This is a genomic window from Actinomyces dentalis DSM 19115 (assembly GCF_000429225.1).
Taxonomy (GTDB): Bacteria; Actinomycetota; Actinomycetes; order Actinomycetales; family Actinomycetaceae; genus Actinomyces; species Actinomyces dentalis.
This window is the reverse complement of record NZ_KE386867.1, coordinates 16,458-65,160: the sequence shown is the minus strand read 5'-3', so window position 1 is coordinate 65,160 and position 48,703 is coordinate 16,458. Positions and strand designations below refer to the sequence as shown.

Annotated in this window: 40 protein-coding genes and 1 pseudogene; 21 read left to right on the top strand and 20 right to left on the bottom strand. The window is 74.7% G+C overall.

Features of this window, described 5'->3' with window-relative positions; all coding sequences use genetic code 11:
- From G446_RS0114800 to holA, 9 genes and pseudogenes are all read left to right on the top strand, one after another.
- The coding region (locus G446_RS0114800; RefSeq protein ID WP_026410712.1) for a transposase family protein at nucleotides 1–288 on the top strand (288 nt) is incomplete at its 5' end.
- Between the two features lie 566 nt (nucleotides 289–854).
- Nucleotides 855–1,361, top strand: a complete 507-nt coding sequence (locus G446_RS0114795) for an HIT family protein (protein WP_051286064.1) — start codon at nucleotides 855–857, stop codon at nucleotides 1,359–1,361.
- Nucleotides 1,362–1,536: 175 nt separating this feature from the next.
- Nucleotides 1,537–4,503 (top strand): leucine--tRNA ligase, encoded by a 2,967-nt coding sequence (locus G446_RS0114790; RefSeq protein ID WP_026410710.1) that lies wholly within the window; start codon nucleotides 1,537–1,539, stop codon nucleotides 4,501–4,503.
- Nucleotides 4,504–4,993: 490 nt separating this feature from the next.
- Nucleotides 4,994–5,371, top strand: coding sequence for a PH domain-containing protein (locus tag G446_RS0114785; RefSeq protein ID WP_026410709.1), 378 nt, complete (start codon nucleotides 4,994–4,996; stop codon nucleotides 5,369–5,371).
- Between the two features lie 293 nt (nucleotides 5,372–5,664).
- Nucleotides 5,665–7,062 (top strand): tyrosine--tRNA ligase, encoded by a 1,398-nt coding sequence (tyrS, locus tag G446_RS18430; RefSeq protein WP_211228319.1) that lies wholly within the window; start codon nucleotides 5,665–5,667, stop codon nucleotides 7,060–7,062.
- 529 nt (nucleotides 7,063–7,591) lie between these two features.
- Nucleotides 7,592–8,407 (top strand): DegV family protein, encoded by an 816-nt coding sequence (locus tag G446_RS0114775; protein ID WP_026410708.1) that lies wholly within the window; start codon nucleotides 7,592–7,594, stop codon nucleotides 8,405–8,407.
- A 12-nt stretch (nucleotides 8,408–8,419) separates the two neighbouring features.
- On the top strand, nucleotides 8,420–9,388 hold the full coding sequence (locus G446_RS21455) for a ComEA family DNA-binding protein (RefSeq protein WP_342664167.1): 969 nt from the start codon (nucleotides 8,420–8,422) through the stop codon (nucleotides 9,386–9,388).
- Nucleotides 9,385–11,091, top strand: a pseudogene (locus tag G446_RS21450) (ComEC/Rec2 family competence protein); the annotation flags it as partial. The gene G446_RS21455 and the pseudogene G446_RS21450, both read left to right, overlap by 4 nt.
- Before the next feature lie 233 nt (nucleotides 11,092–11,324).
- Nucleotides 11,325–12,356 carry a DNA polymerase III subunit delta gene (gene holA / locus G446_RS0114760; protein WP_026410707.1) on the top strand — a complete coding sequence of 344 codons (1,032 nt, stop codon included), beginning with the start codon at nucleotides 11,325–11,327 and terminating at the stop codon, nucleotides 12,354–12,356.
- A 16-nt stretch (nucleotides 12,357–12,372) separates the two neighbouring features.
- On the opposite strand, the gene G446_RS0114755 is transcribed toward holA, so the two are convergent.
- The 7 genes from G446_RS0114755 to G446_RS18410 all read right to left on the bottom strand — a co-directional run bounded on the left by G446_RS0114755 (nucleotide 12,373) and on the right by G446_RS18410 (nucleotide 20,410).
- Nucleotides 12,373–13,860, bottom strand: a complete 1,488-nt coding sequence (locus tag G446_RS0114755) for a DUF1846 domain-containing protein (RefSeq protein WP_026410706.1) — start codon at nucleotides 13,858–13,860, stop codon at nucleotides 12,373–12,375.
- A 218-nt stretch (nucleotides 13,861–14,078) separates the two neighbouring features.
- Nucleotides 14,079–14,339, bottom strand: coding sequence for a 30S ribosomal protein S20 (gene rpsT / locus G446_RS0114750; RefSeq protein WP_026410705.1), 261 nt, complete (start codon nucleotides 14,337–14,339; stop codon nucleotides 14,079–14,081).
- A gap of 226 nt (nucleotides 14,340–14,565) precedes the next feature.
- On the bottom strand, nucleotides 14,566–15,225 hold the full coding sequence (locus tag G446_RS0114745) for an ATP-binding cassette domain-containing protein (RefSeq protein ID WP_026410704.1): 660 nt from the start codon (nucleotides 15,223–15,225) through the stop codon (nucleotides 14,566–14,568).
- On the bottom strand, nucleotides 15,218–17,206 hold the full coding sequence (locus tag G446_RS0114740) for a hypothetical protein (protein WP_026410703.1): 1,989 nt from the start codon (nucleotides 17,204–17,206) through the stop codon (nucleotides 15,218–15,220). Before G446_RS0114740 ends, G446_RS0114745 begins: the two co-directional genes overlap by 8 nt.
- A 56-nt stretch (nucleotides 17,207–17,262) precedes the next feature.
- Complete coding sequence (locus G446_RS18415) at nucleotides 17,263–17,784, bottom strand: type II toxin-antitoxin system PemK/MazF family toxin (RefSeq protein WP_084779290.1); 522 nt, start codon at nucleotides 17,782–17,784, stop codon at nucleotides 17,263–17,265.
- Between the two features lie 53 nt (nucleotides 17,785–17,837).
- A complete protein-coding gene (locus tag G446_RS0114730) occupies nucleotides 17,838–19,697 on the bottom strand; it encodes a hypothetical protein (RefSeq protein ID WP_026410702.1) in 1,860 nt (619 codons plus the stop codon).
- A complete protein-coding gene (locus G446_RS18410; RefSeq protein WP_034471043.1) occupies nucleotides 19,694–20,410 on the bottom strand; it encodes an ABC transporter ATP-binding protein in 717 nt (238 codons plus the stop codon). Before G446_RS18410 ends, G446_RS0114730 begins: the two co-directional genes overlap by 4 nt.
- A gap of 159 nt (nucleotides 20,411–20,569) precedes the next feature.
- Here G446_RS18410 and G446_RS18405 point away from each other — a divergent pair, with 159 nt between their 5' ends.
- Together G446_RS18405 and G446_RS0114715 are read left to right on the top strand one after the other, a co-directional pair.
- Nucleotides 20,570–21,955, top strand: coding sequence for a sensor histidine kinase (locus tag G446_RS18405; RefSeq protein ID WP_051286062.1), 1,386 nt, complete (start codon nucleotides 20,570–20,572; stop codon nucleotides 21,953–21,955).
- On the top strand, nucleotides 21,952–22,602 hold the full coding sequence (locus G446_RS0114715; protein WP_026410701.1) for a response regulator transcription factor: 651 nt from the start codon (nucleotides 21,952–21,954) through the stop codon (nucleotides 22,600–22,602). The genes G446_RS18405 and G446_RS0114715 overlap by 4 nt, the downstream gene beginning before the upstream one ends.
- Nucleotides 22,603–22,642: 40 nt before the next feature.
- Here G446_RS0114715 and G446_RS0114710 read toward each other — a convergent pair whose 3' ends face one another.
- Genes G446_RS0114710 through G446_RS0114700 form a run of 3 tightly spaced genes read right to left on the bottom strand, consistent with a single transcriptional unit; the run spans nucleotide 22,643 to nucleotide 25,343 of the window.
- Nucleotides 22,643–23,491, bottom strand: a complete 849-nt coding sequence (locus G446_RS0114710; protein ID WP_026410700.1) for an ABC transporter permease — start codon at nucleotides 23,489–23,491, stop codon at nucleotides 22,643–22,645.
- 5 nt (nucleotides 23,492–23,496) lie between these two features.
- Nucleotides 23,497–24,291, bottom strand: coding sequence for an ABC transporter permease (locus G446_RS0114705; RefSeq protein ID WP_051286061.1), 795 nt, complete (start codon nucleotides 24,289–24,291; stop codon nucleotides 23,497–23,499).
- Nucleotides 24,291–25,343, bottom strand: coding sequence for an ABC transporter ATP-binding protein (locus G446_RS0114700; RefSeq protein ID WP_051286060.1), 1,053 nt, complete (start codon nucleotides 25,341–25,343; stop codon nucleotides 24,291–24,293). Before G446_RS0114700 ends, G446_RS0114705 begins: the two co-directional genes overlap by 1 nt.
- Nucleotides 25,344–25,473: 130 nt before the next feature.
- Between G446_RS0114700 and G446_RS18400 the strand changes: the two genes are divergently transcribed.
- Together G446_RS18400 and G446_RS0114690 are read left to right on the top strand one after the other, a co-directional pair.
- Nucleotides 25,474–27,000, top strand: coding sequence for a sensor histidine kinase (locus tag G446_RS18400; RefSeq protein ID WP_084779289.1), 1,527 nt, complete (start codon nucleotides 25,474–25,476; stop codon nucleotides 26,998–27,000).
- Between the two features lie 5 nt (nucleotides 27,001–27,005).
- A complete protein-coding gene (locus G446_RS0114690) occupies nucleotides 27,006–27,704 on the top strand; it encodes a response regulator (protein WP_026410697.1) in 699 nt (232 codons plus the stop codon).
- Between the two features lie 30 nt (nucleotides 27,705–27,734).
- Here G446_RS0114690 and trpA read toward each other — a convergent pair whose 3' ends face one another.
- From trpA to G446_RS18390, 5 genes are all read right to left on the bottom strand, one after another.
- The gene (gene trpA / locus G446_RS0114685) at nucleotides 27,735–28,598 is read right to left on the bottom strand and encodes a tryptophan synthase subunit alpha (RefSeq protein ID WP_026410696.1); all 864 of its coding nucleotides are present in this window, start codon (nucleotides 28,596–28,598) and stop codon (nucleotides 27,735–27,737) included.
- A 1-nt stretch (nucleotide 28,599) separates the two neighbouring features.
- Entirely contained in the window at nucleotides 28,600–30,948 is a 2,349-nt protein-coding gene (trpB, locus tag G446_RS18395) for a tryptophan synthase subunit beta (RefSeq protein ID WP_051286059.1), read from the bottom strand.
- A complete protein-coding gene (trpD, locus tag G446_RS0114675) occupies nucleotides 30,945–32,051 on the bottom strand; it encodes an anthranilate phosphoribosyltransferase (RefSeq protein WP_026410695.1) in 1,107 nt (368 codons plus the stop codon). The genes trpB and trpD overlap by 4 nt, the downstream gene beginning before the upstream one ends.
- Before the next feature lie 156 nt (nucleotides 32,052–32,207).
- Nucleotides 32,208–32,846: an anthranilate synthase component II gene (locus G446_RS0114670; RefSeq protein ID WP_026410694.1), complete on the bottom strand. Its 639-nt coding sequence runs from the start codon at nucleotides 32,844–32,846 to the stop codon at nucleotides 32,208–32,210.
- Nucleotide 32,847: 1 nt separating this feature from the next.
- On the bottom strand, nucleotides 32,848–34,701 hold the full coding sequence (locus G446_RS18390) for an anthranilate synthase component 1 (RefSeq protein ID WP_084779288.1): 1,854 nt from the start codon (nucleotides 34,699–34,701) through the stop codon (nucleotides 32,848–32,850).
- 1,029 nt (nucleotides 34,702–35,730) lie between these two features.
- On the opposite strand from G446_RS18390, the gene G446_RS18380 reads away from it, so the two are divergent.
- From G446_RS18380 to hemW, 8 genes are all read left to right on the top strand, one after another.
- On the top strand, nucleotides 35,731–36,030 hold the full coding sequence (locus G446_RS18380; RefSeq protein ID WP_034471033.1) for a helix-turn-helix domain-containing protein: 300 nt from the start codon (nucleotides 35,731–35,733) through the stop codon (nucleotides 36,028–36,030).
- Nucleotides 36,027–37,331, top strand: a complete 1,305-nt coding sequence (locus G446_RS18375) for a type II toxin-antitoxin system HipA family toxin (protein ID WP_051286058.1) — start codon at nucleotides 36,027–36,029, stop codon at nucleotides 37,329–37,331. The genes G446_RS18380 and G446_RS18375 overlap by 4 nt, the downstream gene beginning before the upstream one ends.
- Nucleotides 37,332–37,521: 190 nt before the next feature.
- Nucleotides 37,522–38,544: a glycosyltransferase family 2 protein gene (locus G446_RS0114650; protein ID WP_026410693.1), complete on the top strand. Its 1,023-nt coding sequence runs from the start codon at nucleotides 37,522–37,524 to the stop codon at nucleotides 38,542–38,544.
- A gap of 107 nt (nucleotides 38,545–38,651) precedes the next feature.
- Nucleotides 38,652–39,815 (top strand): UDP-galactopyranose mutase, encoded by a 1,164-nt coding sequence (glf, locus tag G446_RS0114645; RefSeq protein WP_026410692.1) that lies wholly within the window; start codon nucleotides 38,652–38,654, stop codon nucleotides 39,813–39,815.
- A gap of 230 nt (nucleotides 39,816–40,045) precedes the next feature.
- The gene (gene lepA / locus G446_RS0114640) at nucleotides 40,046–41,920 is read left to right on the top strand and encodes a translation elongation factor 4 (RefSeq protein WP_026410691.1); all 1,875 of its coding nucleotides are present in this window, start codon (nucleotides 40,046–40,048) and stop codon (nucleotides 41,918–41,920) included.
- 104 nt (nucleotides 41,921–42,024) lie between these two features.
- Nucleotides 42,025–42,768, top strand: a complete 744-nt coding sequence (locus G446_RS0114635; protein ID WP_084779294.1) for an MOSC domain-containing protein — start codon at nucleotides 42,025–42,027, stop codon at nucleotides 42,766–42,768.
- 73 nt (nucleotides 42,769–42,841) lie between these two features.
- On the top strand, nucleotides 42,842–43,873 hold the full coding sequence (gene trmB, locus G446_RS18370) for a tRNA (guanosine(46)-N7)-methyltransferase TrmB (protein WP_084779287.1): 1,032 nt from the start codon (nucleotides 42,842–42,844) through the stop codon (nucleotides 43,871–43,873).
- Nucleotides 43,870–45,189, top strand: coding sequence for a radical SAM family heme chaperone HemW (gene hemW / locus G446_RS0114625; RefSeq protein WP_026410689.1), 1,320 nt, complete (start codon nucleotides 43,870–43,872; stop codon nucleotides 45,187–45,189). The genes trmB and hemW overlap by 4 nt, the downstream gene beginning before the upstream one ends.
- A gap of 288 nt (nucleotides 45,190–45,477) precedes the next feature.
- On the opposite strand, the gene G446_RS0114620 is transcribed toward hemW, so the two are convergent.
- The 5 genes from G446_RS0114620 to G446_RS0114600 all read right to left on the bottom strand — a co-directional run.
- Nucleotides 45,478–46,050 carry a hypothetical protein gene (locus G446_RS0114620; RefSeq protein WP_026410688.1) on the bottom strand — a complete coding sequence of 191 codons (573 nt, stop codon included), beginning with the start codon at nucleotides 46,048–46,050 and terminating at the stop codon, nucleotides 45,478–45,480.
- Between the two features lie 137 nt (nucleotides 46,051–46,187).
- A complete protein-coding gene (locus tag G446_RS0114615) occupies nucleotides 46,188–46,787 on the bottom strand; it encodes a hypothetical protein (protein WP_026410687.1) in 600 nt (199 codons plus the stop codon).
- A gap of 124 nt (nucleotides 46,788–46,911) precedes the next feature.
- Nucleotides 46,912–47,535 (bottom strand): DUF4291 domain-containing protein, encoded by a 624-nt coding sequence (locus G446_RS0114610; protein WP_084779286.1) that lies wholly within the window; start codon nucleotides 47,533–47,535, stop codon nucleotides 46,912–46,914.
- Nucleotides 47,536–47,712: 177 nt separating this feature from the next.
- Nucleotides 47,713–48,090, bottom strand: coding sequence for a hypothetical protein (locus tag G446_RS0114605; RefSeq protein WP_026410685.1), 378 nt, complete (start codon nucleotides 48,088–48,090; stop codon nucleotides 47,713–47,715).
- A 181-nt stretch (nucleotides 48,091–48,271) separates the two neighbouring features.
- The coding region (locus G446_RS0114600; protein ID WP_169721308.1) for a hypothetical protein at nucleotides 48,272–48,703 on the bottom strand (432 nt) is incomplete at its 5' end.

Here is a 48,703-nt window from a genome sequence, read left to right as displayed (position 1 = left end):
GTGCTGCCGGCCCTGTACCGGTCGGCCTGGTTGGGGATGCCGGTGCTGGCCGACAAGGGGTACCAGGGGGCGGGGATCGGCGTGCTGACCCCCACGAAGAACCCCTGCCCGACACCGGACGAGGAGACCCGCAACAACCTGCTGTCCGCCATGCGGGCCCCGGCCGAGAGGGCCAATGCCATGTTCAAGCACTTCAGGGCCCTGCAACGAGTCTCCCTCGACCCCGCCGCCATCACCACGATCATGGCCGCCGCCCTCGTCATCATCACCCTCTGGCGCGATTCCTGACACGAACCCTGGTGAGAAAGGCTCATTGAGACACCGTGCTAGATTCCCACTTTCGCAGTATTATCGCGTCAGGGAGTACCACGCACCTGACGAGGTGGACGTACAGTTTGTGGCCGTAGTGTCAGGGAGTACTGCGCAGTTGTAGATGCATAGAGTCTTTTTGTCGAGAGATTCTGGGGCACGCCAGGAATCCGCGGTATCTTCGGGCCAGTCATCATCGGATCGTACGGGGCAGGCTCCGGGGGATCGGTAGGGATCGGCGATGGGCCGAGGCCAGCGCCGCGGGGTCGCCCGTACGGTGTTGTGGGCGCGTCCGCGGTGCCGGGGCGGGTGCTGCCGGTATCGGGCATGTGGTGCGGGGACGGTCGGGGCGATGCTGCACATTCGGCCGAGACCCGCCGTCGGAGGATCCGCGGAATCATGCGGAAACGCCTCGACGCTCAACGCCGGTGAAGCTCTCCCATGTGCAGAGCGGGCCCCTCTGCACACGGGTGCTCCTCCACAAGGGCCTGTGCGCCGTCGGCCCCGGTGAGAGAGGAGCGGCGATGACTCGTTAGGCTGAGGTCATGACCGACACCCCTGCCGAGCCCGCCCCCGTGGCGCCGTCTTCCGCCGGACGGGCCCCCGCCGAGCCGTCCGTCTTCACCAAGATCATCAACGGCCAGATCCCGGGCCGCTTCGTGTGGGCCGACGACGTCTGCGTCGCCTTCGCCACCATCGAGCCCCACACCGCGGGCCACGTCCTGGTGGTGCCGCGCCATCAGTTCGAGTCCTTCACCGACGCCGACGAGGCCACCGTCGCCCACCTGGCCGTGGTGGCCCGCAGAATCGCGGCCACCCAGATGCGGGTCTTCGACGCCGCCCGCCCGGGGCTCGTCGTCGTCGGCTTCGACGTGCCCCACCTGCACATCCACGTCCTGCCCCTGTACAAGATCTCCGACATCGATCCGGCCCACGCCCGCGCGGCCTCCGGTGAGGGGCTCGACGCCGCCATGGAGGCCCTGCGCGTGGGACTGCGCGAGGACGGCTGGGGCGAGTTCGTGCCCGCCGCGCTGGGGTCCCCGGCCCTGTGAGCCGCCGCCCGCGACCGGCGGCGTGACCGGCGTCGCCCGTCCGCGCCCCGGTCCGCCGCGGACCGGCGTCGCCCATGGCGCTAGGCTGGCTCCGGGCGATGGCGCGGCTCGACCCCGGGGCCGGGCCGCCCGACGCCCATTTCACGCCACGAGCAGGGAAGGGAGCAGTCCCTCGATGACTGACAACGAGCAGGCGCAGGCCGCCTCCGCCACGCCCCACCGCTACACCGCGGAGCTGGCCGGGACCATCGAGACCGCCTGGCAGGACCGCTGGGAGGAGCTCGGCACCTTCCACGCCGACAACCCCGTCGGGGCGCTGGCGGGCCCGGACGCCGAGAAGGACAAGTTCTTCCTGCTCGACATGTTCCCCTATCCCTCGGGCAAGGGCCTGCACGTGGGCCACCCGCTGGGCTACATCGCCACCGACGTCGTCGCCCGCTTCACCCGCATGACCGGCAAGAACGTGCTGTACACCATGGGCTACGACGCCTTCGGCCTGCCCGCCGAGCAGTACGCCGTCCAGACCGGCCAGCACCCGCGCATCTCCACCGAGGCCAACATCGCCAATATGCGCCGCCAGCTGCGCCGTCTGGGCCTGTCCCACGACCCGCGCCGCTCCCTGGCCACCATCGACGCCGACTACGTGCGCTGGACCCAGTGGATCTTCCTGAAGATCTTCAACTCCTGGTTCGACCCCGACGCCCCGCGCCGCGACGGGCGCGGGACGGGCGCGGCCCGGCCGATCGCCGAACTGGTGGACAAGCTGGAGCGCGGCGAGGTCCCCACCCCCGACGGCCGCCCCTGGGCGGAGCTGGACGAGGGCGAGCGGGCCGACGTCGTCGACTCCCGCCGCCTGGCCTACGTCTCGTCCGCGCCGGTCAACTGGTGCCCGGGGCTGGGCACGGTCCTGGCCAACGAGGAGGTCACCGGCGAGGGCCGCTCCGAGAGGGGCGACTTCCCGGTCTTCAAGCGCAACTTGCGCCAGTGGATGATGCGCATCACCGCCTACGCCGACCGCCTGGCCGAGGACCTGGACACGGTCGACTGGCCGGAGAAGGTCAAGATCATGCAGCGCAACTGGATCGGCCGCTCCGAGGGCGCGGAGGTCGACTTCGCCGTCGAGGGCGCCGCCGAGGCGGGCTCGGACGTTACGAGCCTGACCGTCTACACCACCCGCCCCGACACGCTGTTCGGCGCGACCTTCATGGTGGTGGCCCCCGAGCACCCGCTGCTGGGCGGGCTGCTGGGCGCCGCCGAGGCCGACGACGCCGCCGCCCTGACGGTCCCGGCCGCCTGGCCCGAGGGCACCCGCGGGGCCTGGACGGGCGGGCGCGCCGCCCCGGCCGAGGCGGTGGCCGCCTACCGCGCCCGCGCCGCGGCCGCCACGGAGGCCGAGCGCACCGCCGAGGACCGCCCCAAGACCGGCGTCTTCACGGGCCTGTACGGGATCAACCCCGTCAACGGCGGGCGCGTGCCGATCTTCGTGGCCGACTACGTCCTCATGGGCTACGGCACCGGCGCCATTATGGCCGTGCCCGCCCACGACGAGCGCGACTGGGCCTTCGCGCGCGCCTACGACCTCGACGTCGTCCAGACCATCGGCCCGGCCGACGACCCGCGCTCCGTGGACCTGAGCGCGGGCGCCTACACGGGCGACGGCGTGGCGGTGGACTCCGCCAACGACGAGATCAGCCTGGACGGCATGAGCCAGGGCGAGGCCACGGCCGCCATGACCGCCTGGCTGGAGTCCAAGGGCTCCGGGCGCGGCGCCGTCACCTACCGCCTGCGCGACTGGCTGTTCTCCCGCCAGCGCTACTGGGGCGAGCCCTTCCCGATCGTGTGGGACGAGGACGGGCGCGTCCACGCCCTGCCCGAGTCGGCCCTGCCCGTCGAGCTGCCCGAGGTCACCGACTACTCCCCGCGCACCTACGACCCCGACGACGCCTCCTCCAACCCCGAGCCGCCGCTGGGCGGGGCGCGGGAGTGGGTCGAGGTCACCCTCGACCTGGGCGACGGGCCGAGGCGCTACCGCCGCGAGACCAACACGATGCCCAACTGGGCGGGCTCGTGCTGGTACGAGCTGCGCTACATCGACCCCGGCGACGACGACGCCCTGGTCGACCCGGTCAACGAGGCCTACTGGATGGGGCCGCGCCCGCAGGCCGGCAACGCCTCCGGGGGCACCGACCTGTACGTGGGCGGCGTCGAGCACGCCGTCCTGCACCTGCTCTACTCGCGCTTCTGGCACAAGATCCTGTTCGACCTGGGCGTCGTGTCCTCCTCCGAGCCCTACCACCGCCTGTTCAACCAGGGCTACATCCAGGCCTGGGCCTACAGGGACGCCCGCGACCAGTACGTGCCCGCCGACGAGGTCGAGCGGGGCCCGGACGGGGACGACGGCGAGCCGACCTTCACCTGGCGGGGGGAGCCCGTCAGGCGCGAGTACGGCAAGATGGGCAAGTCCCTGAAGAACATCGTCACGCCCGACGACATGTACAGCGCCTACGGCGCCGACACCTTCCGGGTTTACGAGATGAGCATGGGCCCGCTCGACCAGGACCGGCCCTGGGAGACCCGCGCGGTGGCCGGGGCCCAGCGCTTCCTCCAGCGGCTGTGGCGCAACGTCGTCGACGAGGCCACCGGCGAGGTCACCGTCGTCGACGAGCCCGCCGACGAGGCCACGCGCCGCCTGGTGGCGCGCACCATCGTGGGCGTGCGCGGCGACTACGAGGGGATGCGGCTCAACACCGCCATCGCCAAGCTCATCGTCCTCAACAACCACCTCACGGGCCTGAAGCGGGTTCCGCGCGAGGCCATCGAGGCCCTCACGCTCATGACCGCCCCCGTGGCCCCGCACATCGCCGAGGAGATCTGGATGCGGCTGGGACACGGGCAGTCCCTGGCCCGCGAGGCCTTCCCGGTGGTGGCCGACGCCTCGCTGCTGGAGGCCGAGGCGGTCACCTGCGTGGTCCAGGTCAAGGGCAAGGTCCGCGACCGCCTCCAGGTCGCCCCCGACGTCTCCGAGGCCGACCTGGAGCAGATGGCCCTGGCGGCCCCCGGGGTGGTGCGCGCCCTGGGCGGGCGCGGCGTGCGCAGGGTCATCGTCAAGGCGCCCCGGCTGGTCTCCATCGTCCCCGAGTGAGCCGCCGCCTCGCGGCCTCGGGCTCTCGGGCTGCAGAGTGCGGCTGACCCCGCCGCACGAGGAGAACCGCCGCCGCCTCCCGGGCGAGCCGCCGGGAACCGGGGGCGGTCCGCGCCGATGATCGACGGCGGCGCTCACCGCCCCGCCCGGGGTCGTTGCGGGTCCGGATCTGCCCCGCCCGGCCCGACCCGGTCCACGAGCACGTCACTTAACCCGCGAGCACGTCACTTAACCCGCGAGATCGCCGGGTAACCCTCGAAAACGTACCTCTAGCAGACGTGCTCGCGGGTTAAGTGACGTGCTCGCGGACCTGACCGGCGATCTCACCACCGGACCCGCCTCGACGAGACTCCTCCGCCGGGACCGGCCCCAGGGTCGACCCGGTCCGCAGTTACGGACACGGGCGGATTCGTGCGCGTCGCGCCCGTGGCAGCATGGGCCCCGGCGCCGCGCACCCGCCCAGCGCCGCCCCCACCCCGAGGAGAATCCCGTGCCCGTAGAGTTCGACGCCATCGCCGCCTGGACACTCGTCGCCGAGTGCCCCATCCCCAACGATATCGGCCCGATCCTCGTCCCGGGCGAGCAGCCCTACGTCGCCTACAAGACCTTCCGGGACTCCGCCATCTTCACCGACCGGCGCCTCATCGTCAGGGACTCCCAGGGGATCACCGGCAAGAAGGTCGAGCTGTACTCCCTGCCGTACTCCCGCATCGACATGTGGTCCTCGGAGAACGCCGGTCATCTCGACCATAACGCCGAGATGGAGCTGTGGACCCGCGCCGGCCGCATCAAGATCAAGCTCGGCCGCGGGGTCGATGTCCGCCGTCTCGACAACCTCATCTCCCAGATGGTCCTCGGCGCCCGGTGAGCCGAACCCGCGCCGAGGGCGCCGTCGGCTGCGGGACCGGCCGGCGGGGCGATCCGCCCCGCCCCCGCGTCGAGGCCACGGGGAACCCCGAGTCCGTCGTCGTCATGCTCCAACGTCGCCCCCGCGTCGTGGCCCACAGGCCTTCGCCGGCGTCGCAGGCCCGTGGGCGGGAAGAGCCCGGTGTACTCTTCTCGAGTGCGGCTCCACCGCCGCCCAGCCGGCCGCGGCTGCGACGCACTGCGCCGAGCCCGGCCCCTGACCCGTCAGTCCCAGGGCGCGACCCGCCTGCATCCGTGCCCGCGATCCTCCTCATTGGAGCCACTATGCCGCCTGTTGAGCGCCGTTCGACTCTTGCCGCGTCGGAGGCTGAATTCGTCTCGGGACTCGCCGCCGCCGAAAGCGGTCCGGACGCCGATATCGCAGTGCTCAGCGACGTCCTGCGCCGCCGTCGGGAACTGGACCTCCGCGACCTGCCGATTGACATGAAGGTCGAACTCATCGCTTCGCGCTGCGAACATGTGCTGCCCGGACTCGATCAGCTTGCGAGCCGTCTGTCCGAGCCCGGTGCGACGCTCAAGTTCGGAATTGACCCGACCGGCGCCGAGGTTCACCTCGGACACGCCGTACCGATCATCCTCGCCGATCGGCTTCGACGGATGGGGCTCACCGTGGACTTCATCGTCGGAGACATCACCGCGAGGATCGGGGACCCGAGCGGGCGATCCGCGGACCGCCCGCCCCTCACCCGTGAGGACGTCGCGGCTAATCTCGCCACGTACCGGGAGCAGATCTCGCCGTTCTTCGACTTCGAGAAGGCGCGATTCCACTTCAATAGCGCCTGGCTCGAGCCGGTCACTCTTCCCGATCTCCTCTCGCTGCTGGCCCGGATTCCCGTGTCGCTGACGATGCAGCGCGAGGACTTCCGCAAGCGGATGGCGTCGGGCGCGGGTCTCTCGATGGCCGAGCAGCTGTACTCCGTCGTCATGGCGCTCGACTCCGCCGAACTCGACACGGACATCGAGATCGGGGGGATCGATCAGCTGCTCAACATGCAGATGTGCCGGAGGGTGATGAGTGAACGCGGCCAGGAGCCGGAGATCATCCTCACGACGGCGCTCATCGAGGGAATCGATGGGAGCGGCGCCAAGATGAGCAAGAGTCAGGGCAATTACGTCCCCCTCGCGGCCCCGCCGAGCGAAATATTCGGGCGGATCATGGCGGTTCCCGATCGCCTCGTGCCGGTTTACCTCGCCGCGCTCACCGAGATCACCGACTCAGAGATCCGCAGGGCTACCGCGTCCCTCCACCCGATGGCGGCCAAACGCCTCCTGGCCCACGCGGTGACCGCCGTTCTTCGCGGGAGAGAGGGCGCCCAGGCGGCCCAGGCGGAGTTCCGGGCACGGTTCTCGAGGCGCTCCTTCCGGGAGCTCGATCTGCCGGTTGTGAAGCTGTCGCGCGACTCGGAGAGCCTTCTTGACGCACTGCGCGCCGAATGGCTGAGCGGCCGCTCACGGGCGGACATCCGTCGCGTCGCCAAGCAGGGCGGCTTGAGGTTCGTCGACGACGACAACCGGGAGTTCCATATCGACGAGGAGTCTCTCAGGGGGCCGGTCCGGGACGCGCTCGCCGAGGCGCCGTTCCCGCCCGTCTACTTGAGGGTCGGGAAGCAGATCGCGCGCATCGCCCGGTGACCGATGGCGAGTCATTGAGCCTTTCTCGCTGGGAGCGACGGTCCGCGGGCCCGGGTCGGCGCGGTGACTGGGATGGGCGGGCGTGGGATGGTGCGGTTGGGGTTCCTGGGGCGATCCGGGGCGGGAGCGTGTCCGAATCTGCCACAAAGGCGGTTCGCGGCGGGATCGGTCGCGAACGAAAGCGCAGAATATCAACGATTCTCCTCCCGTGCTCCGGCTCGATCCGGGTCTTTGTGACAGAACATCACGCCCTGCCCCGACGAACTCGTCCGCCGGCTCGTGGAGCGCGGCGAGGACATCAACGCCGCCGATCCCGCCCGGCGCGCCACCCACTGGGGCAAGAAGTACAACGCCATCACCTACGCCCTGCGCGGGGGCGAGAACTACCGGCTCCAGTCCATGCTCGAGGTCGTCGATCGGCCGCTGAGCGGGCGCGGACCGCGGCCCGCGCGGGCTGTGCGCCTGCGGCCCGGGTCCGCCCTTCGCCCCTGTGCGCGGACCGCGGTCCGCACGGGGCTACGCTGCGCCCATGACCCTCGCCGTCGTCACCGACTCCGCGGCCTTCCTGCCCCCCGCGCTCGCGGCCGAGCGCGGCATCGGCGTCGTCGAACTGCACGCCATTGAGGGGGACGACGGCGCCACCACGGCCCGCCCGTCGGTGGCCGAACTCGCCGAGGCCTACGAGACGGCCCTGTCGGGGGCCGACGAGGTCCTCGCCCTGCACCTGACCGCCGTGCTGTCCGGCACCATCGACAACGCCCGCCTGGCCGCCGCCCGCTTCGACGGCCGGGTGCGGGTGCTGGATCTGGGCGTGAGCGCCGGCGCGCTCGGCCTGGCCGCCCTGGCGGCGGCGGACGCCGACGACGCGCGCCGCGGCGCCGCCCGGGCCCGGGACTCGGCCTCCCGCTCCCGGCTCTTCTTCCTCGTCGACAGTCTCTCCCACCTGCGCCGCGGCGGGCGGATGGACCGGACGACGGCGATGGTGGGCGGGGCCCTGGGCATCCGCCCGATCCTCAGCGCGGACGCGGGGGGCCTGCGCGTCATCGGGGCGGTGCGCGGGGCGGGCCGGGCCCGGCGCCGCCTCATCGGCCTGGCCGTGGAGGAGGCCGGCGGCGGGGCGCCGCGCCGGCCGCGCCTTCCCATGCGGCTGGTGCGCCTGGCCGTCCACTACGGCGACGACCCGGGCGCGGGCCTGGCCCTGGAGAACGACCTGGCGGAGGCCATGGCGCAGGCGGGCACCCGGGTGGAGGCGATCCTGCGCTCCCCGGTCGACGCCGCCACGCGGGTCCACCTGGGCCCCGGGGCCCTGGGCATCGTCGTCGCCCCGGCGCTGGCGCGGGACTGACCGGCGACCCGCCTGCGCCGGGCCCTCTCCCTCGGTCGCCCCGGCGCCGGCGCGGGGCCGACGGCGCCCGGGGAGCGTCGACCGGGCCGTATCGGACCGCGCCGGGCTCCACAGGGGGCGGCGGCGACACCCCGGCGGGACGGCGTCCACAGGGTCCGGGCACGGCCCGCCCGGACCCGCCTAACCTCGGACCATGAGCGGAAAACGGGTGGCCGGAGGCCACGGGCGGACCAGTCTGGAGGAGCTCGTGCGCGTGGCCTGCTCCACCGACCCGCTCGACCCCGTCATCCGGCCCCGGCGGCTCGCCCTCGCGCCGCGCGCGGCCATGGTCTTCGGCGCGCTGCTGCTCGTGCTGGGGCTGGGCCTGGCGCTGCGCGCCGTCCTGACGGCCCCCGACGGCGCATCGGGGGGCGCCTCCCCGACCGCCACCGGGCTCCCAGCGGCCGCCGTCGACCCCGCCGCGACCGGGCCGCCCGGTTCCGCCGCGGCCCCGCGGGCGCGCCGGCGGGTCGGATCGTCGTCCACGTCGTCGGCGCCGTCGTCTCGCCCGGCGTCGTCGTACTGGCCGACGGCGCGCGCGTGGCCGACGCCATTGCGGCGGCCGGGGGCGCCGCCTCCGACGCCGACACCGAGCAGCTCAACCTCGCCCGCGTCCTGGACGACGGGGAGCAGGTGCGCGTGCCGCACGCGGGGGAACAGCTGGCCGCCCCCGACCCGGGCCCGTCCCCGCCCGGCGCGTCCGGCGGGGGTGCGGCGGCCGGATCGTCCGGCGGGAGCACGCCCGGCGGCGGGGTGGTCAATATCAACACCGCCGGCGTCTCCGAGCTGGAGGCCCTGCCCGGCATCGGCCCGGCCCTGGCCGCGCGCATCGTGGAGTACCGCGACGGCCACGGCCCCTTCGCCTCCGTCGACGACCTGACCGACGTCCCCGGCATCGGTCCGGCCAAGCTCGAGGCCCTGCGCTCCCAGGCCACCGTATGAGATCGCCCGGCAGCGCCCGTCCATCCGGCAGTATCCGCTCGTCCAATGGCGCCCGTCCGCCCGATGGCGCCCGCTGGCCCGACCGCGCCCGCTGGCCCGCGTTCCGGGCGGCGCCCGTCGACGCGCCCGCCCCCGGCCGCCGTCCGGAGTGCATCGACGCGCCGCCCGCCCCCGAGGCCCTCGACCTGCGCCTCGCGCCCGTCGCCCTCGCGGCCTGGGCCGCGGCCGGGTGGGGATGCGCGGCCGATGTGCGGGCCTGCCTGGGAGCCGGGGCCGTCGCCCTGGCGGCGGCCGGGATCGCCCTGGTGCCCGCGCTGCGCCACCGGCCCGCGCGCCACCGCCACGACCCGCGCCCCGGAGCCCAGGTGCCCGGCGGCGCCCGCGGGTCCGTCGCCGCCAGCGCCCTGGTGGTCGCGCTCGTCTGCGCGAGCGTGCTGGGGGTCACGGCCGCCCTCCTCCACGTGCGCGAACGCGACCCCCTGACCGTCGCGGCCGCAGCCTCCCGCCGGGCGACCCTCATCGCCACCGTGAACACCACCCCGCGCCCGGTCGTGACGGCGCGTCGCCCCGCGGTGCTGGTCGAGCTGGGGGTCCGCAGCGTCGACGGCGCCCCCTCCCGTCAGAGGGCGGTGGTCCTCGGCGACTCCCGGTGGCTGGACCTCCCCCTGGGGGCGACGGTCCGCGTGCACGGACCGCTGCGGGCCGCCCAGCCCGGTTCGGCCGAGGCCGCCTGGCTGGGCGCGGGCGCCTCCGTGAGGGTGCTGGCCGAGCCGTCGGGCTCGCTCGCCCGCGTCGGGCGCCTGCGCGAGGGCCTGGCCCGGGCCGCGGGCGCCGAGCCGGCCGACGTCGCCGAACCGGACGCGGGCGCCGAACCGGACGCGGGCGCCGAACCGGACGCGGGCGGACGGGCCGCCGAACCGGACGGTGGCGACGGGACCCCGCGCTGGCCGCCCGGCGCCCGCGCCCTCGTGCCCGGCGTTGCCCTCGGCGACGACCACGCCCTGCCCCAGACGGTGCGCGAGGAGATGCGCACGGTCTCAATGACCCATCTCACCGCCGTCTCGGGCCAGCACGTCGCCCTCGTCCTGGGCCTGGTGCTGACCGGGCTCGGGGTGGTGCCCCGGCGGGTGCGGGCGGGTGCGGGACTCGTGGTGCTGACGGGCCTGGTCGTCCTCGTGCGCCCGGGCGGATCGGTGCTGCGCGCCGGGGTCATGGGCGCCGTCATGCTCGCCGGCGTCGCCTCGGGGCGCCGCTCGGTCTCCATGCCGGCCCTGGCCGGCGCCGTGCTGATCCTCGTGCTCATCGACCCCTGGCAGTCGCGCGACTACGGCTTCGCCCTGTCGGTGGCGGCCACGGCGGGCATCCTGGTGGGGGAGCGGCCCGCCCGCACGGCCCTGTCCCGGCGCCTGCCGCGCTGGCTCGCCGCATCGCTGGCCCTGCCCCTGGTCGCCCAGGCGGCCTGCGCTCCGGTGCTGATCCTGCTCCAGCCGCAGGTGGGCCTGTGGTCGGTGCCCGCGAACGTGATCGCGGCGCCCCCGGTGCCCGTGGCCACGATCTGCGGGCTGGCGGCGGCGCTCGTCGAGCCGCTGTGGCCGGGTGCGGCGGCCTGGGCCGCCCTGCCCGCGGTGGCCTCCTGCGCCTGGCTGGCCGCCGTGGCCCACGTCTTCGCCGCCCTGCCCGGCGCCCGGATCCCCTGGCCCGGGGGCTGGCCGGGGGCGGTCGGCCTGGCGGTCCTGGAGGCGGCGGTCGCGCTCCTCGTCTCCCGCCGGGCCCGGCGCCGCCTGCTGCGCGTGGCCCGCGGGCCCGCCCGGGCCGCGCTCATGGCCGCATCCGCGGCCGCACTCACGGCCGCGCTGCGGACCCTGCGCGCACTGCGGTCACCGGCACCGGCGCCGCGCCGACCGCGCCCGCCGACGCCGCGTGGCAGGCTTGGCCCATGGCACCGCCCCGATCCGCCCGCCGCGGCTCACGCCCCGCCCCGGCGGGCCCCGCCTGGGACGAGGTCGCCCTCGCGCCGATCGTCCTCATCCGCGCCGGCGAGGAGGTCATCGCCGACCGCGCCGTCGCCCGCCTGGTGGCCCTGGCCCGCCACAGGGATCCGGAGACCCGGGTCGCCACGCTCGAGGCCGCCTCCTACGAGCCCCACCGGCTCGACGCCCTCGTCTCGCCCTCCCTGTTCGGCGAGCCCAGGCTCGTCCTCGTCCCCGCCCTGGAGCAGATGAACGACGCCCTCCTGACGGACCTGCTGGCCTACACCGGGGCCGCCGAGTCCGACGTCGTCGTCCTCCTGCGCCACAACGGGGGCCGGCGCGGCAAGAAGCTCCTCGACGCCATCGCCGCCTCCCCCTACCCGGTGGTGACCATTGCGCCCGTCAAGTCGCCCCGGGACAAGGCGGCCCTGGTCTCCGCCGATGTGCGCCGCGCCGGGCGCCGCATGGAGTCCGACGCCGTCGGCGCCCTCGTGGACGCCCTGGGCAGCGACCTGCGCGAGCTGCTGTCCGCCGTCGACCAGCTCGTGGCCGACACGCGGGGCACCATCACCGTCGAGGACGTCAACACCTACTACGCGGGCCGTTTCGAGGCCACGGGCTTCACCGTGGCCGACGCCGCCGCGGCCGGCGACGTCGCCAGGGCCATCACGGCGCTGCGCCACGCCCTGGCCACCGGCACCGAGCCCGTGCCGATCGTGGCCGCCCTGGCCATGAAGATCCGCCAGCTCGCCCGGGTGGCGGCCATGGCCGGGCGCGGCGGGATCACCGCCGGGGACCTGGGCATGGCCCCCTGGCAGGTGGACCGCGCCCGCCGCGAGCTGTCCGGCTGGTCCGACGACGCCCTGGCCGCCGCGATCGTGGCAGTGGCCAGGGCGGACGCCGAGGTCAAGGGCGAGGCCCGCGACCCGGTGTACGCCGTGGAGCGCGCGGTCCTGACGATCTGCCGGGCGCGCCGAGGCCGCTCCCCCCGCCGCTGAAGCCGTCCCGGGGCGCTCAGCGCTTGCGGTACAGGGACTTGGTGGCGTAGACGGGCTCGTTGGTCACCTGGATGCCCAGGGCGCGGAAGATCCCCTCGTCCACGGACCCCAGGATCGTGGAGGTATGCACGTCGCAGCCGCGCAGGTTCTCCAGCTGGGCCAGGGCCCGGGCGGCGGCCTCGTCGGCGGAGGCGGACACCGCCAGGGCGATGAGGACCTCGTCGGTGTGCAGGCGCGGGTTGCGGCTGCCCAGGTGGCGGGTCTTGAGGGTCTGGATCGGCTCGATGGACTCCTTGGCGAGCAGGTCGACGTGCCTGTCGATGCCCGCCAGGCGCTTGAGGGCGTTGAGCAGCATCGCCGAGCAGCAGCCCAGCAGGGCGGAGGTCTTGCCCAGCTCAATGGTGCCGTCGGGCAGCTCGATGGCGGAGGCGGGCGCCCCGGTCGCGGCCGCCAGGTCCAGTGCGGGCCCCACCACCGGCCGGTCCTCCTTCTCCACGCCCAGGCGCGCCATGAGCAGGGCGATCCGCCCGGACTGGACCGGGTCGGCCATATCGCGCTTCTCGACCACGAGCGCCTTGTAGTAGCGGCGGATGACCTCCTGGCGGCTCGCCTCGCGGCAGACCTCGTCGTCGCTGATGCAGTAGCCGGCCATATTGACGCCCATGTCCGTGGGCGAGGCGTAGGGGGAGGTGCCCAGGATCTCCTCGAACAGGCGGGCCAGGACCGGGAAGACCTCGACGTCGCGGTTGTAGTTGACGGTCTGCACCCCGTGGGCGGCCAGGTGGAAGGGGTCGATCATATTGACGTCGTCGAGGTCGGCCGTGGCGGCCTCGTAGGCGATATTGACCGGGTGGTCCAGGGGCAGGTTCCAGATGGGGAAGGTCTCGAACTTGGCGTAGCCGCAGGCGCGCCCGCGGGCGTGGTCGTGGTACATCTGCGACAGGCAGGTGGCCATCTTGCCGCTGCCCGGCCCCGGGGCGGTGACGACGACCAGGTCCCGGGTGGTCTCGATGTACTCGTTGCGCCCGTAGCCCTCCGGGGAGACGACGCGGGCGACGTCGCCGGGGTAGCCGGGGATCGGGAAGTGGCGGTAGACCCTGATGCCCAGGCGCTCGAGCTTGTGCTTGAAGGCCCGGGCCCGCGGGTTGTCGTCGGTCCAGCGGGTGATGACGACGCTGCTCACGTACAGCCCGTAGTCGCGGAAGGCGTCGATGTGCCGCAGCACCTCGTCCTCGTAGCCGGTGCCCAGGTCGGCGCGGACCTTGTTGCGGGCCAGGTCCCGGGCGGAGACGGCCACGACGATCTCGACCTCGCTCGCCAGGGAGGCCAGCATGACGATCTTGTTGTCGGGGGTGAAGCCGGGGAGGACCCGGGAGGCGTGCATGTCGTCGACGAGCTTGCCGCCGAACTCCAGGTAGAGCGTGCCGCCGAACTGTGTGCGGCGCTGGGCGATCCGCTCGGACTGCATGCGCAGGTACTTGTCACGATCGAATCCAATGCGCACGAACCTCTCCTTATGTGCGAACGGGCGGGCTCGGGGCGGCCCGGCACAGCCTAGCGCGCGGACGGGGCGGGCGCCCGCTGCGCACGGCGACGCGCCGTCGGTCCGGTCCGCGCACCGCAGCGCCTTGCGGCGGCCGCCGGGGCCGGTTCGCACGGCCCGGGAGCGCACGAATGGGGGCGCCTCGCGAAGAGGCGCCCCGATGGGGAGACGGCCCGCTCTCAGAGCGCGGCGACGCGCCTGGCGAGCTTGGACTTGCGGTTGGCGGCCTGGTTCTTGTGGATGATGCCCTTGGAGGCGGCCTTGTCGAGCTTGCGGCAGGCCTTCTTCAGCCCCTCCTCGGCGGCGGCCTTGTCACCGGCCTCGATGGCCTCGCGCACGCGGCGCACGTAGGTCTTGAGCTCGGACTTGACGGACTGGTTGCGCAGGCGGGCCTTCTCGTTGGTCTTGATGCGCTTGATCTGAGACTTGATATTCGCCACTGTGAGAGGAGCTTTCTTGATTCGAGTGCGGTCGATTGGCCGGGAGGAGGGTTCGCGCACACGGGCCAGGAGGGTGGCGGAAGCACCCGGTGGACCCGGTCGCCGGACCCGCGGCCGACCGGCCAGAGGTCCAGGCGGCGACTCTACCAGGCGGCGGGAGGCCCGGCCCGGACCGGTGCGGGGTCCAGGACGTGAGGTGCGTCAACACCCTCGGTCCGGGCGCGCGTCATGCGGCGGGCTCGTCACCGAGCCTGATCACGTGCTCGGCCCGTTCGACGAGCCGCTGGTCGTGGGTGACGACGAGGACGCCCGCTGCGGACCCCACCCACTCGTCCAGCATGCCGGTGACCAGGGCGCTGAGGTCCTCGTCACCGCCCGCCGTGGGCTCGTCGAGGACGACGAGCCCGGGCTCGCGCATGAGCCGCGTGCGTGCGAGGGCGACCCTCATGCGCTCGCCCCCGCTGAGGGAGTCGACGCGCCTGCGCGCGAGGCCCTCCACGGCGGTGCGGGCCATGACCTCCGACACGAGGTCGGAGCGCCGGCGCCATGGCAGTGCGAGGGACCAGGCCGCGTGCCGCAGGTTGCGGGCGACGCTCCAGGAGTCCTCGAGCAGGAGGTGCTGGGGCTGCAGGGCGATCGTGCGCCGGTGCAGGGCCCGCACGGACCGGGGGCTCATGCCTGCGGCGCTCACGCCCTCGAAGGCGATCTCGCCGGTGCAGTCGCGGTCGTGGAGGCTCAGGCACCACGCCGTCGTCGACTTGCCGGAGCCGTTGGGGCCGGTCAGGGCGGTGACCGCGCCCCGGGTGAGCGAGAGGTCGAGGTCCTGGACGAGGGCGCGCCCCCCGCGCACGATGGTCAGTCCTGTGACGGTGAGCAGATCAGCCATGGTGCGCCCTCATCCGGTTGTGGTCGGCGGATGCCCGCCGGTGCCCGACGGCGGCGGCGCCGATGAGCGCGGCGGCGCACGCGGCATGGGCGACGACGACGGGAGAAGCCGGGGCGAGCAGCGAGTGCGCGGCCAGGGCGGCGAGCTCGGCGAGGAGAAGGAGGAGCGGCACGAGATGGACCGTGAGGCCTGTGCGCCCGCCGAGGAGGCGCCCGATCTGCTGCTGCCGCCGGTGCGCCTGGACCCAGGACCTCGTGGCGACGCTCGTGCTCACGACCGCGGCCGCGCCGGAGGCCATCAGGACCAGGGCGTCGAGGACGAGCCGCTGCGTGCTCTGACCGATGGTGGCGGTGCGGCCGCCTCCGACGGCGTCGATCCGCCCGACGAGACCGGCGAGACGGTGGGCGCTGAGGTCCGCCAGCAGCTCCTCCTGGGTGGTGGCGGTGACGAGGACGGCGCCCTGCGACAGCGCGGACAGGTAGCTCGTGGGCGCGAGGTAGCCGTCGGGCACGACGACGATGAGGCAGTCGCTCGTGCTCGCCCCGGTGCCGCTGAGGAAGAAGCTGATGGCGGGCAGCGACTGGGGCAGGTGCCGGGCGGCCTGCGCCAGGTCGTGGACGGTGATGGCGGGTGCGGCCGCGCCGCCGCCGAGCCGGGCCTCAAGGGCGGCGTCCCGGCTGAGCCGTGCCGTGAGGGCCGCGTCGTCCTCGGCGCCGCCCTGACGCCGGTAGAGCGCGACCTCGGTGGGACCGACGGTCTCCAGGCCGTAGTGGGAGGCGGCGGTGTTGTTGAGGTACAGGGTCGGGGTGCCGCCGGCGTCCGGGGTCGTGTCGTCGGGGACGGCCCAGGCGAGCACGAGCGAGCCGGTGGCCTCCTCGTCCTTGATGAAGGAGTCGATGCGGGGCATGAGGCTGTCGTAAGCGGACTCCGAGGCGGTGCGGATGCTCAGCGAGTAGGAGGCGGGCAGCGAGTCCTGCGCCTGTGCCTGGTGCCGCAGGGCCTGGTCCTGGAGGATGTCGGTGACGACCGCGTCGCTGGAGGAGGCGAAGGACCAGGTCATGGCCAGGGCCGCGCCGCACACGAGTGCGCCCGGCGCCATCCGCACCCGTGGAGCGAGCGCCGGCGAGCCGACGGCGCGCCCTCGGCCGGTGCGCGCGAGCACCGCCCACCCGAGGGCCGTGCCGATGACGGTGGTGGTGAGGGCGGCGAGCGCGGCGACGACGATGAGCTCCGCCATGAGGCGGTGGACGCTGAGCAGGGCGCCGGCGTGGACGTCGTAGGCCATGATGAGCCCGAGTGCGCCCAGGGGGGCGAGGATCCAGGTGCTGACCGACACGAGCCCCAGCCTCAGCAGGCGGATGAGCAGGCGGGCGCGCGAGCGCCCCGACAGGAGACTGTGGCGGAACGGCGCGGGGCGTGCGAGCACGGCCGACGCCGTGACGACCGTGTGGGTGAGCAGCGCGAGAAGCAGCGCGCGGCCGAGGGCGGATTGCCGCATCGCCTGCGTCGCGGTTCCCGGGACCAGCGCGTCCGACTTCCAGATCGCGTCGCCCCACTGCGCCCGCGCCGCGTCGAGGAAGTGACGGACACGCTCCTCGCCGCCGATGACGTTCCACGCGCCCAGCGCCGGGTCCTGAGCGGGGCTGCCCGCGTACACGATGGGCGCCTCGGAGAACACGGGTGTCAGCGGTGGACGGATGTAGTCGTCCGGGTCGTGTCCGAGCACCTCGATGACATTCGTGGCGAGCGGCTCCCCGGTCTGCCCCATGGCGTCCGTGGTCATGCGCAACTGCACGGCCTCGACGCCGTGCCGCTCGGCCAGTGACAGCAGCTCCTCGGGGCTGACGCCCGTCTCGGTGATGATGACCCGGGCGGTGCTCTCAGCCGGGAAGACGTAGTCCAGATCCCGGGGGACGAGGAGAACGACCGCGAGCGTCAGGGCCAGGAGGAGGGCCCAGGTGGTGCGAGTGACGAGGTTCATGCGCGTGAAGGGGATCGATCCTGGGCGGCGGAGGGCTGCGGACCGCAGTGCGGTTCTCAGCCCCAGTGCCGCCGCAGGGCCCGGGTGGCCTGCTCGAAGACGGTGCGGCTGAGCGTCGCGCCCTCGCGCCGCACCGCGGCGGGGTCGACGAGCAGCAGACGGTCCAGGCGCATCTCACTGGGGCGGCCCTGCGGATCCCAGGCCCCGGTGCCCACGTCGTGCCAGTGGCGGCCCCACCGGGCCTCCTGGGCGGCGTCGCGGTCGTGGTCCTTGCTGGTGAGCTGGGCGACGACGAACCGGCCGCCGGCCCGGGCCAGCACGAGGACGGGGCGGTCCTTGCCCTGTGCGGCGTCCTCCTCGTAGGGCACCCACGTCCACACGACCTCGCCGGGGTCGGCCTCGCCGTCGGGGTCGGGGCGGTAGTCGAAGCGGGGCAGGCCCCGGGCCGCGACGTCGTAGACCTCGACGCCCCGCGCTCCGCGGGGCGCCGCGCCGACCGGGTCGCGCCCGTGAGGGGCCCCTCGGCCATGGGCGCGGGGCGGGTGCGGGTGCGGGGCGTCGGCGGGCGGCGGGACCATGGCCCGAGCCTAGCGGCCTTCGCGGCCCGCGCCCGGCGGCGGGGCCGCCGCGCTCACCGCCGTTCGCGCAGGGCGCGCAGCAGCCCCGCCACGGCGCACGCTCCGCCGGCCGCCCACAGCCCGGCGATCATCCCCCCGGGCGGGGTCAGCGGGTAGTCCACGCCGAAGCCCTCCAGCAGCCCGCGCAGCTCGATCAGCGGCGGCAGGACGGACAGGCCGGAGATGACGACCATCACCAGCGCCGTCGTCAGCCCCACCCCGACAAGCGCCCCGGCGACCGCGGCCCGACTCATCCCCAGCCGCCGCAGGCGCCCCACCTGCACGCGCAGGTCGTCGGCCAGCCCGGCCGCCCCGCGCACCAGCACGAGCAGGACGACGGCGGCGACGGGGCCGACCATGGAGGCCACCGTGAGCGCCTTGGCCGTGGCCTCGTGCGCCGTGATCCGGGACAGCTGCTCCTCCTGCGTCATCCACTCGGCCGAGGGCGCGGCCCGGCGCACCGCGTCAATGCCCCCCGGCGCCAGGGCGCAGGCGCGGTGGACCACGGCCCGCGGGTCGGCGACGGGGAAGGTCGAGTCGTCGACGACGAGTGCGCCGGCCAGGGCGGACAGGGGGTTCACGAGCGCGACGACGGTCAGGGCGATCCGGTTGCCGGCGTCGTCGTGCATGAACAGGCGCTCGCCGAGCTCGTGGCCGTCCGCGTCGGCGGCGACGGCGGTGCCCGTCACGTCCCCCAGGGAGCCCGCGACCACCTGGCCCTCGACGACCATGGCCCCCATGGCGGCCGGGTCGATGCGCCGCAGCAGCGCGGTGGAGGCCGGCTCGGCCTCCAGCACCCACCCGGAGTCGGCGTCGAACGGGCTGATGAGCACGCCCGCGCCGGCGGCCGCCGCGGCCTCGTCCCGGGGGACCGGGGAGGCGGTCCAGGCGCTGGCCCGCAGCGTCCGGGCCGCCTCCCACTGGACGACCGTGCTCGACGCCGCCGCCAGCAGGTAGGAGGTGGTCCCCAGGGTCGTGAGCAGCGACCCCACCAGGGCCAGGGAGCACACGCGCCCGCGGTGGGCGACGAGCAGGCCGCCGGTCGCCAGGCCGATGGCCCCGGCCCGTTTGACCAGCGCCCCGACCGCCCGCACCAGCAGGGGCGACAGGGCCCACAGGAGCACGACGGCCGCGAGGGCCGAGCCCAGGGGGACGGCGTTGGCCCTGTCGACGCTCATCGGCTCCCGCAGGAGCCGGACCAGGACCGCGCCGCCCGCCGCGCCCGCCAGCGGGCGCCCCCACGCGCACGCGCGGCGCCGCACGGCCGTGCGGGGTGAGGGCCGCGGGGCGGGCGCATCGGCGTCGATGCCGGCCAGGCCCCGGCCCCGCCACCACAGCGCCAGGACGTCGAGGACCACGAGCGCGGCCCACGCGCCCGCGGTCGCGGCGGGCTCGGGGGAGACGGTCAGGTCGCGGGTGTCCAGGCCGCCGACGGTCAGGATCATGCGGAAGACGGCGGACACGAGCGGGGCCAGGACCACGGCCGCCACCAGGGCGGGCGCGGCCGCGGGCAGGACGCCCGCCACCAGGCCGGCCCGCACCCGGCGGCGCGAGGCCCCCAGGAGGCGCAGGGAGCGCGAGGCGGCGGCGAAGCCCTCCACGGTGAAGGAGGCGATCGTCCCGCTGAGCATGAGGGCGACGACGCCGGCGATGACGACGACCATGGTCGTGAAGTTGATCAGGCCCCCGAGCTGGGAGATGCGCGACAGCAGGTGCGTGGTCATCAGGGGCGCCGAGCGCAGGGCGGCCGCGGCGTCGCGCGCCCGCACGAGCGTGCCGAGCATCCCGCCCAGGACCGCGCCCAGCAGGGACAGGGCGAGCAGGTGGGCGGCGAGGAGGCGCCGGTGACCGGTCAGGACCAGGCGCGCGATCATGCCCGCTCACCCCCGCGCGCGGTCAGGTGCGAGATCCGGGCGGCGGTGGGGCGGCTCAGGCGCTCCTCGATGACGCCGTCGCGCAGGACGAGGACCTCCTGGGCGGCGGCGGCCACGGCCGGGTCGTGGGTCACCATGAGCACGCTCGTGCCCGCCCGGGCCGCGCGGGCGAGCAGCTCGATGACGACGGCGCCGGAGCGCTCGTCCAGGGCCCCGGTGGGCTCGTCGGCGAAGACGACCCCGGGGGAGGAGGCCAGCGCCCGGGCGATGGCCACGCGCTGGCGCTGCCCGCCCGACAGCTCGTCGGGCCGCTTGGGCCCCAGCCCCGCCAGCCCGACCCGCTCCAGCGCCGCGTCGGCCTCGTCGCGCGTGAGCGGGCGGCGGGCCAGCTTCGCGCCCAGGCGGATGTTCTCCGCCGCGCTCAGCTCCTCCAAGAGGTTGTAGTCCTGGAAGACGGTGGCCGTCCGGGCGGCGCGCAGCCGGGAGCGCCGGGAGTCGCTCAGCGCCCACAGGTCGGCGCCGTCGTAGGAGACGGTGCCGGCGGTGGGGCGCACGGTGCCGGCGAGCATGCCCAGCAGGGTCGACTTGCCCGAGCCGGAGCGCCCCATGAGGGCCAGGAAGGCGCCGTCGGGCACCTCCAGGTCGATTCCGCGGACGACCGGGCCGTCCGCCTGCCGATAGGTCTTGCCCAGCCGGTGGGCGATGAGGCGCATGAGGGTTCTCCTGAGAAAAGGTGGGGGCGGGGGCGGCCCGCCGCTGACGGTTCCCATCCAATCCGCCGCCCCGCCCCGTTTCGAGGGGGCCGGGTGGACATCGGAGGGTAGAGCGGGCTCTACCGACGGGGCCGGGGCGGGCCGGTAGGCTCCGGGGCGATGCACCCCCGTCAATCCGCCGCCCCGCCCGCCCCGGGCTCCGCCGACGACGCCGCCCCGGCGGGCTCCGCCGGCCCGGATGTTGACGCCGCCCCGCCCGCCGCGGGGCGCGGCCGGCCGGGCGCCCTGCTGCCGGCGCTGCCCGCCGCCCGGCGCTCGCTCGTCTGGACGCTGCTCCTGGGGCTGGGCGCCCTCCCCCTGGCCGCGGCGACCCTGATCCTCCTGCCCTGGGCGCCGCTGACGGCGCGGGTGCTCGATCCGCGCCTGCGCGCGGGCGCCGTCTGGCTGGGTCACGACGGCCCCTTCCGCCGCCCCGCCCCCTACGCGGACGGCGGGCAGGTCCTCAACCTCCTGCTCCAGATCGCCGTGGGCCTGGTGTGCGCGGCGATGTGGGCGGCGGTCCTGCTCCTGGGCGGCACCCTCGTCGCCATGGGCCTGTACGCGCTGGCCCACCCGGGGCGGGACTACGGCATCGGCCCGTGGCGGGACACCGGCCCCGTGCCGATCGTGCTGGTCGACGGGGCCCTGACGGCCCTGCTCCTGGTCGCCGTCGTCTTAGCGGCCAGGCTGCTGGCCTGGGTCAGCGCCCGGGCGACGGTCCTGACCAACGCGGCCGACGAGGGGGCGGCCGCCCTGGCCCGCTCCCGCGACGTCCTCCTCGACGCCTTCTCCGGGGAGCGGCGCCGGATCGAGCGCGAGCTCCACGACGGCCCCCAGCAGTACCTGACCGCCATCCGCCTCAACCTCGCCGCCCTCGAGCTGGGGCTGCGCCACGGCCGGGACCCGCGGGATCTGGCCGAGACCATGGGCTCGGCCCGCGCCAACGCCGCCGCCGCCCTGGCCTCCCTGCGGGCCGTCGTGCGCGGCATCGCCCCCCAGGTCCTGCAGGACGAGGGCCTGGTCGCCGCCCTCGACGAGCTCCTGGCCCACTGCGGGCTCAGCGCCCGCCTGAGCGCCTCCGGCCCCGACCGCGCCCTGGACCACACCCGCGCACTGCTCGCCTACCACTGCGTGAGCGAGGCCCTGACCAACGCCTCCAGGCACGGCGGCGCCACCGCCGTCGAGGTGGGCCTGATCTGGCCGCGGCGCCTGCCGGGGACCATGCGGATCGAGATCGACGACGACGGGTGCGGGCCGGGCGCGCCCCCGGACCCGGACGGCGCGCCGGGCGCCGGGTCCGAGCCGGGCGCGGGCACGGGCATCGCCGGCCTGCGCGAGCGGGCCGCCGTCCTGGGCGGGGGCCTGGAGCTGGGGTCGTCGACCCGCCTGGGCGGGGCGCGGCTGGTCCTGGACCTGCCCCTTGCCGAGGCGGGGCCGCCCCCGGCGCCGTCGCCGGCACCGTCCGGCCCGACCCGCGCCCGCACCCCGCAGGAGGCCCGCCCATGAAGATCCTGCTCGCCGAGGACTCCGCCCTCCTGCGCGCCGGCCTCGCCCAGGTCCTGCGCGCCGTCGGGCACGAGGTCGTCGAGGTCGGCGACGCCGACGAGCTGATGGAGCGCGCCGAGTCGACGGCCCCCGACTTCGTGGTCACCGACGTGCGCATGCCCCCGGGCATGGGCGACGACGGCCTGCGCGCCGCCCAGGCCCTGCGGGAGCGGTGGCTGCGCGAGGGCCGCGGCCCCCTGCCGGTGCTCGTGCTCAGCCAGTACGTCGCCGCCGGCTACCTCGACCGGCTCCTGGAGCACGGCGGCTTCGGCTACCTCCTCAAGGAGCGGGTGGGGGACGTCGACGAGCTGATCCGGACCCTGGAGGAGGTGGCCGGCGGCGGGACGGTGGTGGACCCGGAGGTCGTGGCCACGCTCCTGGGCGCGCGCCGCCGCGGCGTCGAGCGCCTCACGCCCCGGGAGAGGGAGGTGCTCGGCCTCATGGCCGAGGGCCTGTCCAACGCGCAGATCGCGCGCCGGCTCGTGCTCTCGGCGGCGGCCGTGTCCAAGCACGTGTCCGGGGTCTTCACCAAGCTCGGCTTCCTGCCCGAGGACGAGAACCGCCGGGTCAGGGCGGTTCTCATCTGGCTGCGCCGCCGCGGGATCTGAGCCGCGGGATCCGACCCGGGGCGCCGCGCCCGGAAGACGCTCACAGCGCCCCGCCGCGGCGGCGGGCCACCAGGACCAGCAGCCCCCAGCACACCGCGCCGCAGACCGCCGTGCCGGCCAGCAGCGCCACCAGGCCGGACGCGTCGAGCGCCCCGACCGTGCCCAGCGTCTGCGAGCCCAGCGTGAGCGCCCGCGTCACCAGCGACTGCGGCCACGCATTGGCCAGCGCACCGCCCTTCAGAACCAGGGCGACGCCCACGACGATCCCCCCGAAGCACACGGCCACCGGCGCCGCGAAGGACCGCATGCGCATGCTCAGCAGCGACTGGACGGCGATGAGGGGCTGGGCGGCCGGCACCGCGATGAGGCACTCGACGGCGAAGCTCGTCGGCGGAACCGGTCCCAGGCCCAGCGCCGCCCCCACCAGCCAGGTCAGGGCCAGGACCATCACCTGCATGAGGACCACGGGCGCCGTGATGACCAGGGTCTTGGCGGCGGCCAGGGCCGCGGGCGAGTGCGTCGTCGTGCGCATCGCGGTCCAGCTGGACCCGCGGTGCTCGGGGCGCCAGGCCGCCGAGCCCAGCAGCGCCACGCCCAGGGAGAAGAAGAACATGCTGTAGAAGACGAAGACCTGGGAGGCCAGGGCGTCCCACTGGCGGGGCAGGTCGTTCCTGAGCAGGTTGACGGTTCCGGACACGACGGTCAGCGCGGGCAGCACGAGGGCGACGACCCACACGGCCGAGCGGCGCAGCTTGAGCGCCTCGGCGGCCAGCAGCGCGCCGAAGGAGGCGCGGCGCCCGCGCCGGGTCGTGACGTCCGGGGCGGGGCCCGCGACGGCGGGGCGCACGGGGCCCGGCGGGGCGGGGGCGGTGGACGGGGGAGCGGTCATGGGGATCACCTCTCGATCCGGTCGAGCCGCCGGGTGGCGACGGCGAAGAGGACGGCGGACAGGACCAGGAAGCCGGCCACCCACCCCGGGGCGGGGGCGGTGTAGCGCGCCGTCGCGCCCTCCATCCGGGCGCAGGAGATGACGGCGTAGTAGCCCCACGGGACCAGGCGCGCCACCGACGCGGGCGCCAGCAGCATGTAGACGCCGATGAAGGAGCCGATCAGCCCCACGCCCACGCCGATGAGCTGGTTCTCCACGACCGCGGCCAGCCACACGTGGAAGGCGCACAGGGCCAGGTCCACGGCCATGAGCTCGACGGTGTACAGCGCCCACGGGCCCGCGTCGAGCGGCACGCCCACCCCGGACAGGCGCGCCCAGGCCACCAGGGCCAGGCTCTGGACCAGGACGGCCGGAACGACGACGACGGCTAGGGCCGCCAGCTTGGCCCGGCACAGGGCCCCGGGGGCGCGCCCGGCGGTGGCGAACAGCGTCCAGCCCGCCCCCGAGTGCTCGATGTCGGTCTGGCGGCTGGCCAGCACCGAGGCCAGGACCGGGCCGGTGATCGCCGCCATCAGCGTGTAGCCCAGCAGCAGCTGCTCCCACATGTGCGAGCCGGGCCGGGTGAAGGCCGCCCGGTCGGCGCTCATCAGGTTGATCCCGGACAGGGCCACCGTGGCCGCCACCACGGCCGCTGCCACCGGCACGGTGCGCAGCCGCCGCATCTTGGCCAGCTCCAGGGCGAGCCCGCCCGCTGTTCCGCCGGACGCCGCGGCGCGCCCGGCGGGGACGCGCGCGCCCATCACAGCGCCCCCGCCCCGCCGGTGAGGTCCATGAAGACCTCCTCCAGGCTCTTGGGCTCGCGGCGCAGCTCGTGCACGGGCACCCCGGCCCCCACCAGGCGGCGGGCCAGCTCGGCGGCGCCGTCGGGGCTCAGGCCCGGCACGCGCATCCCCTCGGTGGCGGGGACGGCCGCGCCCGGCCCGTTCGCGGGCACGAGCCCGGCCAGGACCTCGGCGCTCAGCGCCGCTCGCCCCGCCGGGGTGACCACCAGCAGGTCCGGCACGGAGCGCTCCATGAGCTGGGCGCGCGTGCCCTGGAAGACGAGCCGCCCGGCGGACAGGATGCCCAGCACGCCCGCCATGCGGTCGATCTCGTCGAGCAGGTGGCTGGAGACCATGACCGTCACGCCCCGGCCGGCCAGCTCGACCAGCAGCCGGCGGATCTCCTCGATGCCCGCCGGATCCAGGCCGTTGGTCGGCTCGTCCAGGATGAGCAGCTCGGGCTCGCGGGCCAGGGCCATGGCGATCCCCAGGCGCTGCTTCATCCCCAGGGAGTAGGCGCGCACGAGCTTGTCCCGGTGCTCGTTCAGGCGCACCAGCGCCAGCGCCCGCTCGACCTGCCCGTCGGACAGCCCCAGCAGCTTCTGCACGATCCGCATGTTCTCCGCGCCGGTGAGATGGCCGTAGCCGGGCGGGCGCTCGATCATGGAGCCGATGCGGGCCATGAGCGGGCCGCGGGCGGCGCGGGTGAGGTCCTGGCCCAGGAGCCTCACCGACCCGGCGGTCGGCTCGAGCAGCCCCAGCAGCATCTTCATGGTCGTGGACTTGCCCGATCCGTTGGGCCCCAGGAAGCCGTAGACGACCCCGCGCGGCACGACCAGGTCGAGGCGGTCGACGACGGTGCGGGCGCGGGCCCCCGAGCCGAAGACCCGGGTCAGGCCCGCGGTGGTGATGGCCGGTCCGGCCGGGCGGTCCGGGGCGGCCGGCGGGGCGGCGGGAGCGGGGCCGCGCCGGGTCGGGGCGGGCGGCGCGGACGCCGGCGCCGACGGCGGTGCGGGAGTTCGTGCGTTCATGGCCCCCGATCCTGCCGGGCGGGGCCGGGCGGGTCGTCGGGCCGTGGTCTGAGATTCAGCCCGCCCGGCGCCGCGGCGCTCATACCCGGGTATGACGCCCCGCGGCCCGCGCGCCGGTACGGTCGTGGCCATGACCGTCGAACGAGCCGGGCGGCCGCCGGGCGCGCGGATCAGGCCCGGCGCGGCCGACGTCCTCCTCGCCGCCCTCCTGGCCTGCTTCTGCGCATTCAACCCCGCCGGCGCCCCGGACCCCGGCGGGAGCGCCGCGGTGCGGGCCGTCTTCCTGGCCGTGACCGCCGCGTGCTGCACGGCCATCGCGCTGCGGCGCCTGCACCCCGCCGCCTCGGTGGGCGTCATCGGGGCGGCCCTGAGCCTCCACCTGGCCGTCATGGAGGACCTGTCGCTCCTCGCGATCGCCTCCTGCCTGGTCGCCGCCGAGACGACCCAGAGCCGCATGCGCCGGCCCTGGGGCCCGGCGCTCCTCGCCCTGGTCTACGCCGGAACGGTGCTGGCTGCCTACCGCGTCAGCGGGTTCATGAACCCCGAGACGGCGGGGGCCTACGTCATCCCCCTGGTCGCCGGGTGGGCGCTGGTCTCGGTGGCGGCGCTCGTGGGCGCCGCCCGGCGCCGGGCGCGCGAGCGCGTCGAGCGGGCCCTGGAGCGGGCCGCGATCCTTCAGGCGCAGCAGGACGTCGAGCGCCGGCTCGCCGTGGCGACCGAGCGCGCCCGCATCGCCCGCGACGTCCACGACCTGCTGGGCCACTGCCTGTCGGTCATCTCCATGCAGGCCGCCGGCGCCCGCGCCGTCCTGGCCGCCGATCCGGGTGCGGCCGACGCCGCGCTCGGAGTCATCGGCGAGACGAGCCGCCGGGCCGTGGACGAGGTGCGCGCCCTGGTCGACGTCCTGCGCGCCGACGACGAGGCCGCGGACCCCGGCGCGGCGCCGCCCGCATCCGCGGAACGCGGCGCCCCCGCGCCCGCGAGTCCCGGGGTCTTCGCGGACCCGCCGGGCGCATCCGCGGATCCGTCGGACGGATCCACGGCGGGCCCGGCCGCGCCGGGGTTCGACGGCCCGTCCAACGGCCCGTCCAACGGCCCGTCCGGCGGTGCGCCCGGCGGCCCCGGACCGGCTCCGGCGTCCGGCGCCGTCGCCCCGCCGGGGCTGGAGGACGTGGCCGGCCTGCTCGCCCGCGCCCGCCGCGCCGGTCTGCCGGTGAGCCTGTCGCTGCTGCAGACGGCCGACGTCGCCCCCGAGGTCGGCGAGGCCGTCTACCGCGGCGTCCAGGAGGCGCTGACCAATGTCATGCGGCATGCGGCCGGCGCCCCGACCACCGTCACCATGACCGTGGGCGATCGCCTCGACGTCGTCGTGGACAACGAGGCCCCCGCGCGCGCCGGCGCCGGGGCGGATGGCGCCCGCCGCACGGGCGCGGGCCTGGCGTCCATGGCGGAGCGGGTCGCCAGCGTCGGCGGATCCCTGGAGGCCGGCCCCGGGCCCGCGGGCGGCTGGCGGGTGCGCATCGCCGTGCCCGCCCCGGCCGCGGGCGCCGCGGCGGGCCCGGAGCCGGGTGCGGGCCCGGGCACCCCGGCGGGTCCGGGCGCGGACGCGGGCCGGAGCGCCGCGACCGAATGGGATACCGAGCGGGGCGCGGCGTGAGCGCGGTGATCCGCATCGGCCTGACCGACGACGAGCCCCTGCTCACCGCGGGACTGGCCATGCTGCTGGGCGCGCAGGGCGACATGGAGGTGGTCTGGCAGGCCGCCGACGGCCACCAGGCGCTGCGCAGGGCCGAGTCCGACCCCGTCGACGTGCTGCTGCTGGACATCCAGATGCCGGGGCTGGACGGCCTGGACACCACGCGCCGCCTGGTGTCCGGCGGCGCCCAGGGCCGCATCATCATCCTGACGACCTTCGACACCGACGGCTACGTGCTGGGCGCCATCGAGGCGGGCGCGGCCGGATTCCTGCTCAAGAGCACCGCGCCCGAACAGCTCGTCGAGGCGGTGCGCACGGTGCACGCGGGGGACTCGGTCATCTCGCCCGGGCCCACCCGGCGCCTGCTGGGCGCGGTGCGGCGGGGCGCCCCGGCGCCGTCGGACCCGGCGGCGCGCGCCGCCCCGGCGCCGGGCGGCGCGGGGGAGCTCGCCGGGCTGACGGGGCGCGAGCGCGAGATCCTGCGGCTGGTCGCCATCGGCCTGACGAACCGGGAGATCTGCGACAGGCTGTGGGTGAGCATGCCGACGGTCAAGACGCACGTATCCCACCTGCTGGCCAAGACCGGCTCGCGCGACCGCGTCCAACTGGTGCTGCTGGCCCTGCGCTCCGGCGTCGTGCGCCTGGACGAGGTCCTGGCGCAGTAGGCCCCGCGCGGGCCCGCCGCCGGCGTCGGCTCACCGCCGGCGCGCGGCCGCCTTCATCGCCGCCACGAATTCGCCCAGCTCGGCCTTCATCGCCGCCACCGCCGCGGCCAGCGCGGCCGGATCCCCGTCCGGACCCGCCGCCGCGGCCAGCGCGGGCGCGTGCGCCTCCACGATCTTGACCGTGGCCGAACCGCTGATCGCCCCGTCGGCCCCGGCCGCGATCGCCTCGGCCACCTGGTCGGGCCGCGAGATGCCGAAGCCCAGCATGACCGGGGCCGACGCGTCGGCGCGCAGCCGGGCCACCGAGGCGGCCAGGCCGACGGTCGAGGCCGCGCGCTCGGTGCCCGTCACGCCCGCGCGCGAGACCGCGTAGACGTATCCGCGCGAGGAGGCCGCCACCGCATCCAGGGTCCGGGTGTCGGCCGAGGGCGGGGCGATGTAGACCGCGTCGACCCCGGCCGCCGCCGCCGCGGCGGAGAAGGCGTCGCCCTCGCGCACGGGCACGTCCGCCAGCAGCACCGAGTCCACCCCGGCCCTCGCGCACTCGGCGTAGAAGTCCCGCGGTCCGAGGGAGAAGGGCACGTTGCCGTAGATGAGCATGCCGATGGGGATCTCGGGGTGGCGGGCGCGCACCCGCGCCACCACCGCCAGGGCGTCGGCGAACCCCGTCCCCGCCTCCAGGGCCCGGATGTGGGCCCGCTGGATCGTGGGGCCGTCGGCCACCGGGTCGGAGAAGGGCGCGCCCAGCTCCAGGGCGTCAGCACCGCCGTCGATGAGCGCCTCGACGACCTCCTCGCTCAGCTCCGGCGTGGGGTCGCCGAGCATGACGAAGGGGACGAAGGCGCCCTCGCCGGCCGCCCGCAGTCGGGAGAACATTCGGAAGTAGCGGCTCATCTCAGGCCTCCTGCCCCGCCGACGACGAATACCGGGTGCGCCCGCCCATCTCCTCGACCACGGCCGCGGCGCGAGCCACGGCGCCGTCGGAGGAGAAGGACCCGCCCAGCCGCATGCGCACCTGGTCCAGGTCCTTGTCCCCGCGCCCGGACAGGCACACCAGCAGGTGGGGGGCCGGGGCGCCCGGCGGCGTCCCCCTGGCGATCTTGAGGGCCTGGGCCAGGGCGTGGGCGGACTCCAGAGCGGGGATGATGCCCTCGTGGCGCGACAGGGCGACGAAGGCCTCCACGGCCTCGTCGTCGGTGATGCCCACGTAGCGGGCCCGCCCCGTGTCGGCCAGCCAGGCGTGCTCGGGGCCCACGCCCGGGTAGTCCAGGCCCGCCGAGACGGAGAAGGACTCCTCGACCTGCCCCTCGGGCGTGCGCATGAGGTAGGAGCGGGCCCCGTGGAGGATCCCGGTCCGCCCGGCGTTGATGGGGGCGCCGTGACGGCCCGTCTCCAGGCCCGCTCCGGCCGGCTCCACGCCGATCAGGCCGACGCCGGCGTCGTCGATGAACTCGCTGAACATGCCGATGGCGTTGGAGCCCCCGCCCACGCAGGCGATCACCTCGTCCGGCAGTCGCCCCGTCAGGGCCAGCACCTGGGCGCGGGCCTCGCGGGAGATGCAGCGGTGGTACTCGTGGACGATGGTGGGGAAGGGGTGGGCGCCGGCGGCCGTGCCCAGCAGGTAGTGGGTGGTGGCGAAGGACGCCGTCCAGTCGCGCAGCGCCTCGTTGACGGCGTCCTTGAGGGTGCCCGCCCCGCTGGCCACGGGCACCACGCGCGCGCCCATGAGTTCCATGCGCTCGACGTTGGCCGCCTGGCGCACCACGTCGGTGGCGCCCATGTAGATGGTGCACTCCAGGCCCAGCAGGGCGCAGACCATGGCGGTGGCGGTGCCGTGCTGGCCCGCTCCGGTCTCGGCGATGATGCGGGACTTGCCCATGCGCCTGGCCAGCAGCGCCTGACCCAGGACCTGGTTGCCCTTGTGGGCCCCGCCGTGGACGAGGTCCTCGCGCTTGAGGAGGATGCGGGCCCGGCCCTCCAGCGGCAGGGTCCGCAGCTCGGTGACCGGGGTGGGCCGGCCCAGGAAGCGGCGCATGAGGTCGTCGAGCTCGGCGGCGAAGGACGGGTCGGACCGGGCCTCGATGAAGGCGTCCTCCAGCTGGTCGAGGGCCGGGATGAGCAGCTCGGGCACGTACTGCCCGCCGTAGGGGCCGAAGTAGGCGGGCAGTCTGGGGTGGTGCGCGTCGCGCCCGCGGGGCGGGCGGGCGGGGGCCGGCGCACCGGCGTCGTCGGCGCTGGCGGGCCCCGACGCATTGCGGCCGGCGTCGGCGTCGGCGCCGTGCGGGCCGACGGCGGGGCTGGCGCCGTCGACCCCGGCCTGCCCGCCGGTCCCGGCGGGCAGGGGCACGGCGGTGGCCAGGGCCTCGGCGAGGGCGCCCGGGTCGGGGGCGCCCGACAGGGCCGAGCCGATGAGCAGGGCGTCGACCAGCCCGGCCAGGCGGCGCACGTCGTCGGCGCCCTCCACGCCCGACTCCCCGACGAGCACGGCGCCCGACGGCGCCAGCGGCGCCAGCTCCTCCGTGCGGGCGATATCGGTGGCCAGGGTCCGCAGGTCCCGGTTGTTGATGCCGATGACGCGCGCGCCCAGCCGCGCCGCCCGGTGCATCTGCTCGGGCGTGCAGACCTCCGTGAGGACCTCCATGCCCAGGTCCGCGGCCAGGTCGGCGAGTTCGCGGTAGACGTCGTCGGGCACAACGGAGAGCATGAGCAGGATCGCGTCCGCCCCCAGCGAGCGGGCGGCCAGCACCTGAACGGGGTCGACGACGAAGTCCTTGCACAGCACCGGCGCGTCCACCGCCGCGCGCACGGCCGCCAGGTCCTCGAAGGAGCCGTTGAAGCGGTCGGGCTCGGTGAGCACGGAGACGGCCGCCGCCCAGGGGGCGTAGGCGCGGGCGAGCCCGGCCGGGTCGTAGTCGGCGCGGATGGTGCCGCGCGAGGGGGAGGCCGCCTTGCACTCCATGATGAGGGCCGGGCGCGGGGTGGCGCCCTCGCCGGAGCGGGTGCGCAGGGCGTCGGCGAAGGAGCGGGGCGAGCGGGGCGGGGGCGCCTGGAGCAGGTGGCCGAATCGCTCGCGCAGCTCGGGGATGCGCGCCGTGCGCGCCTTAACGATGGAGTCCAGGACGGTGCCGGTGGCCATGAGGCGCTCGTCGACCGGCCGGCGCTCGGGGCGGCCGGAGCGACCGGTGAGCTCGGGGCGGTCGGGCTCCCCGGGGCGGCCGGCGGCGTCCGCGGCGGCCGGGCTCATCGGGCCCCCTCCCCGGCCCCGGCGGCGCTCGCGGCCGCCGCGGGGCTCGCCGCCCCGGCCCCGGTCATGGCCTCCAGGTGCTCGGCCACCGCCCCGCTCGCCAGTTGGTCCAGGGCCATGCGGGTGCCGTCGGCCAGGTTGTCGGCCGGCCCCGCCAGGTAGAGCAGGGCCCCGGCGTTGACGGCGATGGCGTCGCGGTGGGCGGGCCGTCCGCGCCCTGCGAAGACCTCCCGCAGCAGCCGGGCGTTCTCGTCCGGATCCCCGCCGAGCACGTCGGACAGCTCCCAGCGGCGCACGCCCAGCTCCTCGGGGGTGACCTCGTAGGCCTTGACGCCGCGGGGGGTCGCCTCGCGCACGAGGGTGGTGCCGTGCACGGCGATCTCGTCGGTGCCGGCGCCGTGGACGATGAGGGCCCGCTTGCGCCCGAGCCTGACCATGGCCTGGGCGATCATGTCGAGGATGGCGGGGTCGGCCACGCCCATGAGCTGGTAGGTCAGGTGCGCCGGGTTGAGCAGGGGGCCCAGCACGTTGAAGATCGTGGGGGTCGCCAGCGCCCTGCGGATCGGGGCCACGTGCTTCATGGCCGGGTGGTAGGCCTGGGCGAACAGGAAGACGAAGTGGTCGCGGGCCAGGACCTCCACCGCCTCCTGCGGGCTCAGGTCCAGGGGCAGGCCGAGGGCGGCGACGACGTCGGCGGCGCCGGTGCGCGACGACACGGCCCGGTTGCCGTGCTTGGCCACGCACACGCCCATGGAGGCCGCCACGATCCCGGCTCCGGTGGAGATGTTGATGGTGCCCGCGCCGTCGCCGCCGGTGCCCACGACGTCGACGAGCGGGAAGGGCACCTCGGGGAAGGCGCGGGCGGCCCCGCGGAAGGCCCCGGCGGCGCCGGCGACCTCGTCGGCGGTCTCCCCGCGCGAGTGGAGGGCCGCCAGCAGGGCGGCGGTCTCGGTCTCGGTCAGGTCGCCGGCGCCGAGAGCGGCGAAGACGACGCCGGTCTCGTCCTGGGTCAGGCGCCTGCCCTGGATGACGTCGCGCAGAAGACGGCGGGCGTCCTCGGCGTCGGCGACGGCGGCGGGCGCGCCGGCGACCGGCGTACTCATGGCGTTGTTCTCCGCGGGTGCGGTGGTCATGCGATCTCTCCTGAAGGGGTTGGTCGGTTGGTGACTGGCTGGTGGTGGACGTGTGGGAGGCCGGGGTCCGGGGGCCGGGGCGCGGCCGGGCCTCGGGGGCGGTCTCCGGTCGGGGCCGGGCGGGGCTCAGGGGCAGTCGGCCAGGTCCTCGGTCAGGGCCCGCAGAATGCCCGGGCCGTGCGGGGTGAGGACGGACTCGGGGTGGAACTGCAGGCCCACGACCGGCGCCGAGCGGTGGCGGGCCGCCATGACGACGCCGCCGCCGGCCGGGTCGGAGTCGCCCGTCACCGCCAGGGCGACCAGGTCGTCCGGCAGCGCACGGGTCCCCAGCGAGTGGTAGCGGGCCACGTCGAGGGGCCCGCCGCCCAGCGGGGCGAGGGCCGGATCGGCCCGGCCGGCGGCGGTCACCTCCACGCGCACGCGGCGCCCGTGGACGGCCCCGACCCTGCCCACGCTCCCGCCGCAGGCCTCGACGATCGCCTGGAACCCCAGGCAGACGCCCACGGTGGGGACGCGGCGCGCCAGCGCGGCGTCGAGCAGCCCCATGAGGCAGCCGGCGTCGCGCGGGTGCCCGGGCCCGGGCGACAGGCACAGCACGGGGCGCCGCCCGCGACCGGCCTCGGCCGCCGAGGGCTCCAGGGCCTCCAGGACGGCGGCCGCCGGGACGGTGTTGCGCCAGACCTCGATGTCCGCGCCCAGGGAGGCGAACTGGTCGACCAGGTTGTAGACGAAGGAGTCGCGGTTGTCGAGCAGGACGACGCGCATCTCAGGCCTCCCTTCCGGCGGTGGCGGCGGCGCGGGCAGTGGCGCCGGCAGGACCGGCGTCGGCGCGAGCGGTGCCGGCACCGACGGCGCCGCCCGCCGCTGCGACCGGGCCGCTACTGTCCGCCGTCGCGGCCGGGCCAGCGGCCGGCTCGCGGTCGACGACCAGACGCGCGCCCTGGGCGGCGGCCACGGCGGCCAGGACCGCGCTCGCCTTGTGAACGGTCTCCGCGGCCTCCGCGGCCAGCACGGAGTCCGCGACCACGCCCGCGCCCGCCTGGACCAGGGCCCGCCCCCCGCGCACGAAGGCGGAGCGGATGACGATGCAGGTGTCCAGCTCGCCGTCGCCGCGCACATAGCCCACCGACCCGCCGTAGGAGCCCCGGCGCACCCCCTCGGCGGCGCGGATGAGCTCGGCGGCCCGCAGCTTGGGCGCGCCGGTGAGCGTGCCCATGGTCATGGAGGCGCGGAACGCGTCCAGGGCGTCCAGGCCGGGGGCCAGGGTCCCAGCGACCTCGGAGACCAGGTGCATCACCCGGCTGTAGCGGTCCACGCGCAGCAGGTCGCGCACGCGCCGGGTGCCCGGCGCGCACACTCGGGCGACGTCGTTGCGGGCCAGGTCCACGAGCATGACGTGCTCGGCCACCTCCTTGGCGTCGGTGCGCAGTTCCAGCTCCAATCGCGTGTCCCGCTCGTGGTCCACGTCCCCGCGCCGCGTCAGGCCCCGGGGGCGGGTGCCCGCGATCGGGCGGATGGCCACCTCGCCGGTGGCCGCCGAGTGCAGCAGCGCGGACTCGGGGGAGGCGCCCAGCAGCTGGAAGTCCGGCGCGCCCAGGTAGAACATGTAGGGACTCGGGTTGGCCGCGCGCAGCTCGTGGTAGGCGGCCAGTGCGTCCGGGCAGGGCATGGTGAAGCCCCGCGAGGGCACCACCTGGTACACCTCGCCGGCGGCGATGGCCTCCTTCATGGTCTCGACGACGGCCGCGTAGCCGTCGTCGGACAGCGTGGGGACGGCGTGGACGACGTCGGTGCGCCCGGCCCCGCCGCCGGCGGGCGCGGCGGCCGCGGGCCCGCCGGCGTCGGCGTCGGATCCATCCCCGCCGGCGGGGATGGCGACCGGCGCGCCCGCGTCGGTTCCGCCCCCGCCGTCGAAGGCGTCGATGGCGGCGGCCAGCTCGTCGAGGCGGGCGGCCAGGTCCGGCTCATCGAGACTGGCGCCCACGAGGGTGGCCCGGGCGGTGGGGTGGTCGATGACCAGGATGATGCGCGCGTCGTAGAAGAGGTAGTCGGGGCAGGTGTTGTCGCCCATGGCGACGTCGGGCAGGGTCTCGAAGGTGGCGAGGTAGTCGAAGGCGACGACGCCGGCCTCCAGGGGCAGGTGCGGGTGGTCGACCTCGGCGCCGGCCAGGACGCGCAGGGGCGCGATGGTGGAGGGGGCGGTGAGGCGCTCGCGCTCCTCCAGGGCGCCGTCGTCAGGGGCGGGCGGGATGGTGAGGGTCAGCGAGTCCGGGGGCGCGCCGCTCGGGCCGGGCCCGGCGACGACGTAGTCGGCCAGGGCCTCGCGCAGGCGGGCCAGGGCGGCCCGGCCGTCGGCGGGGGCCTGGGGGAGGGCCTCGACGGTGACGGTCGGGCCCTGGCAGGTCAGTCGCGCGCAGGCCTCGAGGACGGCGATGGTGGTGCGCGAGACCTTGGTGGCGATGTCGACGCTCTCCAGCAGGACGGTGTCCAGCGGACGGGCGCCGGGGCCGTCGTCGGTGGTGGCGATGAGACCGGCGGCGGCGAGGTGCTCCAGAAGGCGCCCGCCGTCGTGGGCGTAGCGGACCGTCCGCGTCAGGACGGTGGGCGGCCGAAGCGTCATGTGGTGCCTTCCTGTCGGTGCCACCAGGACTCGCCCCGAGCATGCGAAGAGCCCGCCTGGTGGCGAGCTCGTGGTTCCGGTGCCGGTTTACGCGGCATGAGTGGCTCGCCCATCGGGGAGCCACCACCACTGGCGGGTGCGGAACGCTGTCATGGGGCGAGCCTAGGGGCCGGGGGCGGGGATGACCAAATCGTCGGTCCGTGCGCGGGTGCCTTCATGACCCGGCCGGCCCGCTACGCCGGCGTCTTTCCGCCCCGCTGACGCCCCCGGGCCGCGACGGCGGGGCTGCCGGAGGCTCCGACCGTCCTCAGGCCGTCATCGACCGCGTCCAGATCACGGTCGGGGTGGCCGCTGGCCAGGATCCCCGCGGGAGCCGCCGCGCCGGGCCCTCTGCTACGCCTCTTCTCGTCTGCTACGCCCCTTCACCCTCCGCTGTACGAGAAAAAGGGGCGTAGCGGAGGGCGGAAGAGCGAAGTAAAGGGAAAGGGGCGTAGTAGACGCGATCCCGCCGGGCGAGTCCCCCGGCACGGCGGTGGTTCCCGAGGAACTCTTCCTCGACGGAATTGTCTTCGCCTACTGTGCGGGTGGAGTGCGGTCGCGGTGGGGCGCATGGGGCTCCTGGGACGATCCGGAGCGGGGACTTGTCCAAATCTGTTGCAAAGGCGCCCCGGGCCGGGATCGGCCGCGAGAAGAAGCGCGGAATATCAACGATTCTCCTCCGGCGCTCTGACGCGATCGGGGCCTTTGCAACAGATTTGGACAACTCGCCGTCCAGATCCCCCGGGAAGGGCTCCTCGCGCAGCTGCGCGAGGCCGTCGAGGACCGGCCTTCCGGGCGCCGGGCGGCGCCCGGACCACGAAGATGATGGTGGCGGTGGTCGTCCAGCCCCTTCGGGCGCCCCGGGCGGCGCCGACGCGCTGCCGTCGGCGCGGAACGCACCGCACGCACCGCACGCACCGCACGAGCCGCGCGATCGCGCACATGTCATGAAATTATGACACGACGCGCATGTCATGATATTGTGACGAGATGGTTCCGTCCGGCATCCCCACTCTCGGCGATCTGGGCGCGACGCTCCGCCGTCATCGCCTGGCCGCCGGCCTGACGCAGGCCCAGTTGGCCGGGCGGGCGGGCGTCTCGCGCCAGTGGGTGAGCGAGGTCGAGGGCGGCAAACGGGCGGGCGTGGAGTTCGGCGCCGTGCTGGACGTCGCCGGCGCGCTCGGCCTGGAACTCGTCCTGCGCGACCGCCCCGCCCCGCACTCGCCGACGGCGGCGGATGAGGATCAGGACGCCCTGGACGCCCACTTGCGCGCACTGGGGCTGCTATGAGGTCCCTGTTCGTCATTCTCGATCGCAGCGTCGTCGGCGAGCTGATCCAGACCGACGGCGGCGAGCACCGCTTCTCCTACGTCGGGGCCCGGACGGCGCCCATCTCGCTGTCCATGCCGGTCGACGGCGGTCAGTTCCGCCATCGCGTCGTCGACCCCTTCCTCGAGGGGCTGCTGCCCGACCAGGCCTCGGTCCGCGAGGCCCTCGCCGCGCGCTACGGAGTCTCGCCGCGCAACCCCTTCGCCCTGCTGGAGCACATCGGCCTGGACTGCGCCGGGGCCGTGCGCTTCGCCGACGCCGAGCACCTGACGCGGGCCCTGGATGACGACGGCGAACTCGTGGCCCTGAGCGAGGAGGAGATCGGCGCCCGCCTGGCCGCCCTGGAGGAGGGGCGGGAACCCTCCTGGATCGCGCCGGGGGAGGGCTGGTCGCTGGCCGGCGCCCAGACCAAGATCGCTCTGCGCCGCGAGGGGGGCCAGTGGTGTGAGGCCAGGGGCTGCGAACCGACCACCCACATCCTCAAGCCCGGCATCACGAGGATGAAGGAGCAGGCCCTCGACGAGCACCTGTGCCTGACGACCCTGCGCGAGATCGGCATCCCGGCGGCCCGGACGCGCTACGCCCGGCTCGGCGGGCGCGAGGCCCTCATCGTCGAGCGCTACGACCGGCTCCGCGAGGGCGGGCGGGTCCGCCGCGTCCACCAGGAGGACCTGTGCCAGGCCACGAGCACCTACCCGCGGCGCAAGTACGAGGCCGACGGCGGCCCCGGCGCGCTTCAGATCATCGACCTGCTCGCCCGGTGGGGCGATCGCGACGGCGCCTCCATCCGCCGCTTCGTCGACGCCCTCATCGTCAACGTCCTGCTGGGAGCCCCCGACGCGCACGCCAAGAACTACTCGATCCTCCATGCGGGCGACCGCCGCCTGCTCGCCCCCCTGTACGACCTCGCCTCGGGCCTGCCCTACGCCCGGGGCGGGGCGCCCCTCGGCCCCCCGGGGGGCGGGGCGCCCTGGCGGACCTCCGCCATGAGCATCGGCGGCGAGCGCGGGCTCGCCCGCATCGGGGCCGCCCAGTGGGAGCGCCTGGCCGAGGACGCCCGGCTCGGTTCGCGGGCCCGCATGCAGGGGGCCGACGTCGTCGCCCGAGTCGCGCGGCTCGCCGACATCCTGCCCGACGCCCTGGCCACCGTCATCGCCCGCGAACGCGCCGACAACCCCGCCCTGGAGGGCAAGCGGCTGCCCGCCCTCCTGCTCGACGCCGTCGGCCGGCGCTGCGCCGGGGCCCGCGACCTGCTGCGGTGAGCGGGTCGCGGCCCGCCGCGGCGCCCGCCCACTCGGTCCGCCGCGGGTGGGGGTCACGCGGCCCATCGCGGTGGCCGGATCGCGGTTTCGCCCGGGATGGCGCAGGAGCGCCGGGGCGGGGTCCGCCGCCGGGGCCGATGGTGACCAGGCGGGTATCGCGGTCGGGGCCCGGCCATGGGATGATCCCGGCGTGAGCTCCCCACTGCTGTCGGTCGTCGTCCCCGCCTACAACTCCGCGGACTTCCTCTTGGCGTGTCTGGAGACCCTGGTGGTCCCCGGCGGCGAGGTCGAGGTCGTCGTCGTCGACGACGGCTCGTCCGACGCCACCGGCGAGGTCGCCGAGGGCTTCGCCTCCGCCCACGAGGGCTTCCGGGTGATCCGCCAGGAGAACAAGGGCCACGGCGGGGCGGTCAACACCGGGGTCGCCGCGGCGACGGGCACCTGGATCAAGGTGGTCGACTCCGACGACGCCCTCGACCCCGCCGCCCTCGAACGGGTCCTGACGCAGCTGCGCGAGTGGCGCGATCAAGGCGTGGAGCCGGACCTGGTGGTGACGAACTTCGTGTACATGCGCGCCGACCGCCGGCCGCACCGCCATGCCGTGCGCTACCCGAGGATCCTGCCGCAGGGGCGGGTGGGCTCGTGGAGCGACGTGGGCCGCTTCCGGCCCGACCAGTACCTCATGATGCACGCCCTCATGTACCGCACCGAGGTGCTGCGCGACTCGGGCATGCGCCTGCCGGAGCATTGCTTCTACGTCGACAACCTGTACTCCTTCGAGCCCCTCATCCACGTGGACTCCCTCGTGTACATCAACGAGGACCTGTACCTGTACACGATCGGGCGGGAGGGGCAGTCGGTGTCCGACGAGGTCATCGTGACCCGCCTGGACCAGCACGACCGGGTCAACGCCCTCATGCTCGAGGCCATGCCCCGCACCGGCGAGGTCGGCCCCGAGCTGGAGGCCTACCTCATCCACATCTACCTCATGAGCTGCGTGGTCATCACCACCATGGCGCTGCGCTCGAACACGCCCGCGAACCTGGCCATCAAGGATCGGCTGTGGGCCCGCATGGAGAAGCAGCGGCCCGACGTCTACACGAAGCTGCGCCGCAAGACGCTGGGGCGGGTCCTGCACCTGCCCGGCCGGGCGGGGCGCACGGTCCCGGTGCTCGGCTACCACGTGGCGCGCCGGGTCCTGGCCCTCAACTGACCGTCCCGGCCGCGCTGGCCGGCGGATTCGACAAGGCGCCCGCGTCCCGCACAATTGGGCCCATTGCCCCGACCGGGGCCCGCACCCCGCCCCGGGAGGACAGGACCGTGAACACCGATCTCGTCGTCGTCGGCTCAGGATTCTTCGGCACCACGATCGCTCAGCGCGCCGCCGAGGAGCTGGACATCGGCGTGCTCGTCGTCGAGCGCCGCGGGCACGTGGGCGGCAACGCCTGGTCCAGCCCGGACGGGGCCACCGGCATCGAGGTCCACCGCTACGGCTCGCACCTGTTCCACACCTCCGACGAGCGCGTGTGGGCCTACGCCAACCGCTTCACCGGCTTCAACGGCTACGAGCACCGCGTGTGGGCCAACCACGGCGGCGAGGTCTACCCCCTGCCCATCAACCTGGGCACCATCAACCAGTTCTTCCGCGCCGCCCTCGGTCCGGCGCAGGCGGCCGCGCTCATCGCCGAGCAGGCCGGGGAGGTCGTCGGGGAGCCGGCGAACCTGGAGGACAAGGCGATCAGCCTCATCGGCCGGCCTCTGTACGAGGCCTTCATCCGCGGCTACACCGCCAAGCAGTGGCAGACCGACCCGCGCGAGCTGCCCGCTGCCGTCATCTCCCGCCTGCCGGTGCGCCTGACCTACGACAACCGCTACTTCGCCGACGCCCACCAGGGCCTGCCGCTGGTCGGCTACGGGGAGTGGATCTCGCGGATGCTCGACCACCCGCGGATCGAGGTGCGCACCGGAGTCGACTTCCTCACCGATCCCGACGTCGGACGGCGGGCCGTCCTGGGGCGCGTGCCGGTGGTCTACACCGGGGCCGTGGACCGCTGGTTCGACGAGCGCTTCGGCGCCCTGGGCTGGCGGACCCTGGACCTGCGGACCGAGGTCGTGGACGTGGGGGACTTCCAGGGCACCGCCGTCATGAACTACTCGGACGCCTGCGTGCCCTTCACGCGCATCCACGAGTTCCGCCACCTGCACCCCGAGCGCTCCGGCCCGGCCGACGCCACCGTCATCATGCGCGAGTACTCGCGCATGGCCGGGGCCGACGACGAGCCCTACTACCCGGTGAGCACGGCCGCCGACCGGCAGCGCCTGGCGCGCTACCGGGAGCTGGCGGGGATCGAGAGGGAGACCAACCGGGTCCTGTTCGGGGGGCGGCTGGGCACCTACCAGTACCTGGACATGCACATGGCCATCGGCTCGGCCCTCCAGCGCTTCGAGACCGTGGTGCGCCCCTGGTACCGGAACCGGTCGTAGCCGCCGGGCCGGGCGGCCGGGCGGGCCGGCGGGGCCGACGGGAGTCCGAAAGCGCTCGCGGCCCGCGGCCGGGCGGGGCGCGCGACGCGGCCCGCCGGGGCCCGGGCGACCGGAGGCCCGTCGGATCTCACGGGCGCGGCCGCGGGCGCCGGCGCCTCTTCGTGGGACACTGGCCCGGATGTTCCGCGGCCGCCGCCCGGCGGCCGACCACCAGATCACGGAAGGCACTCGTGTCACCGATCCCCACGCCGGAGCAGGCCGCCACCGTCGCGCCCGCCGCGACGCCGTCGTCCCAGCTGCGCAATTTCTGCATCATCGCGCACATCGACCACGGCAAGTCCACCCTGGCCGACCGCATGCTCCAGGCCACCGGCGTCGTCGCCCCCCGCGACATGCGCGCCCAGTACCTGGACCGCATGGACATCGAGCGCGAGCGCGGCATCACCATCAAGTCCCAGGCCGTGCGCATGCCCTGGACCGTCGCCGGGCCCGACGGCGGGCGCACCTACGCCCTGAACATGATCGACACCCCCGGGCACGTCGACTTCTCCTACGAGGTCAACCGCTCCCTGGCCGCCTGCGAGGGCGCCGTCCTGCTGGTCGACGCCGCCCAGGGCATCCAGGCCCAGACCCTGGCCAACCTCTACATGGCCATCGAGGGGGACCTGACCGTCATCCCGGTCCTGAACAAGATCGACCTGCCCGCCGCCGAGCCCGAGCGCCACGCCGAGGAGATCGCCTCCCTCATCGGCTGCGACGTCGACGACGTCCTGAGGGTCTCGGGCAAGACCGGCCAGGGCGTGGCCGAGCTGCTCGACCGCATCGTCGAGGCCGTCCCGGCCCCGCACGGCGACCCCGACGCCCCGGCCCGCGCCATGATCTTCGACTCCGTCTACGACACCTACCGGGGCGTGGTCACCTACGTGCGCGTCGTCGACGGCGCCCTCAAGCCCCGCGAGCGCATTGAGATGCTGTCCACCGGGGCCGTGCACGACCTGCTGGAGATCGGCGTCATCAGCCCCGAGCCCGCGCCGTCGGCCGGCCTGGGCGCCGGGGAGGTCGGCTACCTCATCACCGGGGTCAAGGACGTGCGCCAGTCGAGGGTCGGCGACACGGTCACCGCGGCCGCGCGCCCGGCCGCCGAGCCGCTGTCGGGCTACCGGGACCCCAAGCCCATGGTCTTCTCCGGCCTGTTCCCGGTGGACGGCTCGGACTTCCCGGCCCTGCGCGACGCCCTGGACAAGCTCAAGCTCAACGACGCCGCCCTGACCTACGAGCCGGAGACCTCGGTGGCGCTGGGCTTCGGCTTCCGCTGCGGCTACCTGGGGCTGCTGCACCTGGAGATCATCCGCGAGCGCCTGGAGCGCGAGTTCAACCTGGACATCATCTCCACCGCCCCCTCCGTGGTCTACACGGTGACCATGGAGGACCGCAGCGTCCACACGGTGACCAACCCGAGCGAGTTCCCCGAGGGCAAGGTGGTGGACGTGAGCGAGCCGGTGGTGCGGGCCACGATCCTGACCCCCAGCGAGTTCGTGGGCACGGTCATGGAGCTGTGCGTCTCGCGTCGCGGCACCATGGGGGGCATGGACTACCTGTCGCCCTCGCGCGTGGAGATGCACTACACGCTGCCGCTGGCGGAGATCGTCTTCGACTTCTTCGACGCCCTGAAGTCGCGCACCCGCGGTTACGCCTCCCTGGACTACGAGATGGACGGCGAGCAGAGCGCGGACCTGGTCAAGGTCGACATCCTGCTCAACGGGGAGCGGGTGGACGCCTTCAGCGCGATCGTCCACAGGGACGCCGCCTACTCCTACGGCGTCATGATGACCAAGCGCCTCAAGGACCTCATTCCGCGCCAGCAGTTCGAGGTGCCGGTGCAGGCGGCCATCGGCTCGCGCATCATCTCCCGCGAGACGATCCGGGCGCTGCGCAAGGACATGCTCGCCAAGTGCTACGGCGGGGACATCTCGCGCAAGCGCAAGCTGCTGGAGAAGCAGAAGGAGGGCAAGAAGCGCATGAAGGCCATCGGGCGGGTCGAGGTGCCCCAGGAGGCCTTCATCGCGGCGCTGGGGGCGGATCAGCCCACCGGCAGGGACAAGTAGAGGGCGCCGCCGGGCGCCGGCGAGGAGGAGTCGTGACCGAGAGCATTGACGGCGGGGCCGCCGCTGCGGGGAAGGCCGTCGCCGACGGCGCCGCCCCGGGCGGGATGAGGTCGGCCCGGGTCCTGGGTCTTCCCCACGCCGGGGCCGACGGGCGTCACCGCGACGAGCCCTCGCCCTTCCACGACGGGGACCTGGTCGGCGTCGTCGGACCGATCTGCGCGACTCCGCGCCCGCGGCCCGACGACGGGCAGGAGGGCCCCTGCGCGAGCGGCGCGACGGCGGCGGACGGGCCGGTCGAGGTCTCGCGCGACGGCCTGGTCGGGGGACCGCACGGCGGTGCGGGGGCGGACAGGGCCCTCTACGTCATGGACGCCGCCGAGCAGGAGCACTGGAGCCGGGTGCTGGGCGGGATCGAGCCGGGGCGCCTGGGGGAGAATCTGCTCATCGTCCCGGGCCCCGCGGGCGGGATCGACGACGTCGAGCTGGGGGCGATCCTGGCCATCGGGGACCCGGCCGCCGGGGGAGTGCGGGTGCGGGTGACGGGCGTGCGCAACCCCTGCCCGGACTTCGCCCGCAGCGCGGGGCGGGACGACTGGGTGGAGGTCTTCTCCGCGCGCAACCGTGTGGGCGTCTACCTGCGGGTGCTCGCCAGCGGGCGGGTGCGCGCCGGCGACGAGGTGCGGGTGGTGTCCTCGCCGGGGCACCGGGTGACGTGCACCCGCTGGTTCGCCCACCACGACCCGCGCGACGCCCAGGCGATGCTCAACTCCGAGATCTTCGGCAATTGCGTCATCGCCCCGTTCACGCGCGACTACGTCCGGGCCGCCGCCCACGAGCGGATCGGCTGAGCGGGGCCGGAGCGCCCAGAGCGGCAGCGGCCAGAACGGCAGAACGCAGAACGACGAGAGGCAGGAGCGCACAATGTCCCAGGTCCATCCCCCCAGGTCCCACGCCATCCACTCCCGGGTGCGCTCCTTCTCGCGCGCCGGGGGTCGCCTGACCGACGCCCAGGCGCGCGCCCTGGATCGCCACGGGCGCCGCTACGTCGTCGAGGTGCCCCGGGCCGACGCGATCCGCACCGTCGACCCCTCCTTCCGGCTGGACCCGGAGAGGGTGTTCCGGCACGTGGGCCAGGTGCGGCCCCTGATCGTCGAGGTGGGCGCGGGCGTCGGGGAGGCGATCCTCGCCCACGCCGCCGACCACCCGGGCGTGGACCACCTGGCGGTGGAGGTGTGGCAGACGGCGATCGCCTCCCTGGTCCGCTCCATCGCCGAGCGGGGCCTGACCAATGTCATGGTGGCGCCCGCCGACGCCTCCCAGCTGCTGGCCACGGCGCTGCCGGTGGCCTGCGCCTCGGAAGTGTGGGTGTTCTTCCCCGACCCGTGGCGCAAGGCCCGCCACCGCAAGCGGCGCCTGGTCACGCCGCGCTTCGCCGACGCCGTCGCCCGCGTGCTGCGCCCGGGCGGGGTGTGGCGCCTGGCCACGGACTGGTCGGACTACGCCTGGCAGATGCGCGACGTGCTGGAGGCCGTCTCCGCCCTGCCCGTCGGGCTGGAGGCGGACATGACCGCGCCGTACTTCCGCTACGACGACGCCGGCGCCCGGCCCGACCTGGGTGCGGAGGGCGCCGAGGAGGGCAGCGCCGGCAACGGCATCGACCCGGGCTCGCCGTCGGGGGTGGTGGGCGGCTGGTCGGAGCGCTTCGCCGGGCGGGTGATCACCCGCTTCGAGACCAAGGGCGTGGAGGCCGGCCGCACGGTCCGCGACCTGACGGCGGTGCGCACCGAGACCCTGTGGACGCCGGCGCGCAGCGAGGCGATGCTGGTGGCCCTGGAGCGCGCCGGCGCGCTGCAGACCGAGGCGGACGACCGCTGGGAGCGGATGCGCCCGAGCCTGGCCCGCCAGCTGGAGCCGGGCGGGCGGCGCCGGGCGCGCCCGCGCTCGCGGGCGTGAGCCCGGCCCAGCCCGAGGGCGGACCCCTGCCCGGGGCGGGGGAGCTGCCCGGGGCGGTGCGCGCGTCGTCGGCCGCGCCCGGGGCCGCGCCGCGCCCCTTCTGCGTGTACCTGCACGTGCCCTACTGCCGGGTGCGCTGCGGGTACTGCGATTTCAACACCTACACGAACCTGGACATGGGGCCGGGCGCCTCGGCGGGCGATTTCGTGGACACCCTGGCCGGCGAGCTGGCCCTGGCGGCGGCGGCCATGGACCGGGCGGGCCTGCCGCGGAGGCGGGCGCGGACGGTGTTCCTGGGCGGGGGCACGCCGACCGTGCTGCCCGCCGGCGACCTGGTGCGCATGCTCGACCTGGTGCGGCGCACCTGGGGGCTCGCCCCCGGCGCCGAGGTGACGACGGAGGCCAACCCGGAGACCGTGGACGAGCGCTACCTGGCCACTCTGGCGCGGGCGGGGTTCACGCGGGTGAGCATCGGGATGCAGTCGGCGGTGCCCCGCGTGCTGGCCGTGCTCGACCGCGCCCACACCCCCGAGCGGGTGCCGCTGGTGGTGGACTGGGCCCGGCGGGCGGGGCTGAGCACGAGCCTGGACCTCATCTACGGCGCGCCGGGGGAGTCCATGGGGGACTGGCGGCGCAGCCTCGAGGCGGCGATCGGGATCGGGCCGGACCACATCAGCGCCTACGCCCTGGTCATCGAGGAGGGCACCCGGATGTGGGGGCGGGTGCGCCGCGGCGAGCTGCCCATGCCCGGCGACGACGACGAGGCCGCCAAGTACGAGGTGGCCGACGCCGTCCTGGCGGAGGCCGGCTACCGGTGGTACGAGATCTCGAACTGGGCCAGGCCGGGGGCCGAGTGCCGCCACAACGAGGCGTACTGGCGCGACTGGGACTGGTACGGGGCGGGCCCGGGGGCGCACTCCCACCTGGGGGACGTGCGCATGTGGGACGTCAAGCACCCGGTGGCGTGGGCCGGGCGGGTGGCGGCCGGGAGACTGCCCGTGGCCGGGCACGAGGTCGTCGACGCCCGGGCGCGGGAACTGGAGCGGGTCATGCTCGGCATCCGCATGCGCGAGGGCCTGGAGCTGGCGGGCCCGGGCGGGGGAGCGGCCGGCGGCGGGGATTCGCGGGGGCCTGCGGACGGCGGATGGGCGTCCGACGGCGGTGGCCGGGGCCGCACGCCCGAGCACCTGGTGCCCGTGGTGGCCCGGCTCGTCGCCGACGGGCTCCTCCAGCCCGACGCCGCCCTGAGTGGCCGGGCGGTGCTCACCCTGCGCGGCCGCCTCATGGCCGACGCGGTGACCAGAGCGCTCGTGTAGCGGGCGTCCGCACCGCCCCCCGCCGCCCACTCCTCGCCTTCTTCGTCGAGACGCGCATTTCGCACTCGAGAGCGCAGTTCCAACCATTATTTTCGAGCGCGGAATGCGCGTCTCGACGTCGGGGCGTCGAGCGCCGCGGCTCGCGAGCACGTCACTTAACCCGCGAGCACGTCTGCCAGAGGTACGTTCTCGCGGGTTAAGTGACGTGCTCGCGAGCTACCCGGCGATCTCGTCACCGGCCCCGCTCGGGCGCCCCGCCCCCGCACCGCAGTTTCCGGTGAGAAAGGCTCAGTCGATGGGCAGTGGTTTGTAGTGGTGGACGATATGGCCGTCGTCGATCGAGAGGAGGATGGTCCGGGGGTCGTAGTCCTCCGCCTCGATGCGGAGGATCCTGCCCTCGAGGTCCCCGAGGACGACGCCGTCGTAGGCCAGTCTCCGGCTCCTCCAGCGGACCCCGTTCGCGTCCACGCACGTCGCCGAGCAGTCGGTGGCGAGGACGGCGAGGCCGGCCTGCGGGTAGGTGCGGGCGCTGCGGATCGGCCAGTCGGTCGCCACCGCCGCGAAGCCCGCCGGGTCGTCGACGCTCCCCATGAAGAGGGTGCCTCGGGAGACCACGGTGAGCGTGCGGCCCGCGGGGATGTCGAGTATCCGCGTGAGCGTCTGGCTGCCGTAACCCGGGGCGACGAGCGTCAGCACCCACGAGTCGGTGGGGAGGCCATCCGTGCTCCCGGAGTAGTCGTCGACGCGAAGGCAGCGGCGGGCCTGGTCCATCTCATCGCCGATGACGTACTCCGTCATCCCGTCCGGGAAATCTACGAAACGCACCTCGAAAACGCGCTCGACCCCACTGATGTTGATCACGCGCCTGGATTCTTGCGATTGTTGTGATGATCGACTCATGTGTTCCATTCCACTTCCCATCCGATGCGGGGAAGCGGGCGTTCGGATCTTTGTGCAGCGTTCGCTGGATACCCCTTCTGCATTGCGCGCAGTCTCGCCTATTCCTGGTGGCGGATACGGGCCAGGTACTCATCCTGCTCCGCGCGCTGTGTCGCGACGATTCCGGGCAGGACCTCGACGAGTATGCGGGAGACCGGTGAGGCCAGGCAGGAGTCGAAGGTCGGGTGCCGGCCGGTCCTGAGGCCTGCGATGACGCGCAGCTGCTCCTGGCGCTCGGCGTCCCACAGCTCGCTCTTCTCATCGCCCAACAGTACCCTGAATCCGCCCAGGAGCTCCAATGCGAGTTCCGAGCAGGCCAGGGCCCTTTCGACCCCGCCTCCGGCCAGGACGTGCAGGGCCTCAAGGGGAATGCCCATAACGCTCATGGCGTAGTAGTCCAGCAGGTAGGAGTCGTCGCAGCCCACCTCTGGGAACGCCTCCATGCGCCGCTCGAACTCCTCGGCCTCCCGCGGGCTCACCTCCCGGCCCGCGCACGCCCACAGGTCCCTGACCAGGTCGTCGTAGTCCCGCGGGTCGCTGCGCGTGGCGAAGGCCGCGAACATGGGCGAGAGCCTCGCCGAACACGCCAGGCACGCCTCCGCCAGACCACCGCGCGACAGGCCAGCGAAATCATCGGCGGTGAGATACTCCTCCACCATAATCCACTCACTCCAGCCCTGCAGACGTTCTTGATATTACCGAATCCATATCCCGGCACCATACCGTTCTCCGCCGAAGCCCGTCCGCCGTCCGCCGGTCCCGTCCGATCACGGCGCGGTTGTGCTACGACGTGCCGTACGGCGAGGCCCCGATCCGTCTGGCCAGGGCCTCGGGCAGGGGGTAGGGGCGCTCGTCGGGCAGGTCCGCGGCGCCGGGGGCCGGCAGCGACCGGAGCCGGACGACCTCGTCGGTGATGTCGTGCAGAGACAGGACCCAGCGGTCCACGTAGTCGTCCACGGCGCCGGGGCCGATCCCCACCTGGAGGGAGCGGTGGGGCAGGGGCCGCAGGGCGGCGTCGCGCTCCGGGTCCCACTGCACGCGCACCGGGCTGGAGGCCTTGAGCGCCGCCCACTGCCCGTGATCGGCGTGAAGCCCCGGATCGAAGCGGCTCGGGCAGGACCGGCTCAGGGCCTCCTCGAAGCCCGACCGGCTCATCCGCACCGCCAGGACCCGCTCCTGGCCGGGTTTGGCGGCCCACCCGCAGCGGTGCATCATCCACAGGAAGGACGGCTTGACCCAGGTCATCCGGTTGCGGCTGAAGGGCGGCACGAACCGGCCGGCGGCCACCGCGGCCCCGGCGATGGCCGGACCGTAGGCCTGGTAGACGGTTATGGACTCCTCATCCCACACGGCCCGCACCTGACGACGGGGACGGGGCGCGGGCGCGGCGCCGGACTGCTCACTCACGGACCCCAACCTGCCACGTCCGCGAGCCCGCGGCCATCGGGAGCCCCGCACGCCGTCGACGGCGAGCAGCCCACCGCGCCCGCGAGCCCGCGGCCATCGGGCCCTGACGCCCGGGCGCCCCGGCCCCCGGTCTTCGGGAACGGCCCGGCACGGCGCACGATCCCCGCCCGTCCACCTTCAGGACTCCCGGTAGTCCGTACCGGTGGCGCCGGCGGCGAGCAGCAGCCAGGACAGGGCGGCAACCGGCGTCGGCCAGTCCGCCACCTGGATCTCGATCGTCCCGCGGTCGGCGTCGACGGCGCGCGCATCCCACCAGCGCCAGGGCCGCTCGCCCGGATCCGCCCAGTACAGCCACCCCTCCAGGGTCCAGTCCCCGTCCTGCGGGCACTGCCCGGCCAGCGGCTGGCGCGTGAAGGCGGCGAGGAACCACCTCGGCAGCAGATCGCCCGTGGCGACGTCGTTGAAGGCCGACGCCGGCAACCCGGCCAGCCGGAGCATGACGTCCCGGGCCCGATCGACGACGGCCGCGGCGTCGCCGTCGGCGACGAAGTTCATTCGGGTGAGGCCCAGACCCCCGGGACGCTCTCCGGGCCGCGGCCCCCGGACCAGCCGCTCCGACTCAGCCGACAATAAGACCACTCCTCATCTGCGATATTACGGAACTCATCGGGACGAGTATCGAATGAAGACGGGACCCGGTCGGATCGACCTGGAAGGCGGAATCCCCCGAGTGAGCCTACTCGCGGGCCCGTCGACGGTGGCCGATGTTCGCCAGGTACTCCTTCTGCATTGCGCGCAGTCTCGCCTGTTCCCAGCGGTGGATGGATGCCAGGTATTCGTCCTGCCTCGCGCGCTGTGTCGCGACGATTGCGGGCAGGACCTCGGTGAGTCTGCGGGTGGTGGGCGAGGCCAGGCAGGAGTCGAAGGTCGGGTGCCGGCCGGCTTTGAGGGCTGCGATGACGCGCAGCTGCTCCTGGCGCTCCGGGTCCCACAGCTCGTTCTCATCATCGAGCTCCTCACTGAATTCGTCCGCGAGCCCCAGCGCGGCCACTGAGCAGGCCAGGGCCCTTCTCACCCCGCCTCCCGCCAGGACGTGCAGGGTCTCGAAGGGAAGTTCCAGGACGCGCATGACGTAGTAGTCCAGCAGGTAGGAGTCGTCGCAGTCGGC

Bases quoted from the DNA above. Each gene is read 5' to 3' on its own strand.
- G446_RS0114795 (WP_051286064.1), top strand. From the start codon at position 855: ATGACCGACACCCCTGCCGAGCCCGCCCCCGTGGCGCCGTCTTCCGCC.
- G446_RS0114790 (WP_026410710.1), top strand. From the start codon at position 1,537: ATGACTGACAACGAGCAGGCGCAGGCCGCCTCCGCCACGCCCCACCGC.
- G446_RS0114775 (WP_026410708.1), top strand. From the start codon at position 7,592: ATGACCCTCGCCGTCGTCACCGACTCCGCGGCCTTCCTGCCCCCCGCG.
- holA (WP_026410707.1), top strand. From the start codon at position 11,325: ATGGCACCGCCCCGATCCGCCCGCCGCGGCTCACGCCCCGCCCCGGCG.
- G446_RS0114745 (WP_026410704.1), bottom strand. From the start codon at position 15,225: ATGGCTGATCTGCTCACCGTCACAGGACTGACCATCGTGCGCGGGGGG.
- G446_RS0114740 (WP_026410703.1), bottom strand. From the start codon at position 17,206: ATGAACCTCGTCACTCGCACCACCTGGGCCCTCCTCCTGGCCCTGACG.
- G446_RS18415 (WP_084779290.1), bottom strand. From the start codon at position 17,784: ATGGTCCCGCCGCCCGCCGACGCCCCGCACCCGCACCCGCCCCGCGCC.
- G446_RS0114730 (WP_026410702.1), bottom strand. From the start codon at position 19,697: ATGATCGCGCGCCTGGTCCTGACCGGTCACCGGCGCCTCCTCGCCGCC.
- G446_RS18410 (WP_034471043.1), bottom strand. From the start codon at position 20,410: ATGCGCCTCATCGCCCACCGGCTGGGCAAGACCTATCGGCAGGCGGAC.
- G446_RS18405 (WP_051286062.1), top strand. From the start codon at position 20,570: ATGCACCCCCGTCAATCCGCCGCCCCGCCCGCCCCGGGCTCCGCCGAC.
- G446_RS0114715 (WP_026410701.1), top strand. From the start codon at position 21,952: ATGAAGATCCTGCTCGCCGAGGACTCCGCCCTCCTGCGCGCCGGCCTC.
- G446_RS0114710 (WP_026410700.1), bottom strand. From the start codon at position 23,491: ATGACCGCTCCCCCGTCCACCGCCCCCGCCCCGCCGGGCCCCGTGCGC.
- G446_RS0114705 (WP_051286061.1), bottom strand. From the start codon at position 24,291: ATGGGCGCGCGCGTCCCCGCCGGGCGCGCCGCGGCGTCCGGCGGAACA.
- G446_RS0114700 (WP_051286060.1), bottom strand. From the start codon at position 25,343: ATGAACGCACGAACTCCCGCACCGCCGTCGGCGCCGGCGTCCGCGCCG.
- G446_RS18400 (WP_084779289.1), top strand. From the start codon at position 25,474: ATGACCGTCGAACGAGCCGGGCGGCCGCCGGGCGCGCGGATCAGGCCC.
- trpA (WP_026410696.1), bottom strand. From the start codon at position 28,598: ATGAGCCGCTACTTCCGAATGTTCTCCCGACTGCGGGCGGCCGGCGAG.
- trpB (WP_051286059.1), bottom strand. From the start codon at position 30,948: ATGAGCCCGGCCGCCGCGGACGCCGCCGGCCGCCCCGGGGAGCCCGAC.
- trpD (WP_026410695.1), bottom strand. From the start codon at position 32,051: ATGAGTACGCCGGTCGCCGGCGCGCCCGCCGCCGTCGCCGACGCCGAG.
- G446_RS0114670 (WP_026410694.1), bottom strand. From the start codon at position 32,846: ATGCGCGTCGTCCTGCTCGACAACCGCGACTCCTTCGTCTACAACCTG.
- G446_RS18390 (WP_084779288.1), bottom strand. From the start codon at position 34,701: ATGACGCTTCGGCCGCCCACCGTCCTGACGCGGACGGTCCGCTACGCC.
- G446_RS18380 (WP_034471033.1), top strand. From the start codon at position 35,731: ATGGTTCCGTCCGGCATCCCCACTCTCGGCGATCTGGGCGCGACGCTC.
- G446_RS18375 (WP_051286058.1), top strand. From the start codon at position 36,027: ATGAGGTCCCTGTTCGTCATTCTCGATCGCAGCGTCGTCGGCGAGCTG.
- G446_RS0114635 (WP_084779294.1), top strand. From the start codon at position 42,025: ATGAGGTCGGCCCGGGTCCTGGGTCTTCCCCACGCCGGGGCCGACGGG.
- trmB (WP_084779287.1), top strand. From the start codon at position 42,842: ATGTCCCAGGTCCATCCCCCCAGGTCCCACGCCATCCACTCCCGGGTG.
- G446_RS0114615 (WP_026410687.1), bottom strand. From the start codon at position 46,787: ATGGTGGAGGAGTATCTCACCGCCGATGATTTCGCTGGCCTGTCGCGC.
- G446_RS0114605 (WP_026410685.1), bottom strand. From the start codon at position 48,090: ATGAACTTCGTCGCCGACGGCGACGCCGCGGCCGTCGTCGATCGGGCC.